This is a genomic window from Kitasatospora sp. NPDC032757, assembly GCF_055579305.1.
Genome location: NZ_JBVINN010000039.1, coordinates 1 through 55498 on the forward strand (window position 1 = coordinate 1; position 55498 = coordinate 55498).

The 55498-nt window shown below is 72.6% G+C and carries 54 protein-coding genes and 2 pseudogenes (1 of these 56 cut by a window edge); 17 read left to right on the forward strand and 39 right to left on the reverse strand.

Annotated features, from left to right (window positions below):
* The 3 genes and pseudogenes from ACZ5WK_RS31515 to ACZ5WK_RS31525 form a co-directional block, all read left to right on the forward strand.
* Positions 1 to 164, forward strand: a pseudogene (locus ACZ5WK_RS31515) (IS630 family transposase); the annotation flags it as partial.
* Positions 165 to 887: 723 nt separating this feature from the next.
* Complete coding sequence (locus tag ACZ5WK_RS31520) at positions 888 to 1508, forward strand: L-threonylcarbamoyladenylate synthase (RefSeq protein ID WP_465552493.1); 621 nt, start codon at positions 888 to 890, stop codon at positions 1506 to 1508.
* A gap of 406 nt (positions 1509 to 1914) precedes the next feature.
* Positions 1915 to 2679 (forward strand): hypothetical protein, encoded by a 765-nt coding sequence (locus tag ACZ5WK_RS31525; protein WP_465552495.1) that lies wholly within the window; start codon positions 1915 to 1917, stop codon positions 2677 to 2679.
* 596 nt (positions 2680 to 3275) lie between these two features.
* Here the strand turns inward: ACZ5WK_RS31525 and ACZ5WK_RS31530 are convergent.
* Positions 3276 to 3881 (reverse strand): RICIN domain-containing protein, encoded by a 606-nt coding sequence (locus ACZ5WK_RS31530; protein WP_465552497.1) that lies wholly within the window; start codon positions 3879 to 3881, stop codon positions 3276 to 3278.
* 265 nt (positions 3882 to 4146) lie between these two features.
* On the opposite strand from ACZ5WK_RS31530, the gene ACZ5WK_RS31535 reads away from it, so the two are divergent.
* Positions 4147 to 5196: a winged helix-turn-helix domain-containing protein gene (locus tag ACZ5WK_RS31535; RefSeq protein WP_465552499.1), complete on the forward strand. Its 1050-nt coding sequence runs from the start codon at positions 4147 to 4149 to the stop codon at positions 5194 to 5196.
* A 71-nt stretch (positions 5197 to 5267) separates the two neighbouring features.
* Positions 5268 to 5969, forward strand: coding sequence for a 2-phosphosulfolactate phosphatase (locus ACZ5WK_RS31540; RefSeq protein ID WP_465552501.1), 702 nt, complete (start codon positions 5268 to 5270; stop codon positions 5967 to 5969).
* Positions 5970 to 6219: 250 nt separating this feature from the next.
* On the opposite strand, the gene ACZ5WK_RS31545 is transcribed toward ACZ5WK_RS31540, so the two are convergent.
* Positions 6220 to 6696, reverse strand: a complete 477-nt coding sequence (locus ACZ5WK_RS31545; RefSeq protein WP_396320320.1) for a hypothetical protein — start codon at positions 6694 to 6696, stop codon at positions 6220 to 6222.
* A gap of 585 nt (positions 6697 to 7281) precedes the next feature.
* On the opposite strand from ACZ5WK_RS31545, the gene ACZ5WK_RS31550 reads away from it, so the two are divergent.
* Complete coding sequence (locus ACZ5WK_RS31550; RefSeq protein WP_465552504.1) at positions 7282 to 7803, forward strand: HAD domain-containing protein; 522 nt, start codon at positions 7282 to 7284, stop codon at positions 7801 to 7803.
* 147 nt (positions 7804 to 7950) lie between these two features.
* Here the strand turns inward: ACZ5WK_RS31550 and ACZ5WK_RS31555 are convergent, their stop codons facing one another.
* From ACZ5WK_RS31555 to ACZ5WK_RS31580, 6 genes are all read right to left on the reverse strand, one after another.
* Positions 7951 to 8478: a SixA phosphatase family protein gene (locus ACZ5WK_RS31555; protein WP_465552506.1), complete on the reverse strand. Its 528-nt coding sequence runs from the start codon at positions 8476 to 8478 to the stop codon at positions 7951 to 7953.
* A gap of 702 nt (positions 8479 to 9180) precedes the next feature.
* Positions 9181 to 9477: a hypothetical protein gene (locus ACZ5WK_RS31560; RefSeq protein ID WP_396320323.1), complete on the reverse strand. Its 297-nt coding sequence runs from the start codon at positions 9475 to 9477 to the stop codon at positions 9181 to 9183.
* Between the two features lie 298 nt (positions 9478 to 9775).
* The gene (locus tag ACZ5WK_RS31565) at positions 9776 to 10240 is read right to left on the reverse strand and encodes a hypothetical protein (protein ID WP_465552508.1); all 465 of its coding nucleotides are present in this window, start codon (positions 10238 to 10240) and stop codon (positions 9776 to 9778) included.
* Positions 10241 to 10578: 338 nt separating this feature from the next.
* The gene (locus ACZ5WK_RS31570) at positions 10579 to 11121 is read right to left on the reverse strand and encodes a HEAT repeat domain-containing protein (RefSeq protein WP_465552510.1); all 543 of its coding nucleotides are present in this window, start codon (positions 11119 to 11121) and stop codon (positions 10579 to 10581) included.
* A 101-nt stretch (positions 11122 to 11222) separates the two neighbouring features.
* Positions 11223 to 11375 carry a hypothetical protein gene (locus ACZ5WK_RS31575; protein ID WP_465552512.1) on the reverse strand — a complete coding sequence of 51 codons (153 nt, stop codon included), beginning with the start codon at positions 11373 to 11375 and terminating at the stop codon, positions 11223 to 11225.
* Positions 11376 to 11538: 163 nt separating this feature from the next.
* On the reverse strand, positions 11539 to 12888 hold the full coding sequence (locus tag ACZ5WK_RS31580; RefSeq protein ID WP_465552514.1) for a M64 family metallopeptidase: 1350 nt from the start codon (positions 12886 to 12888) through the stop codon (positions 11539 to 11541).
* A 227-nt stretch (positions 12889 to 13115) separates the two neighbouring features.
* Here ACZ5WK_RS31580 and ACZ5WK_RS31585 point away from each other — a divergent pair.
* Positions 13116 to 13468, forward strand: a pseudogene (locus ACZ5WK_RS31585) (polyphosphate kinase 2 family protein); the annotation flags it as partial.
* 22 nt (positions 13469 to 13490) lie between these two features.
* Here ACZ5WK_RS31585 and ACZ5WK_RS31590 read toward each other — a convergent pair.
* The 7 genes from ACZ5WK_RS31590 to ACZ5WK_RS31620 form a co-directional block, all read right to left on the reverse strand.
* On the reverse strand, positions 13491 to 14918 hold the full coding sequence (locus ACZ5WK_RS31590) for an MFS transporter (protein WP_465552516.1): 1428 nt from the start codon (positions 14916 to 14918) through the stop codon (positions 13491 to 13493).
* Positions 14911 to 15039, reverse strand: coding sequence for a hypothetical protein (locus ACZ5WK_RS31595; protein WP_465552518.1), 129 nt, complete (start codon positions 15037 to 15039; stop codon positions 14911 to 14913). Before ACZ5WK_RS31595 ends, ACZ5WK_RS31590 begins: the two co-directional genes overlap by 8 nt.
* Before the next feature lie 432 nt (positions 15040 to 15471).
* A complete protein-coding gene (locus tag ACZ5WK_RS31600; RefSeq protein ID WP_465552520.1) occupies positions 15472 to 15876 on the reverse strand; it encodes an SHOCT domain-containing protein in 405 nt (134 codons plus the stop codon).
* 536 nt (positions 15877 to 16412) lie between these two features.
* Entirely contained in the window at positions 16413 to 16751 is a 339-nt protein-coding gene (locus ACZ5WK_RS31605) for a carboxymuconolactone decarboxylase family protein (RefSeq protein WP_396320330.1), read from the reverse strand.
* 444 nt (positions 16752 to 17195) lie between these two features.
* Positions 17196 to 17426, reverse strand: a complete 231-nt coding sequence (locus ACZ5WK_RS31610; RefSeq protein WP_465552522.1) for a hypothetical protein — start codon at positions 17424 to 17426, stop codon at positions 17196 to 17198.
* A 92-nt stretch (positions 17427 to 17518) separates the two neighbouring features.
* A complete protein-coding gene (locus tag ACZ5WK_RS31615) occupies positions 17519 to 18271 on the reverse strand; it encodes a hypothetical protein (RefSeq protein WP_465552524.1) in 753 nt (250 codons plus the stop codon).
* 264 nt (positions 18272 to 18535) lie between these two features.
* Positions 18536 to 19189, reverse strand: coding sequence for a TetR/AcrR family transcriptional regulator (locus ACZ5WK_RS31620; RefSeq protein ID WP_465552526.1), 654 nt, complete (start codon positions 19187 to 19189; stop codon positions 18536 to 18538).
* Between the two features lie 68 nt (positions 19190 to 19257).
* Here ACZ5WK_RS31620 and ACZ5WK_RS31625 point away from each other — a divergent pair, with 68 nt between their 5' ends.
* Positions 19258 to 20862: an FAD-binding oxidoreductase gene (locus ACZ5WK_RS31625; protein ID WP_465552528.1), complete on the forward strand. Its 1605-nt coding sequence runs from the start codon at positions 19258 to 19260 to the stop codon at positions 20860 to 20862.
* A 51-nt stretch (positions 20863 to 20913) separates the two neighbouring features.
* On the opposite strand, the gene ACZ5WK_RS31630 is transcribed toward ACZ5WK_RS31625, so the two are convergent.
* The gene (locus ACZ5WK_RS31630; protein ID WP_465552530.1) at positions 20914 to 21876 is read right to left on the reverse strand and encodes a formylglycine-generating enzyme family protein; all 963 of its coding nucleotides are present in this window, start codon (positions 21874 to 21876) and stop codon (positions 20914 to 20916) included.
* A 92-nt stretch (positions 21877 to 21968) separates the two neighbouring features.
* The gene (locus ACZ5WK_RS31635; RefSeq protein WP_465552532.1) at positions 21969 to 22892 is read right to left on the reverse strand and encodes an NADP-dependent oxidoreductase; all 924 of its coding nucleotides are present in this window, start codon (positions 22890 to 22892) and stop codon (positions 21969 to 21971) included.
* 128 nt (positions 22893 to 23020) lie between these two features.
* On the opposite strand from ACZ5WK_RS31635, the gene ACZ5WK_RS31640 reads away from it, so the two are divergent.
* Positions 23021 to 24067 carry a GlxA family transcriptional regulator gene (locus ACZ5WK_RS31640; protein WP_465552534.1) on the forward strand — a complete coding sequence of 349 codons (1047 nt, stop codon included), beginning with the start codon at positions 23021 to 23023 and terminating at the stop codon, positions 24065 to 24067.
* Between the two features lie 64 nt (positions 24068 to 24131).
* On the opposite strand, the gene pip is transcribed toward ACZ5WK_RS31640, so the two are convergent.
* Positions 24132 to 25091, reverse strand: a complete 960-nt coding sequence (gene pip, locus ACZ5WK_RS31645; RefSeq protein ID WP_465552536.1) for a prolyl aminopeptidase — start codon at positions 25089 to 25091, stop codon at positions 24132 to 24134.
* A 264-nt stretch (positions 25092 to 25355) separates the two neighbouring features.
* Positions 25356 to 25628 (reverse strand): hypothetical protein, encoded by a 273-nt coding sequence (locus ACZ5WK_RS31650; RefSeq protein ID WP_465552538.1) that lies wholly within the window; start codon positions 25626 to 25628, stop codon positions 25356 to 25358.
* Between the two features lie 86 nt (positions 25629 to 25714).
* Between ACZ5WK_RS31650 and ACZ5WK_RS31655 the strand changes: the two genes are divergently transcribed.
* Positions 25715 to 26719 carry a hypothetical protein gene (locus ACZ5WK_RS31655; RefSeq protein WP_465552540.1) on the forward strand — a complete coding sequence of 335 codons (1005 nt, stop codon included), beginning with the start codon at positions 25715 to 25717 and terminating at the stop codon, positions 26717 to 26719.
* A 37-nt stretch (positions 26720 to 26756) separates the two neighbouring features.
* Here the strand turns inward: ACZ5WK_RS31655 and ACZ5WK_RS31660 are convergent, their stop codons facing one another.
* The 5 genes from ACZ5WK_RS31660 to ACZ5WK_RS31680 form a co-directional block, all read right to left on the reverse strand.
* Positions 26757 to 27440 carry a hypothetical protein gene (locus ACZ5WK_RS31660; RefSeq protein ID WP_465552542.1) on the reverse strand — a complete coding sequence of 228 codons (684 nt, stop codon included), beginning with the start codon at positions 27438 to 27440 and terminating at the stop codon, positions 26757 to 26759.
* 125 nt (positions 27441 to 27565) lie between these two features.
* Complete coding sequence (locus tag ACZ5WK_RS31665; protein ID WP_465552544.1) at positions 27566 to 29503, reverse strand: ATP-binding cassette domain-containing protein; 1938 nt, start codon at positions 29501 to 29503, stop codon at positions 27566 to 27568.
* A gap of 469 nt (positions 29504 to 29972) precedes the next feature.
* Complete coding sequence (locus tag ACZ5WK_RS31670; protein WP_465552546.1) at positions 29973 to 30239, reverse strand: hypothetical protein; 267 nt, start codon at positions 30237 to 30239, stop codon at positions 29973 to 29975.
* A gap of 100 nt (positions 30240 to 30339) precedes the next feature.
* Positions 30340 to 30873 (reverse strand): DUF1269 domain-containing protein, encoded by a 534-nt coding sequence (locus ACZ5WK_RS31675; protein WP_465552547.1) that lies wholly within the window; start codon positions 30871 to 30873, stop codon positions 30340 to 30342.
* Between the two features lie 28 nt (positions 30874 to 30901).
* Positions 30902 to 33310 (reverse strand): arylsulfatase, encoded by a 2409-nt coding sequence (locus tag ACZ5WK_RS31680; RefSeq protein WP_465552548.1) that lies wholly within the window; start codon positions 33308 to 33310, stop codon positions 30902 to 30904.
* Positions 33311 to 34031: 721 nt separating this feature from the next.
* Here ACZ5WK_RS31680 and ACZ5WK_RS31685 point away from each other — a divergent pair.
* From ACZ5WK_RS31685 to ACZ5WK_RS31695, 3 genes are all read left to right on the forward strand, one after another.
* Positions 34032 to 34478: a DUF6325 family protein gene (locus ACZ5WK_RS31685; protein WP_465552549.1), complete on the forward strand. Its 447-nt coding sequence runs from the start codon at positions 34032 to 34034 to the stop codon at positions 34476 to 34478.
* A 1-nt stretch (position 34479) separates the two neighbouring features.
* Positions 34480 to 34662 (forward strand): hypothetical protein, encoded by a 183-nt coding sequence (locus ACZ5WK_RS31690; protein WP_396320346.1) that lies wholly within the window; start codon positions 34480 to 34482, stop codon positions 34660 to 34662.
* A gap of 914 nt (positions 34663 to 35576) precedes the next feature.
* On the forward strand, positions 35577 to 36008 hold the full coding sequence (locus tag ACZ5WK_RS31695) for a DUF7144 family membrane protein (RefSeq protein WP_465552552.1): 432 nt from the start codon (positions 35577 to 35579) through the stop codon (positions 36006 to 36008).
* 105 nt (positions 36009 to 36113) lie between these two features.
* Here the strand turns inward: ACZ5WK_RS31695 and ACZ5WK_RS31700 are convergent, their stop codons facing one another.
* The 4 genes from ACZ5WK_RS31700 to ACZ5WK_RS31715 all read right to left on the reverse strand — a co-directional run bounded on the left by ACZ5WK_RS31700 (position 36114) and on the right by ACZ5WK_RS31715 (position 40126).
* Entirely contained in the window at positions 36114 to 36761 is a 648-nt protein-coding gene (locus ACZ5WK_RS31700) for a GAP family protein (protein ID WP_465552554.1), read from the reverse strand.
* Between the two features lie 2 nt (positions 36762 to 36763).
* Positions 36764 to 37306 carry a potassium channel family protein gene (locus ACZ5WK_RS31705; RefSeq protein WP_465552627.1) on the reverse strand — a complete coding sequence of 181 codons (543 nt, stop codon included), beginning with the start codon at positions 37304 to 37306 and terminating at the stop codon, positions 36764 to 36766.
* Positions 37307 to 37609: 303 nt separating this feature from the next.
* Positions 37610 to 39058, reverse strand: a complete 1449-nt coding sequence (locus ACZ5WK_RS31710) for a hypothetical protein (RefSeq protein ID WP_465552555.1) — start codon at positions 39056 to 39058, stop codon at positions 37610 to 37612.
* A gap of 369 nt (positions 39059 to 39427) precedes the next feature.
* The gene (locus ACZ5WK_RS31715; protein ID WP_465552556.1) at positions 39428 to 40126 is read right to left on the reverse strand and encodes a hypothetical protein; all 699 of its coding nucleotides are present in this window, start codon (positions 40124 to 40126) and stop codon (positions 39428 to 39430) included.
* 285 nt (positions 40127 to 40411) lie between these two features.
* Here ACZ5WK_RS31715 and ACZ5WK_RS31720 point away from each other — a divergent pair, with 285 nt between their 5' ends.
* Positions 40412 to 41869, forward strand: a complete 1458-nt coding sequence (locus ACZ5WK_RS31720; RefSeq protein WP_465552557.1) for a DUF2252 domain-containing protein — start codon at positions 40412 to 40414, stop codon at positions 41867 to 41869.
* Between the two features lie 261 nt (positions 41870 to 42130).
* On the opposite strand, the gene ACZ5WK_RS31725 is transcribed toward ACZ5WK_RS31720, so the two are convergent.
* The 5 genes from ACZ5WK_RS31725 to ACZ5WK_RS31745 all read right to left on the reverse strand — a co-directional run bounded on the left by ACZ5WK_RS31725 (position 42131) and on the right by ACZ5WK_RS31745 (position 46619).
* Positions 42131 to 42571, reverse strand: a complete 441-nt coding sequence (locus ACZ5WK_RS31725) for a VOC family protein (protein ID WP_465552558.1) — start codon at positions 42569 to 42571, stop codon at positions 42131 to 42133.
* A gap of 144 nt (positions 42572 to 42715) precedes the next feature.
* Positions 42716 to 43399: a response regulator gene (locus tag ACZ5WK_RS31730; RefSeq protein WP_465552559.1), complete on the reverse strand. Its 684-nt coding sequence runs from the start codon at positions 43397 to 43399 to the stop codon at positions 42716 to 42718.
* On the reverse strand, positions 43396 to 44730 hold the full coding sequence (locus tag ACZ5WK_RS31735; RefSeq protein ID WP_465552560.1) for a sensor histidine kinase: 1335 nt from the start codon (positions 44728 to 44730) through the stop codon (positions 43396 to 43398). Before ACZ5WK_RS31735 ends, ACZ5WK_RS31730 begins: the two co-directional genes overlap by 4 nt.
* Positions 44731 to 44835: 105 nt before the next feature.
* Positions 44836 to 45684, reverse strand: a complete 849-nt coding sequence (locus ACZ5WK_RS31740; RefSeq protein WP_465552562.1) for an ABC transporter permease — start codon at positions 45682 to 45684, stop codon at positions 44836 to 44838.
* Positions 45681 to 46619, reverse strand: a complete 939-nt coding sequence (locus ACZ5WK_RS31745) for an ABC transporter ATP-binding protein (protein ID WP_465552564.1) — start codon at positions 46617 to 46619, stop codon at positions 45681 to 45683. Before ACZ5WK_RS31745 ends, ACZ5WK_RS31740 begins: the two co-directional genes overlap by 4 nt.
* 1115 nt (positions 46620 to 47734) lie before the next feature.
* Here ACZ5WK_RS31745 and ACZ5WK_RS31750 point away from each other — a divergent pair.
* Positions 47735 to 48571: an undecaprenyl-diphosphate phosphatase gene (locus tag ACZ5WK_RS31750; RefSeq protein WP_465552566.1), complete on the forward strand. Its 837-nt coding sequence runs from the start codon at positions 47735 to 47737 to the stop codon at positions 48569 to 48571.
* 213 nt (positions 48572 to 48784) lie between these two features.
* Here ACZ5WK_RS31750 and ACZ5WK_RS31755 read toward each other — a convergent pair whose 3' ends face one another.
* From ACZ5WK_RS31755 to ACZ5WK_RS31765, 3 genes are read right to left on the reverse strand one after another with little or no spacing between them, the layout of a single operon-like run.
* Positions 48785 to 49432: a DedA family protein gene (locus tag ACZ5WK_RS31755; protein WP_465552568.1), complete on the reverse strand. Its 648-nt coding sequence runs from the start codon at positions 49430 to 49432 to the stop codon at positions 48785 to 48787.
* 52 nt (positions 49433 to 49484) lie between these two features.
* Positions 49485 to 50342: a COG4705 family protein gene (locus tag ACZ5WK_RS31760; protein WP_465552629.1), complete on the reverse strand. Its 858-nt coding sequence runs from the start codon at positions 50340 to 50342 to the stop codon at positions 49485 to 49487.
* Positions 50339 to 50881 carry a hypothetical protein gene (locus tag ACZ5WK_RS31765; RefSeq protein ID WP_465552570.1) on the reverse strand — a complete coding sequence of 181 codons (543 nt, stop codon included), beginning with the start codon at positions 50879 to 50881 and terminating at the stop codon, positions 50339 to 50341. Before ACZ5WK_RS31765 ends, ACZ5WK_RS31760 begins: the two co-directional genes overlap by 4 nt.
* Before the next feature lie 141 nt (positions 50882 to 51022).
* Here ACZ5WK_RS31765 and ACZ5WK_RS31770 point away from each other — a divergent pair, with 141 nt between their 5' ends.
* The gene (locus ACZ5WK_RS31770) at positions 51023 to 51700 is read left to right on the forward strand and encodes a response regulator transcription factor (RefSeq protein WP_465552572.1); all 678 of its coding nucleotides are present in this window, start codon (positions 51023 to 51025) and stop codon (positions 51698 to 51700) included.
* Positions 51693 to 53192: a sensor histidine kinase gene (locus tag ACZ5WK_RS31775; protein ID WP_465552574.1), complete on the forward strand. Its 1500-nt coding sequence runs from the start codon at positions 51693 to 51695 to the stop codon at positions 53190 to 53192. Before ACZ5WK_RS31770 ends, ACZ5WK_RS31775 begins: the two co-directional genes overlap by 8 nt.
* A 113-nt stretch (positions 53193 to 53305) precedes the next feature.
* On the opposite strand, the gene ACZ5WK_RS31780 is transcribed toward ACZ5WK_RS31775, so the two are convergent.
* The 3 genes from ACZ5WK_RS31780 to ACZ5WK_RS31790 all read right to left on the reverse strand — a co-directional run.
* Positions 53306 to 54028, reverse strand: a complete 723-nt coding sequence (locus ACZ5WK_RS31780) for a phosphatase PAP2 family protein (protein ID WP_465552576.1) — start codon at positions 54026 to 54028, stop codon at positions 53306 to 53308.
* Positions 54025 to 54210, reverse strand: a complete 186-nt coding sequence (locus tag ACZ5WK_RS31785; protein ID WP_465552578.1) for a hypothetical protein — start codon at positions 54208 to 54210, stop codon at positions 54025 to 54027. Before ACZ5WK_RS31785 ends, ACZ5WK_RS31780 begins: the two co-directional genes overlap by 4 nt.
* A 106-nt stretch (positions 54211 to 54316) precedes the next feature.
* On the reverse strand, positions 54317 to 55498 hold the 3' portion of the coding sequence (locus tag ACZ5WK_RS31790) for an ABC transporter ATP-binding protein (protein ID WP_465552580.1). Its footprint extends 255 nt past the window's final position; 1182 of the gene's 1437 nt are visible here — the last part of the coding sequence; its start codon lies off the right edge, out of view; its stop codon occupies positions 54317 to 54319.

Genomic DNA, 55498 nt, shown 5'->3' on the forward strand with positions numbered 1-55498 from the left:
CGGTCGAGTACCTGTGGGCCCACGTCAAGCACAGCCTCGCGAACCTCGCCAGCGTCGCCTTGGACCGACTCGCCACGCTCGTCCGCAACCGACTCCAGTACCGCCCCGACGTCCTCGACGGCTTCCTCGCCGGAACCGGACTCTCCCTCGACCTACCACCCTGAAAAGCCGAAGTCAGTACCGACTGCTGCCGCTGCTCGGTCCGGGCTCCAGCGTCGCTGGCGACTACCTGACGCGACGTGAGGCGTCCGTTGGCGTGGAGCACCCGGAGTGGCTCGAAGGCGTCGTACCGATCCTGACCTGGGGCTGTGCCATGTACGCAGGCGTTGATTGTCTCAGTGAGGACGGTCAGGTCCTGCTCCTCGAGCCGAACCCGTATAGCGGCGGATCATGGGATCAGTGTTGGTTCCTCGACTCCGCCAGCCTCGCAGCGGGGCTGGCATGGCTCGCGGGACGGGCTGGTTCGAGGATGACGCCTTCGACAGGGACGACCCGGTCGAGCTTCAGCCATGGGACCAGGCCGCAAGCCGACTGTCCTCCGGCGCATAGCGAAACACCGACGCTTCGTCCCGTTGGCGCAGACGCCGTCATCCCGGCCATGCTCACGGCTCCCTTCGGAGAGTCGGCATCGGGAGGGCGACCAACGCACTGGCTGCGCTTCTGGTGACCTGTGCGAGCAACTTCGTCCTGGCCGGGGCGAGGTAGATCTCGGTGGTGGTCAGGGGGTGCCGGAGGACCGTGCCCGTGCGGATGGCCGGCCGAGGTTGCCGGCCGGCTGGGCGGGCCTCGGGGTGTGCGAAGCGGCGAGCGGCACCCACCGGGGAGAGTGGTCGGCTTCCGCCGCGGGCCGGCCCCGGTGTGCCGGGTGGATCACGTAGAGTCGACCAATGGCGAAGTACTTCGACGTGCACCCGCAGACCCCCCAGGCCCGCACCATCGGCACCGTGGCCGACAGCCTCCGCTCCGGGGCCCTCATCGCATACCCGACCGACTCCTGTTTCGCCCTGGGCTGCCGTATGGGCAACCACGAGGGCCTCGAACGGATCCGGTCGATCCGGCGTCTCGACGACCGCCACCACTTCACCCTGATGTGCGAGAACTTCGCCCAGCTGGGGCAGTTCGTCCACATCGACAACGCCGTCTTCCGCGCCGTCAAGGCGGCGACGCCGGGCAGCTACACCTTCATCCTCCCCGCCACCAAGGAGGTCCCGCGCCGTCTGATGCACCCGAAGAAGAAGACGGTGGGGGTCAGGATCCCCGACCACGTCGTCACGCGGGCCCTGCTCGCCGAACTCGGTGAGCCCCTCGTCTCCAGCACCCTGCTCCTCCCCGGCGAGGACGAGCCGATGACCCAGGGGTGGGAGATCAAGGAGCGGCTCGACCACGTGCTGGACGCCGTGGTGGATTCCGGTGACTGCGGTACAGACCTGACGACGGTCGTCGACTTCTCCGGCGGCGCAGCCGAGATCGTCCGACGCGGGGCCGGCGACCCCACGCGCTTCGAGTGACGACACACTCACGGTTCGGCCGGCGACAGGCCCAGGGCCGAGGGCCTGCACGGGAAGGAAGTGGCCTTGCCGGCCTCGGTCAGCCCGACTGCCCCACTCACCTGGAGCAGGGCCCACCGCCAGGCGTCTGCCGCGGGCCGGCCGGCGGACCGCACGGAGGTGTCCAGCCGGCGTCGCAGCGTCGGCTCGTCAAGCTGACGGTCACTCAAGCCAGCTCAGGCGCTGGCACTGTGGTCGGCACAGTGCTGTCCGGGGCGTTGCAGTCCGGTGACACGGAAGGCTCTATTCCGTCGATTGTTCGCACTAGGTTCGATCGTGCACGCCGCCGCATTGCCTCGCGGTTCCTGCACGAGAGGGGACGGGCAATGTGCGAGACCTCACCCGTACCTCGCTCAGGAGAACCTGCATGTTCCCGTCGACGACCCGTCGCGCGACCACCGTCCGCACGCTGGCCCGCACCGTCCTGGCAGCCGCTCTGATCGTCCCCGCCGCGACAGCCTGCAGCTCCGCGTCCGACGCGAACGGCACCACCGCGGCCACCTCAGCCGCCACGCCCACCACGCCCGCCTCGCAGGGCACCGCCGCACCGGCCGCCGCCACACCCGCCGCGCCCACCACGCCCGTCTCTCCTGCCGCACAGGGCAGCGCCGCTCCTGCCACCGCGCCCGCCGCGCCCGGCGCCACCGCACCGGCTGCCCCGCCCGCTTCGCCTGCCCCGCCCCGGGCCACGGCACCGGCCACCTCGGCCAAGGCGAAGTCCCCGGTCCACACCCAGCCCCTGGTGGACGGCAGCACGGCCGAGGTCCAGGAAGTCGGGGCCCAGCACTACGTCGCCAAGATCGTCCACGGCGGTGACGTCCTCGCCACGCTGGAGACGAAGGGATCCGACGCCGGACTGGACGCCAACGACATGTTCGTCGTGCTCTCGCTGGACGGCCAGGTCCACTCCTGGATGGGCGGCGGGCACCAGGGGCCGGGCACGTTCAAGCTCGCGGGCGGCTGGACGGCCAAGGTCACGAAGATCGGCGAGCTCCGGTACCGCGCGCAGATCCTCGGCATCGACAATGCCGTGAACGGCACGCTGGAGTCGAACCAGCAGGACGTCGGAGGCGTCGCCAACGGCGTCTACATGGTGCTCACCGCCGGCGGCGAGATCAGCGCCCACATGTGACCGAGCACTACCAGGGCGCTTCCTTCGGATCATCTGCACCGGCTCGCGGCGGCCGGCGTCCGGCTCCGGCGTCCGGCTCCGGCGTCCGGCTCCGGCGCCCGGCGGGAAATCTTTCGGTTCACACAGCCTCAAATGACGGTGGCCCACCGGCTGGTGCCGAAGAATCTCCTGCCTTCGTCCGCTACGCTGCTCCGCGCCGCCCTGGCGTGCTGGGTCGCCGGATTCTCCGGGCAGCCGGGATTGCGGGCCCGCTCGGCCGGCCGGCACCGGCCCGCCGGGCAAGCGCATTGTTCTACCCACACACACGACCTGCCTGCACATCGGCCCCACGGCCGTTGAAGGGGAGAACATGCGACGGGTTGGCGAGTTCGTGGGCGTAGCGCTGCGGGCAGTCGCCCGGGGTGTGCCGGTTGGCCGGTGTCGCCAGGACGGTGCCGGCCGCGGTGTTCGCGGTCGGCACCGGTTCGCGTTCCTGGAGAGCCGGCAGCCGGCGCGGCGCGGTTGGCCGGGCCTGCCTCACCTGCGGGTCCGAGGGCCCCGGGTCGCTTCGGCGGTCAGGTGGACGGCTCCGTTCGGGGCTGCGGGGCTCGGAGGCTTCAGATCAGCTTCCAGGAGTGGTCGTCGTTGTCGCTGCAGTAGTACAGCGTGAGGCGGGCGTCGTTGCCGCCGGTCCGCACGCCGTCGACGTCCAGGCACAGGCCGCTCTTGAGGTTGACGACCCAGGAGCCCCCGTTGGCGCGGGGCAGCAGCCAGAACTGCTGGTTGTCGCCCGAGGTTCCGTTGCAGGTGTACTCGCTGACCTTGGCGCCGGCCTCCACCGCACCGTAGTCGTGGACGTCGAGGCAGAGGTTGTCCTTGGCGTTGCGGATGCTGTACAGGCTGTAGCCGTTGCTGGTGGTGCCCTGGCTGTCCCAGTAGAAGAGCTGGTTGTCGCCCGAGGTTCCGTTGCAGGTGTACTCGTTGACGGGGCCGTTGATCCTGCCGGCGCCCAGGTCAGGGATGTCGGCGCACTTGGCGGTGACGGTGTTGTACAGGAGGTACGGACCGTAGGCGGCGCTCGGGTTCGCGGCCCGGCCGGGCGCGGCGGTGTGGGGCTCGGTAGCGGCCCCGGCCGCGGGTGCGGTACCGAACGACAGGGCGCCGAGCACGACGGCGGTGCCGAGCGCGGCGCCGGCCTTGCCCGCGAAGCTTTTCCTGCTCATCGAACTCCTCCAGTGGTGAACGGGTCGGTACTGGTCTGCGGCCCGTCGTGGCAGCACCGCGAGTCGGCGCGAAGCTGCGCCGATCTCGGGCTCCTACGTGATGGCCGGTTCGGCTGTGCATCTCCATGCTGGGCGCCAACGGCGCCGGGGCGCACGCTACTTCGGCCTGCGCCGAAGCTCTCCGGTAGCCTTGCACGGTCGCAGACGGCACGACGGTGACCCTGCCTCCGAAAGGCAGGACCCGGCTACTTGCGGGAGGGCGGACGTGCTGCGCGTTCATTTCACGGCGGACGACCTGTGCAGCGTGACGCTGATCAGCCAACTGCCGCAGCTGGGCGAGGCGGTGCTGAGCGTGCAGGCGCTGCGTCGCAACGATCAGCGGCTACGGTTCGACGCCTGGCGCCGGAGTCTGCGCGGGAACCTGCCGGCGAAGGTCGGACCGTTGCTGGACCTGGTACCCACGCACGGTTGGATCCCGGACTTCCTCACGTCCACCAGGGACAACGGAAGGGTGCGCGACGTGCTGGAGGCCATCCGTGCCGTTCCGCGGCGGCAGCTGACGGCAGATCTGAACCGGCTCGCGTCCGCACACTCGTTACCCGGGTGGGTGCGCGGGCTTGCCGACGGCGACCCGGACGCCATGAACGCGGTCACTCGCGCTCTGGCCGCGTACCACGACCTGGCGATCGCGCCACACGCCCGCCGCATGCAGACCGCTGTCGACGCCGACCTCGCCCGGCGGGTGACGACACTGCGCAGACACGGCGTCGGTGCGCTGCTCTCCGGCCTCCACCCGGCCTTGCGCTGGCAGTCACCCGTACTGACGGTGCCCTCCCCATTCGGCCAGGACATCCACCTAGCCGGGCGTGGCATGACGGTGGCTCCCGTAGTGTTCGGCGGACCGTGGCCGCGGCTTCTGGTCGGCGACCGCGACGACCGGCCGGTACTGATCTACCCGCTCGCGTTCGATGCCGTGGCCAACCCCCTCGCCCGGCCCGCATCGGACGGCCGGCAACAGCAAGCGGCAAAGGCACTGGGAACGGTGCTGGGCGCCACCCGGTCCGCAGTCCTGCATGCCGTCGCCGCCGCGCCCGGGCTGAGCACCTCCGAGGTGGCCAACCGGGTCTCCGTCTCGCTGGCCTCGGCCTCCGAGCACGCCACCAGCCTGCGCGATGCCGGACTCATCACCAGCCGCCGCGAGCGCAGCCGGGTACTGCACTACCCCACGACCGCGGCCGCCGTCCTGCTCAACGCGCCCCACACCGTACCGCCGCAGGCGGCGCCCGTGGGACCACGACCACGGCTCGGAGACTGAGGGACATCCGCTGATGTGATGCGCATCACTCTCCGGTCGCCTCGGGCCGGGCATGCCCGATCATGATCGGTATGGACGCTCGTTTCCTTGGTATCGCCGAGCTGCTCGAAGTCCCGTCCGTGGCGGTCGTCGTCGACGTCATGCGTGCTTTCACCGTGGCCGCCTGGGCGTTCGCCCAGGGGGCGGAAGAGATCGTTCTCGCCGAGTCGCTGGAAGAAGCCCTGGCGCTCAAGGCTCGCCACCCGGATTGGGTGGCACTCAAGGACGGTCCGCCCGTACCTGGGTTCGACGCCGTCAACTCGCCGGGTCTGCTGCGGTCCATCGACCTCGGCGGACGGACCGTTGTGCAGAAGACCACGGCAGGAACGGTCGGCGCCCTCGCGGTCAAGGAGGCGCCGCTGGTGCTGTGCGCCGGCTTCGTGGTGGCGGAGGCGACGGCTCAGCTCTTGCGGACGCGCAGGAGTGACAGTGTCACGTTCGTGGTCACTGGCGAGGACGGGCAGGCCGACGAAGATCTGGCGTGTGCTCAATACATCGCCCGGAGGGCCACCGGGGCCGGGACGGACGCTGCCGAGTTCCTCCGCCGCGCTGCCGAGTCGCGCGCCGCCGCCGAACTGGAGGAGGGGGTGCGCCAAGGGGTCCATCCCGACGACGTCGCGCTCTGTCTTGAGCTCGACCGCTTCCCCTTTGCGATGGTGGCGACCCTGGAAGGCTCGCTCATGGTCCTGCGTCCGTACGCCGTTCCTTCGTTGACCGACGACGCCCCGATCTGATCGCCGGCGAGGCGCGACCCCCACCGCGCGAGGAACTGAGCCGTGTTCGCCCCGATGGTGCGTCACCGCCCGCCTTCACAACACGGCGGCGGTGCCGTGGGACGCGGCACGCAGTGCAGTACGGACGCGGCAGGGGCACGGCGGGCCGGTGCCGACGGGGGTCCGCATGGACACCTCCCCGCCATGACACCGGCTCGCCGCCGTGCCGTTCCTCCGGGGCCGCGGGCCGTCCCGGCTCCCGACGCCGGCGTCAGTAGACGAGGATGTCCCAGTGACTGCCCTCGTTGCAGTACAGGTTGCCCGAGGCGGCCTTCCACTGCGGGTAGCCGTCACCCCGGAGGCCGATGTAGGTGAAGCTGTTCTGGATGTAGCCGTCGATGCAGGAATTGCGGGAGATGTCGACCTTGTACCCGTTGTAGTGGCTGTAGGTTCCGGAGGCGTGGCCCACCTCGGTGCCGCCCGTGATGTTGATGGCGCAGCCGCTGGACTGCTTGAGGGTGATGATCGTGCTCACCGTGCCGGAGTTGATCTGCTCGAACGAGGTGCAGGTCGAGTTGGATCGGGTGGTGCAGCCACCGCTCGAGCTCCAGGTGATGCCGGCACTCCTGAACTGGCCGGCGGCCGTCGACTGCGACAGCTTGGTACCACTGGCGCCGGCCGTGGGCGCCGAGAGGGCGAGCCCGGCCAGGGCCAGGGCGACGACGGCGGCTGCGGTGCGGGGCTTCATCTGCTCTCCCGGTGAAGGTGGTTGACCTCGGACTGGGGCACCCCTCTCGTGGTCGGCCGGACGCGCCCGGCCTCGGCCTGCCGGGCGGGCAGTCGAGCGCGGGGCGGGCGGAGGCCGACCACACAGGGGGTCGTGCAAAATGCCATGCGGCAGTGCGGTGATGCGGTGTCGCGGCAGTGCTTCGGCGCGGGGGAAACGCATGATCCGCCCGGCCCCGATCGTGTTCGCAGGGCGGCCGGGGCGCCGGTGTGAGTGTGGGGAACCGTGCGGGAGCGGTACGACAACCAGGATGGACCGACGATGTCTATGCGAGTAGACCCCTGCCCGTGAATTTCGCGTGGCGGCCACGTATCCGAAAAGCGCAGACGCTGCCCGGCGTCCGTCCCGGCCCGTGGCACCCTCCCGGCGATCGAGGAGAGCATCCTGCGCCCGCTCGGCCTCGACCAGACCCGGTGGATGGGCACCTCGCCCACCCTCCCCCGGCCGCACGCCCAGGCGACGTACGGGCCCGCGGGCGGCAACGGTCGGTGGCGGGGCTCGCGTCGTCGAGGCGGTCCCTGGTGGGAGCCGCGCTATCGTGACCCCGTGACCGGTTCCGTGCAGCGTCCACTGCTGTTCCTCGACGTCGACGGACCCCTCATCCCGTTCGGCGCGGCGTCCCAGCAGTATCCGACCTATGACGCAGGCCCTGAACCGCTTCGCGCCGACGCGAATCCGCTCCTGAGCAGGATCGATCCCGCGCACGGGCTCCGGCTGGCCGCGCTCCCGTGCGAGGTGGTCTGGGCCACGACATGGATGGCTGACGCGAACGAGTGCATCGCTCCCCGCATCGGTCTGCCGCAGCTGGCGGTGGTGGTCTGGCCGGAATCGTCCGACCTCGACGACCAGGACGAGCGGAACGGACTGCACTGGAAGACGCGCGCCCTCGTCGAATGGGCGGCGGGGCGCCCGTTCGCCTGGGTCGACGACGAGGTCACCGACACCGATCGGGCCTGGGTTGCCGCCCACCACCCGGGACGCGCCATGCTCCATCGCGTCGATCCCCGCCGTGGTCTGACCGATGGCGACTACGCGGCTATCGACGCGTGGCTGCGACAGCTGGTCTGAACGCGGCTGAGGAAACGGGAGGCTGAGGAAACGGGAAGAGGCCGCCGGGGGCCGTTGAGGCTCCCGCCCGGCCCCCGTTCTGACGCACGTTCTGACGCCCGTTCCGCTGTGCTGGATGCGGCGTGGCCGCGTGGGAGGGAACGCCCGTCAGGGCTTCTGCCCACGGGGGACGACGAAGTCGGTCAGCACGGCGGAGCCGGCGTCGGCCTGCGCCCACGGTCCGCTCAGCGTCAGCAGTGCGAGCCCGGAGGTCGGGAACTTCGCCGCCATCCGCTCGCGCGCGTCGCCGAGTGCGTCTCCGGCCAGGGCCAGCGGCAGCTCCTGCACCCCGGGGAAGTGACCGACCAGCAGCAGCGAGCGGACGCGGTCCGGCACCTCGTGCACCACGGCGAGCAGGACGGAGACACTCGCGCCGTACAGGCGCTCGTCGTAGGTCACCGCCGGTGCGGTGCTCAGTTCACCCGCGACCAGTTCCCAGGTCTGGCGGGTGCGGCGGGCCGGTGAGCACAAGACGGCGTCCGGCAGGCACCCGGCCGCCTGCAGCCACCGGCCGGCCACCGGGGCGTCGCGCAGCCCCCGTACGCCCAGCGGCCGGTCGCGGTCGGCCACGTCGTCGGGCCAGGCGGACTTGGCGTGCCGCAGCACCATCAGACGTCGGGAGTCTTCCATCCTCATACCGCCCAGCCTGTCAGCCGGGCCGGGAAAGCGCATCGGCTGCACCGGCGCGCCCGCGCAGCACCACCAGGGCCTGCAGTGCGCTCCGGCCACGCTCGCCCGGCAGCATGGCGGCGCTCGCGACGCGCCGATCGGCGCACCAGCGACCCGGCGCCACACACTGCCACCCAGCCGGCCCCGCGGCGGGCATCGCGGCGGCGTGTGGTAGTAGCTGACGGTGATCGTGGTGCGGCCGCCGATCAAGGACCCCGGGTCGACGTCGAAGACCGCGACGCCGTAGGGGAAGGCGGTGTCGGGGTCGCGGACCGCCGACCAGGTGGCCTTCTCCTGTTCAGGCCGTCGACCTACGTGCGGGTCTCCGCCGCCTCGACCCGTCCCAAGCCGGCCTTCGCGGTGCCCAGGCGCAGCCGGGGACGGCTCACCGACGCCGCGGTCGCCCAGGACACCGTCAACTCGCGCGAGGGATCGTTGCCGAAGCTCAGGTGCAACGACGACCCGGCATCGGACGGAACGGGCACCCTGCGAAGGGGGTCTCGATCCGTGGACCGGACCGTCAGGTGTCCGCCCCGCTGGAGAACCTCACCGTCGACGCCCGAGAGCACCGGGCCCGCACCGCCCTCGCGGACGACTGCCCCGACGACGTCGCGGTGAGGCTCACCCACGGAGGCCGGGCGGTCCCCGGCCCCGGGCGAGGCTGGAGGGCTAGTCGGTGACGACGTTGACGGCGGGATAGATCTTCGGTGGCACCTCGGCCATCCCGACTTCCCTGAGCACGGGCATGAGGTGCTCGGCGAACCGCTGGAACGCCTCCTCCGACTCCCAGGCGTCGACGACGAGCCACCCGTCGGCCGTCGGGCCGGCCACGTGGGACAGCAGCCCCGGCGCGGGCCAGTCACCCCGTGACCTCAGAGCACCCTTGCCGCCGCTCAGCCTGTTCGTGACCTGCTCGTACTGCTCCCGGGTCCCACCCGGCGTCTCGTGCACGATGATGATCGCCATCGGGCGACACCTCCTCGATTCGACTTCCCACAGTCCACGTCCCCCAGGGGGAAACCGCCCACCGAGTGAGCCGAATGCCGCACGCACCACGCCGACGGCAGGACCGCCGGGCCGCCCCGTCCCCGGCGGTCGACGGAGCGGGCGCGGTGGAAGCGGGGCGGGGGGACCAGCAGCTTCGGTGCTCCGGCGCCGCAGGTGTTCGGGCAGGCGACGCTCAGGGCCGCCATCCGGTGCAGCAGCCGGCCACGCACCCGGCCGGTGCGGGGCCTCGCCCGGGTCCGCACCGGCCGGCTGCGCCTCAGTCCTTGGTGAAGGTGAAGGTGACCTGGGCGTTGTTGCCCGAGCCGCCGCTGTAGACGCAGGAGTAGCCGCTCGGCACCGTGCAGGTGTAGGAGTTGGCACCGGAGTAGGGGTTGTTCCAGGTCAGGTGAACCTGCCCGCCTTCATTGATGTTGTAGGTGACCTCCCCCTCCGTACCGGTCATGAAGCCGCACGACTCGCTGGCGAACATCACCGCGCCACGGGAGTTGACCCAGCTCTGCGGAGTCCGGTTGTCCATCCAGCATCCGTGCAGGAGGCGGTTGCCGGCCAGGGCCAACGGCTTGGTGGTCTTGTTGAACACCGTGACCCAGGTACTGCGAGCCGCCTCATCCGCGGCGGCCGTCACCGGCACCGCGGCGGGACGGGCCTGGGCGGGAGCGGCAGTCAGCACGAGGGCGGCGCATGCGATCGCGCCGGCGGCGAGAGTCCGGATCTTCTGCACGGGGTGTTCCTGACGGGTGGGGAGGAGCCCGAACGCGGGCCTGTCCGCACCACCCTTCGGCCTGTACTGACGGCCAGTCAACTGATCATGGATCGGGAGGTTCGAATGCGGACGACGACTGCCCGAAAGGGCCAGCGGCCGAGGAGCTCAGGCCAGAACCGCCAACGGGACGGGTGGGCGGCGGCCGCGGTGGGGGCGCCGGCCCGGCGGCCGCACCAGCGGTGACGGCGGCCGGGCACGGCCGATCTCCCCCGTTGTCCGGCGGCCGGACGCCGGCGCCCACGCGTGGTGCGCAGGCCATCGCCCGCCAAGGAGAAGGGGCTCCAAGGGCTGTCCCGTTACCGGGAGGCGTGCGGGGCGGTCCGTTGGTGGATGGCCCCTCCGGGGGTGAACCAGCCCGCCTTCTTCCGGACGGCCGGGCTCGGGTCGTGGGCGTGGGACTCCTCCACGGCCGTGAGGGCCCGGGCGTCGCTGTGGACGAACTTGCCGACGAGCTCGACGGCCCTCTGCCGGACCTGCGGGTCGGGGTCGGAAGCCAGGTGCAGCAACGCGGGTTCGAGGACCCGGTCCGCGCCCGGTGTGCACGTGTCACCCTTGCACCGGTCGCAGGCCAGGGCGTGGAACGCGGCGATCCTGACCCGGGCGTCCGGATCGTCGGCCATGGCGATGAGCTGACCCATCGACTCGGTGTCGACCAGGTGGTCCAGGAGTCGGCAGCAGCCCTCGCGGACGGCGGCGCTCTCGTGGGACAGGCCGGCGCGGATGGCACCCAGCGCGTCCTCCTTGCGCAGCAGCAGCTCCCAGTAGGCCGCCACGGCGCGGTGCGGGTCGCCCAAGCACGAGACGAGGGCTTCGTTGTCGGTCCTGACGAATCCGAGCATGGCCCCAGTCTCGCGCCGTGCGGCAACACCCGGCAAAGGAATTTCGCCCCGGTCGAGGAGAGCGAGGCCCGTGCGCCCGAAGGCCGATCGCGGGACGGCCTTCAGCTGTTCAGGTGGCGTCCGATCGTCAGGAACGCCTGGACGAGGGGCACTTGTGGAACGGCCGGGGAGACGACCTGGGAGGCGTAGTGGACGACGACCAGGTCCAGTGCGGGCGAGATGAAGAGCCGCTGGCCGTGGCTGCCGCTCGCCACGATGGGGGCCGTATGGGTCGTTGCGATCAGGACCGGCGCAGCGTCCGACGACGGCGCGGGCTTCAACGCCGGTGAGCGGGCCTCGGCCCCGGCCCGTGGTGCCGCCTCCGTCATGGGCGTGGACCCTCCCGTCCGCTCGGACGCGAGGGTCCACGCCCCCGGGTCAGCGGGTGACGCTCCAGACCAGGCTGCGGGTCAGCGCCGGGGTCAGGGCCGGGTCGATGACGGCCGAGGTGGGGTCGTTCGCAACGGCCTTGAGCTCGTGGGCAGCGAGCTTGGGGCCGGTGGGGCCGAGGTCGGAGACGGCGACCGTCTTGCGGTCGCGCAGGGCCGTCACCTCCTTGCCGTCGAGGTACCAGCGCAGCTTGGTGCCGGAGACCGGGAGGTCGACGGTGACGCTGTCGGCCGCGTTCAGCCGGGTGGTGACGGGCGTGGCGCTGGAGAGGGTGGAGGCGTGCCGGTAGAAGCCGGCGATCATCGCCTCGCGGCCGGGGAGGTTGAACTCGCGCCCGAGGGACCGCATCACGGAGTTGTCGGTCGGCCGGTTGAGGCCGGACGGGTAGTTGCCGGCGCCCTGGTAGGCACCGACGGTACCGCCGTCGGGCGAGGTCTTCCCGAGCCAGCGGTACCACTTGACCTTGTCCTGGCGCATCCGGTCGGCGCTCAGGGTGGTGATGTTGGGCTGCGGGGGCTCCGCACCCCGGTAGGGCTCCTGGCCCTCGGCGACGTACTCGTCCGCGAGCTTGCCCAGCGAGTGGCCGGTCTCGTGCACCGCTATCTGGCCGGACGCGCCGTTGCCGCCCGCCACGGTGGCGATGCCCTCGTACCCGAGCGGCGACTGGGTGCTGCCGTAGCCGGCGCCGCCGTACTTGGCGGTGTTGGCGACGACGATCACGAGGTCGGCCTGCGGAGCCTTGGCGGCGTAGGCGTCGACGGCCTTGATGTCCGCGCACAGCAGCCGCTCGATGGAGTTGCACCAGAAGTGCGAACCGAGGGCGGTCTTGCGGACGGTGCTCTGCTTCGGGTCCCCGGAGACGCCCGACTGTGCGGAGACGGCGTCCACGGCCCACACGTTGAACAGCTTCCGGTAGGTGGCGTAAGGCTGGACGGCGCTGATCTCCTTCCACTTCGCCGCGGCGTCCTTGCGGAACTTCGCCTGCTCCGAAGCCGTGTAGCCGTCGCCGATCATGACCACGTCCAGCCTGCTGTCCGTGCTCCCGTTGTTGACGATCTTCGTGACGGCACCGTCCCCGGCGGCGGCCGCGCCCATGGACGGCTCGGCGACGAAGGGGGACGCCGCAGGGACCTTGGCCCGGCTGATGGCGCCGTCCTCGGCGAAGACCTCGACGTCCTGGTCACCCGAGGAGGCGGTGACGGCGTCCTGGTCACCCGGGGAGGCAGTGACGGCGTCCGGGTCGGACGGAGCCGCGACCGCCGGGCCGACGCCGACGGCGAGGGCCGCCAGCGTCGTGACGCCGGCCAGGAGGAGCGAGGTGAACCTGCTGTTGCGCAAAGGAGTTCTCCGAAATCGATGGGCAGCGAAGAGCGGTGACGAGCGGTTCCGTGCGTGACGAGCGGCCCGCAACGACCCTCCCCGCGCCGTCGTTCCCCACCTCCGACACGGGCGCACAGGGCCCGAGCCGACCGGGCGACACCGCCCGGTCACCACCTCACCGGTTGGTACGGCCCACTCCCCACGAACGGTTCACGCCGGCTGTCACCGCCTCCCCCACGCCGAAGCTCCTCTGCCTCCAGGCGATCGACGCGGGCGGCAAGGGCGGCAAGGCCGGCAAGGCCGGCAAGGACGGCACGATCCGTCACGTCATGAGCGGGGTCAACCCGCAGGGCGTTCACGTCAGCAGCTTCAAGGTGCCCTCCGCCGAGGAGCTCGACCACGACTACCTGTGGCGCTACGCCTGACGCCTGCCGGCCCGCGGGGACATCGCGATCTTCAACCGGTCGCACTACGAGGAAGTCCTCGTCGTGCGGGTGCATCCCGAGAACCTCGACCACCGACGACTGCCCGAGGAGGCGAAGGGCCGGGACGTCCGGGCGCGCCGCTACCGGAGACCAACGGATGGGAGCACTACCTCCGCATGCTCGGCACCGCCGAGATCAGCCTCGCCCGGGTCGGCCGTGCCCTGCCGGCCCTCGTCGGCCTCCTGCGGGGCCCGGGGTGTGCGGCAGGAGTGCGGCGGCGGTGAGGCCGATGAGTCCGACGGCAGCCAGGGTGATCATGGCGGCGGCGTAGGCGTGGCTGGTGAGGCCCGCGACGAGGATGGTGCCGGCGACCGCGGTGCCGAGGGAGGAGCCGAGGTTCGAGACGCTCCGGGACAGGCCGGAGATCTCGCCCTGCCGGTCTTCGGTGAAGCTCGACTGGACGATGTTGACCGAGGGGGTGAGCATCACGCCGAGGCCGAGGCCGATCAGGAGCAACCCGGGGGCGAAGGCCCAGGGGCTGGGTGAGCCGCCGACCACGACGATCAGGACGACGATGCCGGCGATCGTGCCGAGGAAGCCCGTCAGGATGAGGGTGCGCTGCGCGTGCCGTTCGGCGAGGCGTTCGGCGGCGAGGGAGGACGCGAGGATGCCGAGGGTCGCCGCGGTGAAGATCACGCCGGTCTGGATCGCGTCGTAGCCGCGGACGACCTGAAGGTAGGAGGCCACGGTGAAGGACACGCCCATCAGGAGCAGCCACTGGGTGTTCTGGGTGACCAGCCCGAGGTTGGAGACGCGGCTGCGGAACAGGCTGGTGGACAGCAGCGGTTCCTTGCCGGCCCGTTCCCGGGCGCGGACCCACAGGAAGAAGCCGGTCAGGAAGAGCGCGCCGAGGGCGAGCAGGGCGAGCATCAGCCAGACGTTGTTGTCGGCGGCCAGGATCCCGGTGACGACGAGGACGAGCCCGACGGCGGACAGGATGGTGCCGACGGAGTCGAAGGGACGGGTCGGGTCCGGCGGGAGGGGGTCCTGGATCCGGCGGCTGAGGATGATGATCACGACGATGACCAAGGCCTGGAACACGAACGCGGCCCGCCAGCTGATTGCCGAGGTGATGAGCCCGCCGATCAGCGGGCCGGCCGCCGCGCCGATGCCGCCGAGCGCCATGATCGTCCCGAAGGCGCGGGCACGTGAGGTCGTCTCGGTGAAGAGCAGCGTGGTGAGGATGTAGACGGGCGGGATGAGCAGGGCCGTTCCGACGCCTTCGAGGATCGAGTTGCCGAGGATGAGGACGCCCAGGCCCGGCGCGGCGGCGCTGATCAGCGCGCCTACGCCGTAGACGACGAGGCCGGTGAGCAGACACCGCTTGCGGCCGTAGCGGTCGGTCAGTTTGCCGCCGGGGATCATCAGGGCGGCCATCACCAGCAGGAAGACGGTGATGGCGACCTGCACGCCTTGCACGGTGGTGTCGAGGTCGTCGCTGATGTCGTTGATCATCACGTTCATGTTCGAGCCGGCGAAGCTGCAGATGAACTGGGCGAGGGCGAGCGGGGCGACGACCCGTCGCAGGGCGGCGGGCGTGCGTGCCGGGGCGGAGTCAGCCATCGGCGCCGCCGCGTTCCACCGTGTCGAGGTGCTCGTCGAGGGCGATGGCCGCGGCGCCCGGCACGGGGGTACGGGGACCGCCGGTGACGACGTGCCCGGCGATCGCCGGGTAGGCCCACATGGATGGCTCCCTCGTTCGATCATGGTCGCCCGCGGCGTTCATGCGCCGGGACACGTTGCGCCGGAGCTTGCCGCTTCGACCCGCCCTCGGTCGCCGCCGTCGCACGTTCAACTCCCCCGGGCCCCGCGCGGCCGCGGCGGGCCGACCCGGGCCACCGCCGCGACCGACGGGGCGAACGGACGAACGGAGGAACGGAGGAACGGAGGAACGGACGAGCGCACCGTCGGCACCTGGCCGAGGCCCGTTCCCGGTGGTCGTACACTCCCACCACGTTCGCACCGGGGCAGGGCGGTCGCCGCGGGGACGACGTCGGCCCGCCGCGGGGACGACGTCGGCCCGGGCCGCCACCCGGGCTCGACGCTGCGGACCGACCGACGCCGCTGCCGCCGTCACCTGCAGCCCGCCCGGTCGCGGGGGAAGGCGGCAGTGGAGTCAGGAGAGGATCTTGGCCTTGGCCTGGGCGAACTCCTCGTCCGTGATCTGGCCTGCGGTGCGCAGTTCGGTGAGCTTTGCCAGTTGATCGGCCGTGGATTGCTGTCCCGGCGCGCCGGCGGTCTCGCGAACGTACGCGCGGAACCGTTCGTCGCTCTTCTGCGCCTTGTTCAGTTCGCGCTCGCCCATGCCGCGTCCGCGGGCGATGAGGTAGACGAAGACGCCGAGGAACGGGAGGAAGACGAGGAACACGGCCCAGCCGCCCTTGGCCCAGCCGCTCAGCGAGTCGTCGTGGAAGAGGTCGATGAGGATCCGGAACAGCAGCATGAACCAGAGGATCCACAGCATGAACCAGAAAATGGTCCAGAAGACGTTCAACAGCGGGTAGTCGGCCGCGAGGTTCATGGCTTTGATCTCCTGTCCCGGAACGGCCTGGGCCGCCCCGAGTCGTGGGGCTGAGGTCGAGTGCGGCGTGGGAGCCGGGGTGGGGGCTGGACCTCGCCGGGGTGCCAGGTCGTGTCGGGGATCGGCTGCTCCGCGCTGCGCGGGGGCAGGAGGGCGGACCAGCCGTTTCCGGGCAGCGTCTGCGTCCGGGTTCCGGCGGCGGCGTCGGTCCGGGTGGGACCGACGTGCAACGGGTCGATCGGGGCGACGACCGCAAAGGACGTCGTCACCGAGGGCGGCACGGGTGTGCGCTCACTCATGTCCTCATGCTGCGCGCGGCCCCCGGTTCACGCATCCGCTCGGCTCGGTGGAGGGCCGGCCACGGGCGGCGGCGCACCGAGGTCCCGGCACGCCGGGGCCCCGGTACGGCAGGAGCCTGTCGTACCGGGACCGAATGAGCGGTTGGGAGCCGCCCCCGGAGACGGCGGTGGCCTGTGGACGTGGATCGCCGGGGGCCGGTCCGAACGCCGCCGTCCGACGGGGCCGGACGGCCGGGGTCAGCCCTCGGCCTCCATCGCGGCCTCGATCTCCGCGTCGGCGACGGCGATCGCGACGCCGAGCGCCGCGGCGATGTTGCCGGCCGCCGTCATGACACGGGCGGTGCCGACGATGGGGGCGATCGCCACCAGGACGTCCTGGAGCTTCTCGGCGGTCAGGCCGGACCGCAGGGCGGGATCGATGTGGGCGAGGTACGAGATGGGGGGCGCGTCACAGGCGACGAGTGCGGCTATCCGGGTGAGGATGAGCGTGTCCGGGGCCAGGCCGCACCGCTCGATCGAGTCGATGGTCATGGCGGCGAGGGTGTCCAGGACGGGCGTTTCCGATGTGGTGGACATGGTGAGGGGCCTCCTGGTGCTTCGGCACCGACGCCGGGGCGCTGCCGGGAACGGACAGACGGGCGTCGGCCGGGCTGCCCCTCCACGGTAGGAGCCTTCTGGGACGCGCGCGCGGGAGAGCCGTGGCGGGGCCGGGGACGGGGCCGCGGCCGAGGGATACGGGCCGGGCGAGTCAGGCCGGTGGAGGGTGATCGGTCGAGGTGCAGCCGGCCGGGACCGCGGGGACGGGGGCGCCCCGGGGTCCCGGCCGTGGGGGGTACCGGCCGTATGGAGGCGCAGCCGGTCTGCTCAGCAGCCCGTCGAGGGGGTGGTGGGGCTGCTGTGACCGGAATGCTAGACCGGCTCGATGCCCGTGAACAGGGCCTTGACCTGCAATTTTCCGGCCGCGGACATGCCAGGCGACCAGAGTCCCCTACCCCTGCCGGGCAGCCGTGTGGAAGCCGGTCAGATCTGCCGGGCCGGGTCGGAGAAGGTCGGGCCGCCGGCGGCGAGCAGGTGCCGGACCGGGGCTGGGGCCGGGGCCGGGTCGGTCGCGGTTTCGCCGGGCGGCTGGCGGAAGTCGGCGCCCTGCGCGACCGGCAGCGGCGGGCGAACGCCGGACTGGGCGGGCACGGGCGCGTCGGCGGCGGGCTCGGAGAATGCGGGCAGCCCGAGGCTGCGACGGTCTGGGGTCATGATCCCAGTCTCGCAGCCCGAACAGGCTGGGCGGAAACGATCGCCCGGCCGGTCCACGGCACGCCCCTCTCGGGGCAGGGTCACCCCGGTGGTCAGCGGGGGCGGCGGCCCGTGAGCGCCTGCCAGCGGTCCTTCGCGCCCTCGAGGTCCTGCTTCGCCGCCGGGATGCTGGTGTCGGCGTCCCAGCGGGCGGTGGTCTCGTCGAGGTGCAGTTGCGCGCGCGTCTGTTTCTCGGTGTCCTCCTGGACGCGCCGGAGCTCGGCCTCGGCCTCGCGGATGCGGGAGTCCCGGTCGCGCTGGGCCGCCTTGGCGTCGGCGATGGCGTTGTGGACGTCGACGACGAACCTCCGGACGCGGTCCTCGTCGGCTTCCGCAGCGGGGTAGGTCAGCAGGTGCTGGCGTCCCTGCGGGTCGACCACGTAGACGTGGTGGGCCGTCGGGGCGTGGTCGGATCGGACGGCTATCTCGTGCAGGGGCAGGTCGGCTCGATCGTTGCCGGTCCGCATGCCGAGAACGTGCTCGTGGAGGCTGAGGGGGCCGAGTTCGTCGCGCGGCTCCCCACGGCCGGGTTCGCGGAGGGCGGCGATGCGCTGCTCGATCGCGCGTATGCGGCGGCGGTGGGCGTCGGCGGCAGCCCTGACGGCGCCCCGCGCGCGGCCCAGGTCCTTCTGCCGGCGCTGCTTCGCTGCGCGCAGGGCTCCCCGCGCGGCGGCGAGGTCGCGGCGAGCCGCGTCGTGCTCCGGGGCGAAGGCGTGCCTCCAGGCGCCGGGGTAGCGGCAGAGTCGCCAGCCGGCCGCTCCGGCGGCAGCCAGGACGATCAGCACGATCCAACCCGCGGCGCTCACATCGCCCTCCCCCTGTGGCAGTCGGTGCCCCCGCCGGGGCAACCTCTCGGACGGGCACCCGCCCCGACGACTATCAGCAGGCCACCGGGGGCCCGTCAAGCCTTTTGGATCACCCCGTGACGGCGCACAGGAGCAGTGAGGGCGCAGCAGGCCGGCCGGGGCGGGCACCCGGCCGTGCTGCCGGGCTGTTCAGGTCCTGCAGGACGTGGACAACCGTGTCGAGCGGGAGGCGGACCTCCCGGGAGCACATGCCCATCGGTCCCATCAGCTCCGCCCGCCGACGGGGTGGGCGGCTTCATCCGGTTCGACGGAGCGGGCGGCGGCGAAGAGCCGTGCGCAGCGCTGCGTCATGGCCGCGGGTGACTGGTCGGGGTGGTTGATCCACCAGCGGACCAGGGCGGTGCACAGGCCGCGCCAGGCGTACTTGAGGGCGTCGGCGTCGAGCGGGTCGCCGGATCCGGCCGCGTGCAGGAGGTCGGCGGTGCCGGTCGCGGCGAGGTCGTCGATGGCGTCGCGGTAGTGCGCCGCCCGGTGGGCGGCGTCGCTGCCGGGCGGCAGGGTGGCGTCGTAGAGGACGAACCATGCCTCGCGTTGTCCGTCCAGGGCGCCGAACAGGGCGTTCAGCACGCGCAGGGAGGTGGGCGGTGCGCCTGCGGGGTGTTCGGCCATCGCGGTGCGGACGGCGTCCAGCAGCCGGTCGCCGACCGGGTCCAGGCAGGCGAGGTAGAGGTTCTGCTTGCTGCCGAAGTACTGGTGCAGCAGCGGTTTGGTGACGCCCACGCGGGCGGCGACGGCGGCGATGGTGGTGGCCTCGTAGCCGCGGCGGCCGAACTCCTCGGTGGCCGCGGCCAGGACCTGTCGTTCTCGCTCGGCCCTCGGCACGCCCTTGGTGCCGGCCTTGGAAGGAGGCGTTGTCATGGGCCTGATATTACCCTAGGGTAATTTTCCGTTGGGTAAGTTACCTGGACCCCGCTGGGAGCACACTCATGCCTGTCGCCCCGCCCGTCCCCGGCACCTCCCGTCCCCGGTCCTGGTGGGGCTGGGGCTACGCCGACGCCCACCCCGGCGACGCGGAGTGCGCCGCGCTGGGAGCGCTGTTGCCGGGCACCCTGGCCCGCCCCCTGCCGGTCCCCCGGGTCTCCGACCTGACCGTCGCCCGGCCCCGCGCGACACCCCCACCGGCCTTGGCGCACCTGGTCACCGCCGACCCCGAGGCGCGCGCCGCGCACGCGATGGGCAAGGCCTACCGCGACGTCATCCGGGCGCTGCGCGGCCGGCCCGGCCGGATCCCCGACCTGGTCGCCCGCCCGGCCGACGACCGGCAGGTGGCCGACCTGCTGGACTGGGCCGGCGAGCAGGACGTCGCCGTCATCCCCTTCGGCGGCGGCTCCTCGGTCGTCGGCGGCGTCGAGTACCGCGGCGACGCCCACCGCGCCGTGCTGTCGCTCGACCTCACCTCCATGGACCGGGTCCTGGAGGTCGACACCGCCGGCCGTTCGGCCCGCATCCAGGCCGGCGCGCTCGGCCCCGTACTGGAGGCGCAGCTGCGGCCCCACGGCCTCACCCTGCGCCACTTCCCGCAGAGCTTCGAGTTCTCCACCCTCGGCGGCTGGCTGGCCACCCGGGCCGGCGGCCACTACGCCACCGGCCGCACCCGCATCGACGACTTCGTCCAGTCCCTGCGCGTGGTCACGCCCGCCGGAAGCGGCGCGTCCTGGCGGCTGCCCGCATCCGGCGCCGGGCCGTCGCCCGACCGCCTGTTCCTCGGATCGGAAGGCGCGCTCGGCGTCATCACCGAGGCCTGGATGCGCCTGCAGGAGCGCCCCCGGTACAGGGCCTCGACCTCGGTGGCCTTCGCCGACCTCCACCGTGCGCTGGACGCGGTGCGCGCCATCGCGCAGTCCGACCTCGCCCCGGCCAACTGCCGCCTGCTCGACCCCGGCGAGGCGCTGCTGGCCGGCGCCTCGCACGACGGCTCCGCCGTCCTGGTGCTGGGCTTCGAGTCCGCCACCGCCCGCGTCGACGACCGGCTCGCGAGCGCCCTGGAAGTGGCCCGCGCCCACGGCGGCCGTGGCGGGGCGGCCGCGGCGGAGGGCGACGCCCCGGCCGATGCGGCCGTGGGTGCCTGGCGCTCGGCCTTCCTGCGCATGCCCTACCTGCGCGACGGCCTGGCCCGCATGGGCGCGGTCGTCGAGACCTTCGAGACCGCCGCCACCTGGGACAGGATCCCCGCCCTGATCGACGCCGTCCGCGCCGAGGTCGGCGCCGCCGCCCTCAAGGCCACCGGACACCCGGCCACCGTCAACTGCCGCCTCACCCACGTCTATCCCGACGGCGCCGCCCCCTACTTCACCGTGGCCGTCGCCGGCCGGCCGGGCGAGGAGGTCGAGGTCTGGGACGACCTCAAGGCCGTCGCGACCGACGTCCTGCACCGCCACCGCGCGACCATCACCCACCACCACGCCGTCGGCCGCGACCACCGCCCCGGCTACGACCGCCAGCGCCCGGAGCCCTTCGCGCTGGCCCTGCGCGCCGCCAAGGACGCCCTGGACCCCCACCGCATCCTCAACCCGGGCGTCCTGCTCGACTGACGGGACGGCGGCCGATGCGGCCGTGCACGGGCTGACCGGGTGGGTGGGACGTCAGCGGATGACGCAGCGGAAACCCAGGTGGCAGGTCGCGGTGTCCTCGCTCTGCCCCTGCCGGGCCGCGGGCCGGTACCGCAGGCAGTAGTCCGGCGCACACAAGTGCGACCCGCCCTTGATCACCCGTCGTGGAAACCGCTCCGGCAGCGACCCGCCGGGGCCGGCCGCGGGCGGGGCGTCGACGCGGGGGTTGCGCGGCGCGCAGCAGGCGCTGGGAGCGGGGTCTCGATGGCGGGTGGTGTAGTGGTCCGTGGTCCATTCCCAGACGTTGCCGGCCATGTCGTGCAGGCCGTAGCCGTTGGGCGGGTAGGAGCCGACCGGGGTGGTGCCGGGGGCGGGGTTGGTCTTCCCGGCGGGCAGGTACTCCCACGGGAAGCGGCCGTGCCAGGTGTTCGCCATCCGACGGCCCCTGGGTGCGACGTCGTCGCCCCAGGGGAAGACGGCCGAGTCGAGGCCGCCCCGGGCGGCGAACTCCCACTCCGCCTCCGTCGGCAGGTCCTTGCCGGCCCAGTCCGCGTAGGCGCGGGCGTCCTCGTGGGCGACCTGGGTGACCGGGTGCCGCTCGCGCCCGTTCAGGGTGCTGCCGGCACCGTGCGGGTGGCGCCAGGACGCGCCCGGGACATAGCTCCACCACCGCCGCCAGTCATCCAGGTCGACGGGCCCGGAGGCCATCCGGAAGACCAGCGACCCGGGGACGAGCCCGGCCGGATCGGCACCGGGGTAGTCGGCTGCATCGAGGGGACGCTCCGCCACGGTGACGTAGCCGGTCGCCTTCACGAAGCGCCGGAACGCGGCCACCGTGACCGGGTGCTCGTCCATCCAGAACCCGTCGACCGAAACCGGGTGCACCGGCCGTTCCTCCGGGTAGAAATCCTCGGATCCCATCTGAAAGCCACCGCCCGGGATCCACGCCATACCGCGGGCCGGCTCCACGAGCGAGCCCTGTGCAGTCGTCGTCATGACATCGACGGTGCACCAACCCCGACCGGGCCGCCCCGACGACACACCCGGGGAAACACACCTGTCCGAGGGCGTCCGCCCGCCGCCCCGGCTCAGGCGACCGTCAGGACGATCTTGCCGGTGGTACGGCCCTGCTCGCCGATCCCGTGCGCCTTCGCGGCCTCGGCCAGCGGCAGGACCGTCTCGACCACGGGCTTCAGCGCGCCCCGCTCCACCAGGGCGGCGATCTCCCGCAGGCCCAGGTGGTCCGGCTCGACCAGGACCCACACGGCCCGCACCCCGTCCTGGGCGGCGGGAACGTCGTCGGGCCCCGGCAGGGTGATCAGCCGGCCGCCGGCCCGGAGCACCTTCAGGGAGCGCTCGGCCGTCTCGCCGCCGAGCCCGTCCAGCACCACGTCGATGTCGGACACAACGTCCTCGAACCGCACGGCGCGGTAGTCGACCACCTCGTCCGCGCCCAGCTCCCGCACCAGCCCGTGCTTGCCGGCGCTGGCCGTGCCGATGACGTACGCGCCGCGGGCCTTGGCGATCTGCACCGCGAGGTGGCCGACCCCGCCGGCCGCCGCGTGCACCAGCACCCGCTCCCCGGGCCGCACGTCGGCCGTGTCCACCAGGGCCTGCCAGGCGGTCAGCGCGGCCAGCGGCAGCGCCGCCGCCTCCACGTGCGTCAGGCCCGCGGGCTTGGGGGCGAGGTGCCGGGCCGGCGCCACCACGTACTCGGCGTATCCGCCCGCCTGGCGCGGGAACAGCGGCATCCCGAAGACCTCGTCGCCGGGGCGGAACATCCCCACGCCGGGCCCGACGGCCTCGACCGTGCCGGAGACGTCCCAGCCGACCGCCGGCACGGCGCCCCACTCGATGAGGCCGCCGCCGGCCCGGGTCTTCCAGTCCACCGGGTTCACTCCGGCCGCGTGCACGCGCACCAGGACCTGGTTCAGCCCCGGCTCGGGGCGCTCGATCTCGCGCTCGACCAGGTTCTCCGGCCCGCCCCACTGCTCCACGACCACCGCTCGCATGCTGTTCCGCCTCCGTCGTTCGTTTCGATCCGTACGCCGCGGGGTTCCCGGGGCGACGCAGTCCACGATCCGGCATCCCGGCCCGCCATGGTGTTGGCCGTTTGGCCACTATGTGACAGGATTTGGCCATGGGTGGAATCCAGGTGGCAGTGACGGAGAGCGAGCGGGACGGGGCGGCCGGGGCGCCGCCACGGCGGCACCGGATCGCCGTGCTCGCCCTGCCCGGGGTCCCGCCCTTCGAGCTGGGGATCCCCTCCCGGGTCTTCGGCAGTGCGCAGGACACCGAGGGCCGCCCGCTCTACGACGTAGTCGTCTGCACCGCCGACGGCGCGCCCGTCCTCAGCGACGCAGGCTTCACGGTGCAGCCGGCCGCCGGCCCCGAGGCCATGGCCGCCGCGGACACCGTGATCCTGCCGCCCACGCACGCCATGCCCGAGCTGGGCCGCGGCGGCCCGCTGCCCCCCGAGGTCGGCGCGGCCATCGCCGGCATCCGGCCCGGCACCCGGCTGGTGTCCATCTGCTCCGGCTCCTACGTGCTCGCCGCCGCCGGGCTGCTCGACGACCGGCCGGCCACCACCCACTGGAACCTGGCCCCGGAGTTCCGCGCGGCCTACCCCAAGGTCAGGGTCGACGAGGAGGTCCTCTTCGTGGACGACGGCGACGTGCTCACCTCCGCCGGCGTGGCCGCCGGCGTCGACCTGTGCCTGCACATGATCCGCCGCGACCACGGCGCGGCAGTCGCCAACCGGGCCGCCCGCATGTGCGTCGTGCCGCCGTGGCGCGACGGCGGACAGGCCCAGTACATCGACCGCCCGGTCCCCGAACCCACCGTCGCCAGCACCACCGCCACCCGCGCCTGGGCCCTGGAGCACCTCGGCGAGCCGCTGCCCCTCACCCGGCTCGCCGAACACGCCCGGATGAGCCTGCGCTCCTTCACCCGGCGCTTCCGCGACGAGGCCGGCATGACCCCGGTGCAGTGGCTCACCGCGCAGCGCCTGGAGCTGGCCAAGCAGTTGCTGGAGACCACCGACCTGTCGATCGACCTGGTCGCCCACCGGGCCGGCCTCGGCTCCGCGAACTCCCTGCGTACACACATGAGGACGGCGTTCGGGGTCTCGCCCGCCGCCTACCGCCGCACCTTCAGCCCCCACGACCCGGTCCCCGCGCCCGCCTGACGCCGCGCCACGCGCCGGCGGGGCCCGGAGGTCACGTGGGGCCTGCACGTACGCGCCCCGGGGATCAGCGCTTCTTGAACTCCTCGATCGCCTCCCGGACCGCCTCCCCCATCGCGTCGCTTCCGACGTGCCCCGAGTCCTCGAAGATGTGGAGCCGCGCGTCCGGCCACGCCTTCGCCAGCTCCCACGCCGTCTGGACCGGGCTGCCCATGTCGTGCCGGCCGTGGACCAGCACGGCCGGAATCCCGGCCAGTTTGTGGGCGTTGCGCAGCAGTTGGTCCTCCTGCAGCCACGCGCCGTTGCTGAAGAAGTGGGCGCAGATCCGTACGAACGCGATCCGCGCGTCGACCTCCTGGTCGCTGTACATGCCGGGAATGCCGTTGGGCTCGTTCGAGATGACCGCGTCCTCCCAGGCGAGCCAGTCGTTGGCGGCCTTCTCCCGGACGGCCCGGTCGGGGTTCTCCATCAGCCGCGCGTAGGCCGCGAGCAGGTCGCCGTCCCGCTCGGACTCGGGGACGCCGTCGCGGAACCGGTCCCACGCCTCGGGCTGGAACCGCCCGGCGCCCCGGTAGAGCCAGTAGGTCTCGGCAGCGTTCGTCACCGTCACCGCCTGAATGACGATCTCGCTGACGCGCTCGGGGTGCTGCTGCGCATAGGCCAGGATGAGCGTCGAACCCCAGGAGGCGCCGTTCAGCAACCACCGCTCGACGCCGAGGTGTTCGCGCAGCCGCTCCATGTCGTCGATCAGGTGCTGCGTGGTGTTCAGGCTCATGTCCGCCGCCGGGTCACTGGCGTGCGGCGTGCTGCGACCACAGTTGCGCTGGTCGTAGCGGATGACGCGGTAGCACTCCGGGTCCCAGGCCCTCGTCGGCCGCTGTGGCGCGCCCGCCCCGGGGCCGCCGTGGACGTACAGGACGGGCTTGCCCGCGGGGTTGCCGAGCTGTTCGTAGTAGATGCGGTTGCCGTCCCCGGTGTCGAGAATTCCATGGCCGTAGGGGCTGGTGGGCGGGTAGAAGTCAACCATGACCGTCGATCCTAGACCGTGGTCGTGGTTGAGTCCCGTCATTTGTTTCCCAACGTGCCGCAGTGGCCTCGGTGTTGATCTCACGGGCGAGCAGGCGGAGCCCCGAGGGATCGAAGTGGGTGACCGCAGGTCCGGCCTCAGGGGTCGTGACCGGCAGGCGCGTGCACGATCAACTCCGCGAACACCCAGGCAACGCCGGCGCCCACCCGAATCCGCACCTGCTCCGGGCCGCCATCGGGCGGCGGCCTTCCGGCCGGTCAGAGCTCAGGCGCTGTCGCCCTCCCAGTCCCAGTACCGGTCGCTGCCCGGCCGGGGCCCGTAGTGCGCGCGCCCGCCCGCGCCGTGGGCGCCGATCTCGGTGACCAGCGCCGCACCGTCCTCGAGCTCGTGCCGGCTCCAGCCGGTGACGTCGAGCAACAGCCCGTCGAGCGGGCCTGCCACCAGCTCCCGGTACACACGCCCTCGCCGCGGCCCCGGATCCGGATCGTCATGGTCCGCCCCGTACACCCGGCCCCGCATCAGCGCATCGTCGTCCATACCGCCCAGCATCCCGGCCACCACCGACAACGGGCCCCCGCGGCCGACCGCGCGCAACCGCCCCGGCGCCCGTACAGTCCGAGACGATGACCACCAGTGAGCCCACCTTCGAGGCGACCGCCGACGAGCTCTACCTCCTCGCCCCGGCCGACTTCACCGCGGCCCGCAACCAGCGCGCTACCGAGCTCAGGAAGAGCCACCCGCAGCTCGCCAAGCGGGTCCGCGCGCTCCACCGCCCGGCCCAGGCCGCATGGGCCGCGAACCTTCTCGCGCACCGCCACAGCGACCTGGTCGAGCAGCTGCTGGAGCTCGGCCAGGCCCTGCGGGACGCTCAGGAGCACCTCGCCGGGGAGCAGCTGCGCGCCCTCGCCGAGCAGCGCCGCCGTCTGGTGCGGGCGCTGACCGAGCAGGCGGAACGGGACACGGCGGCGGCCGGCCATCCGCTCGGCGCAGCAGCCGTCGCCGACCTGGATCGAACGCTGAGCGCCGCGCTCGCCGATCGGGATGCCGGGCAGGCCCTCGCCGCGGGCCGGCTGACCGCCCCGTTGGAACCGGTGCTCTGGCCGGGCGCTGCGCCGGAGGCCGAAGAGCCGGACGCGCCGGGCGGTTCACACGACGGCGCCCGGAAGGCTCCCGTGTCGCTGCGCGGGCGGGCACCCGGGCACCGCGCGGCGCCCTCGCCCGAGGCGGCCGCCGGGGCGAAGGAACGGCCCGCGGCCCGGGCAGCGGCCCGACGAGAGCGGCTACGCGACCAGGAACGGGCCCGGGAGGCGGCAGCCGCGGCCCGGCGAGCCGCGGACGACGCCGCAGGCCTCCTCGACGACGCAGCGCGCGCGCTCGCCGACGCCGAGGCGGCCCAGCGACGGGCAGCGGTGGAAGCCGAGCACGCCCACGCCGCGCTCACCGAGGCCCAGGCGCGCGACACCCGCGCCCAGGACGATCTCGCGCGCACCGAGGAACGGACTCGGGCCGCCCGGGGTGCGGCTCACGCGGCCGGCGAGCAGGCCGAGTCGGCGCGCGAGTCGGCCCGGCAGGCGGACCGGCGGCTGCGCGAGCTGGAGGCCGACGGCCGCCGCGAAAACGTGGACTGACCACCGTCCGTCACCTCTCGGTGCCTTGGCGCGGCGGTCAGCCGCTGCACGCCGCGCAGAGGTGTTCCGCGCTCAGCGTCGCCACCGGCTGGATCGCCGCGCAGCCCCGGCACGAGTCCAGACAGGGACGGCAGTACGGACGCCCTTGCCAGCGAAGCGCCGGAACGGCGTTCTGCCGGCATCCGGCGCACTGCATCGTCACCGGGACGCGGCGCCCGTGCTCGTGCCGCTCCGTCCGGGCCCGATCCTCCGCCGCGTGCAGGGACCGATGCCCGCTGCGCATCCGCGCCCGCACGGCTGCGGCGGCACGCCGGTACGTCTCCGGTCCCGCCTGACGGCTGTCGGAGACGTTGCCGGCAACATCGACCACCGTCGCGTTGGGCAGGCACTCGGGGCAGCTCCCCGTGTCGTCCAACAGCCAGCCGTCCTCACACACCCCGCGCGGGCACTGCGGCGGCAGGACCAGCTCCAGGGCGATCTCGTCGGCACGGGAGAGAAGCGCCTCACCCGTCAGGTGCGAGTACCGCAGGAACCAGCGTCGTTCGACACGGTCCCGGAGCCGCTGCGGCGAGACACCGCCTTCGAGCTGGCGGCCGATCTCCCCGCGCACGGTGTGCGGGATCCCGCCGCGTTTTCCGAGCGCGGCCATCAGCGGGCCCGGGATCGCCGCACCGACCCATACGGCGGGGTGCTGGCCGTGTTCCATGAAGGGCGAACTCACTGAACGAATCCTTCCGCACCGGTCGGTCCCTGTCATCCCGCCGGTGTGTCCTTCCGACCGTGGAGTCGGGGGACGGGTGCCGTCGCCCCCGGCGGCGTGGCCGGGGCCGACGGGAGGGGCCGGGGCTACCGGCGCTGGCCGGGCAGCCTGCGGTCGCGGTCACGCTTGAGATCGAGGAGTTCGCGGAACAGCCCGCTCCCGGAAGCGAGTTCGGCGAAGGTTCCCTCTTCGGCGATCCGGCCGCCGCGCATGACGACGATGCGGTCCGCGAGGACGGCGTTGTCGAGGTTGTGGGTGACCAGGATCGTGGCGCGCCCGGCCGCCAGGGTCCGCAGGTTGTGGAAGATGCGGTGCTCCGCCCGCGGGTCGAGGTCGGAGGTCGGTTCGTCCAGGACGAGCAGGCCCGGGGCGCGCAGGGAGCGGTAGAAGGCGCGGGCGACGGCCACCCGCTGGAACTGGCCGCCGGACAGCCACTCGCCGCCCCAGAACGCGCGGGCCAGCAGGGTGTTGTACCGGGAGCGCAGCGTGGCCGCGACCTCGTCGGCGCCCGCCAGCGCGGCGGCGCGCTCCACCAGCTCCTTCCCGCCGGTCCGGTCGACGTGGCCGAGGTGGATGTTCTCGCCGAGGGTGAGCGGCCAGCGGGAGAACTGCTGCGGCACGAGTGCGACCCGTTCCCACAGGGCGTGCGGGTCCATCTCCTGGGTCGGCACGTCGTCCCAGGTCACGACACCGCCGCTCGGCAGGGTCAGGCCTGACAGCAGCCGTAGCAGGGTGCTCTTCCCGGAACCGTTCTCACCGATCAGGGCGACGATCTCGCCCTGGCGGATCTCCAGGTCCAGGCCGTCCAGCGTGGGCCGGTCGGCCCCGGGATAGGTGTACGAGACCTTCCGCGCCGCGACCCGGCGCGGGGCGGCGGGCTCGGCCGTCCCACGGCGCATCGCGTGCCCGCCGGCCTCGGCCACGAAGTCGTCGAAGTCCCGCAGGTACAGACCGAGCCGGTAGAGCCGGGTGCCGCCGCCGACGATGCCCTGAAGCCCGGACCCGGCGGTGCGCAGCGCGAAGACGGCCGTCCCGGCGGCGGCCACCGAGACGTGGCCGGTGGCCAGGAGTGCCAGGAGGGCGCCCCAGACCAGGACCGAGGCGAGGCCGGTGGCCAGGGAGCCGAGGAAGGAGATGCGGGCGGCCCGGCGGGCGGCCCGGTCGGTGGCGGCGTCCAGGCGGTCACCGGCCTTGCGGTACTTGGTGGTGAGGAAGCCCGCCATGGTGTCGGACCGGATCTGGTCGGCGTTGTCGTCGTGGCAGAGGCAGTACCGCAGCATCCCCAACAGGCGCCGGTCGTCCATGCTCTCGATGGCCATCAGGTAGCGGATGCGTGCGGAACGGGCCGCCACCACGCCCTGCGGGATCGACGCCAGGACCAGGAACGGCACGAGCGCCGGGTGCAGGGCGGCGAGCACCCCGGCGGCCGCGGCGAGGGTGACGACGGAGGCGATGATCTCCTGGGCCACGCCGAGGAGTTCCTGCGAGGAGTCGGCTCCCCGGTCGGCGGCGTCCCAGCGTTCGGCGTAGCCGACGTGGTCGTACGCCTCCAGCTCGGCGGCCACCGAGACGGCCAGCAGCTCCAGCTCCGCCTCGCGCGCGATCCTCGGCGAGAGCCGCTCGGAGATCGCGACGCTGACGGTGCCCAGCAACGCCCGGCCGGCGGCCGCCACCGCCAGGACCGTCACCGGCCACGCGCCGTCGCCGAGCCGGCCGGCGACCGGACCGCCCGCAGGCGCGATCACCGCGCCGATCGCTCCGGTGGTCGCCCAGAGCGCCACGGCCGCCAACACGCCGGAGATCAGCTGCCCGGCGAGCAGGACGACGGTGGCCCGCCGGTCCACCCGCCACGCCAGCCTGAGAGTGCGGCGCACCAGCTGCGGCAGGCGCCGCATCATCGCCCACGCCGACAGCCTGGCGGTGGCCTGCACGATCCGGTCCGTGCGGTAGGACCAGCGGGCCTCCTCCGCCTCGTCGCCCGGCTGCTCGCCGGCCGGTTCCACGTCCTGCTGCTGCTCAACCACGCATGCTCCTCGAATGACCGGACACGTCCGTGCTGCACGCGGGCAGCCCTGACCGCCGTGCCGGGTGGCCGGGCGAAGGCCCGGCGCGGGGCGTGCGGGGTTGGCGGACCGGCTCCCTGGGGAGCCGTCCGGAAGGGCTGGGGTCGCGGTGCGCCGCTGATCCTGGCAGCGGCTCGCCCGCCCGCCGGGCGTGTCCCGGGGAGGCTCACTCGATGTGAGCAAACCCGTGTCCCCGTCGGCGAGTTGGTGGACACCGCCGCTCACCCTTGCGGCTGCTGGCAGCACGTGGGGGTGCCTCCGGAGGGCGAGGTCGGCGTGCCGCGTACCCGATGGTGACAGGGCGGGCCGCCGGTTTCGACGGCGCCGGCCCGCCCCGCCGTCTGCCGGCGGGGCGGGCCGAGGTGGGCCCTGCGGACGTCGTGTACGTCCGGACGCCGGACCTGCGGGGGACAGACCGGCGAGCGGTTGTTCAGTGACTGTGCCGCAGGATCCACCGGACGCCGCGGTCGGCGCCCACGCAGCGACGCCGGATCCGCGCGTGCCGCGCGTGCGGCACCTCGTCGGACAGGTGCAGGGCCACGTCGGTCAGTTCACGCGCTCGACACTGGAGATCGAGCAGGAAGTCGGGGTCGGGCCGGGGAGCGGCCATCAGACGCTCGTACGCCGTCTCCACCGCGGCCAGCGCCGCACCCAGATCATGTCGTGCCGTCTGCGGACGGTGAGGAAGCGTTGCCATGCCCTCTCCTCCACGGTAGTGATGCGCCGATCCTGCGGTCGGTCGCCTTCGACGGGTCCAGGGGCCGGCCGGTCGCCCGATCGGCCACCAGCGCCTGATGTCACGCACTCCCCGGACTGTCGGTGTCCGGCTCGGCCATCTTCTGCTGCGCCTCGGCGATCGCACCCTTCAGGGCCTGCACGTGGTGCCCCTCGGCCTCGCCGACCGCCTTCTTGACGGCGCGGGTCACGGCCGGTTCGACCTTCCCGGCCGCCGAGCGAGGGAAGGCGACGACCAGTCCCGCGCCACCGAGCGGGATGGTGGCCCCCACCTGCTCCTCCAGTTTGGCGGCCGTCTTGTGGTGGACCAGCTTGCCGGCCCCGGCGCCGATCACCGCGCCGACCGCGGTCGCGGCCAGCAGCGGTGGCGCGAACAGCCCGACCACGAACCCGACGGCGCCCAGGCCCGCTGCGCCCTCGCGAACCATGTGGTCGGTCTCCTCCACCGACAGGTCGCCGTTGAGGTCCTTGCTCACGACCACCGCACCGTGCAGGTAGCCGCCGCTGGCCAGGACCGCCTCGTAGTCCTCCCGGGCGGCCTCCTTGGACATGTAGCCGCCGATCAGCACGTCAATGGTCTCGTCGTCGAACTTCATCGGTCCTCCTCTGCTCCGCGAACGTGCCTCACCCGGCGAGTCCGTGCCCGGCGTGCCCGTGGTGGGCAGCCGTGTGCAGCGTGTCCTCGTCCTCGGCCGACTGGTGCGACTCGATGTCGAAGGTGACCTTCTTGACGGTGCCGGTGAAGGCGAAGGGCTTCTTGTCCTCGTAGCTGAGGTCGACGACTCCGCCGTTGTCACGGCCGATGTCCATGCCCGCGTAGGCGGAGAAGCGGATCGGGACGGTGTGGTCCATACGGCCGGTGGCCACGGTCTTGCCGTCGATCAGCAGGGTGACCTGCCCGCCGGTGGCGGGCTTGGGCGCGTCGGCCACGAACTCCATACGCACGTTCACCTCACCCGCCGGCAACTGCACTTCGGCCTGCTGCCGGTAGACGAACACGCCCATCATCGAGTAGGTGTGGGTGAGCTTGCCGTCCTGGACGAAGAGCGAGAACCCGCCCAGGTGGTCGGCCTCGGCCACGATCACGCCTTCGACTCCCTCCGGCGGGACGACCAGGTCGGCGCTGATCGTGTACGAGTGGTTGTAGATGCGCGGGATCATCCCCGACATGACGTTCTGGACGTCTCCCCGGTACTCGAAGTGGTCCAGATCCGGCCGCGGCGGGAGGATGCCGAAGAACGCGGACAGCGTGGCGAGCAGGGGGAGCACCTTGTACCGCTCCGCCTCCTGCCAGAAGAGCTCCCTCAACTCCCTCACCTTCTCGGGGTGATCCGCGGCGAGGTCGTGCGCCTGGCTGAAGTCGTCGGGCAGGTAGTACAGCTCGGTCGGGTCGTCGTCCGGATTCCAGACGCCGGGCGCGTACGGCCTGAGCGCATGCGGTGTGACCACCCACGGGATGCGCTCGGTCTTCATCGCCAGCCACCAACCGTCCTTGTACATGGCGCGGTTGCCGATGCTCTCGAAGTACTGCTGCGTGTGCCGTTCCGGCGCGGCCGCGTCGGACAGCGACTCCGCGAAGGTCACACCGTGGTGGGGCTGCTGCTCGATCCCGTCGACATGGGTGGGGGCCGGGATCCCGGCGACGTCCAGGATCGTCGGCCCGATGTCGATGACGTGGGTGAACTGCGAGCGCAGCGTGCCGGGGTCGGTGATGCGCGCCGGCCAGTGGACGACCATCGGGTCCCGCGTCCCGCCCAGGTGGGACCCGACCTGCTTGCCCCACTTGAACGGAGTGTTGCCCGCCCACGCCCACGCCGCGGAGTAGTGCGGATCCATGAGCTGGGAGCCCCAGGCCTCGATGCCGCCGTAGCGGTCGGCCAGTTGGAGCTGCATCTCGTCGCTGAGCGGGATGCCGTTCTGCATCGTCATCTCGTTGAACGAGCCCGTGACGGTGCCCTCCATGCTGGCCCCGTTGTCACCCCAGATCCAGATGATCAGCGTGTTGTCGAGCTCGCCGAGTTCGTCGATCGCGTCGATGACCCGGCCGACGTTGTGATCGGCGTTCTCCGAGAATCCCGCGTAGACCTCCATCTGGCGGGCGTAGTAGGCCTTCAGCCGGTCGGAGACGTCGTCCCACGCGGGGAAGGCCTCGTCACGCGCTGTCAGTTCGGCGTCCGCCGGGACCACGCCCAGTTCCTTCTGCCGGGCGAAGACCTCCTCCCGGAGCCGGTCCCAGCCCTGGTCGAACTTGCCCTTGTACTTGTCCGCCCATTCGGAGGCCACGTGGTGCGGGGCATGGCTGCATCCGGTGGCGAAGTAGGCGAAGAACGGCTTGCGGGCGTTCTGCGCCCGGACGCCGTGAAGCCACTCGATGGTCTTGTCGGCCATGTCGTCCGGCAGGTAGTACGGGTTCTCCTTGTCGTAGAAGCGCTCCGGAGTGCCGATGATCTTCTGGTTCTCGGCGAGGCAGGGGTCCCACTGGCCTGAGTCACCGCCCAGGAAGCCGTAGAAGTAGTCGAAGCCCCACCCGTTCGGCCAGCGCGCGAACGGTCCGGCCGGTCCCTGGTCGCCGTCGGGGGTCAGGTGCCACTTGCCGAACGCCGCGGTGCTGTATCCGTTCTCCGCCAATACCCTCGGCCATGGCGTGCAGTCACGCGGAACCATCGCCGTGTAGCCGGGGAAGCCGCTGGAGAACTCGCCGATCGACCCGAAGCCGACCGTGTGACTGTTCCGCCCGGTGAGCAGGGCCGCACGCGTCGGAGAGCACAGCGCAGTGAGGTGGAACCGGTTGTACCGCAACCCCGCCTCGGCCATCTGCGTGAAGCGTGGCGTGTTGATGGGACCGCCGAACGTGCTCGGGTTGCCGAAGCCGGCGTCGTCGATCAGCACCACCAGGACGTTCGGAGCCCCTTCCGGAGGCTCCGGATGCCCGATGAGGTTCCAGTCCGGCACCGATCCGTCGAGCGTTCTGTTGCTCACTCCCTGGAACGGCGGCCTGCGGATCGGAAGCTTCGTACGGTCAAGCTCGCTCATCGTTGCCCTACTTCCCGTTCACAACCATCAGCGTCCGGGTCGCCGGGGTCAGGGAGGACAATCCCGTGAGTCCCTGCAACCGGTGTCGGCGCCGGCTGAACCGTGACCGGCTCCGGACGGCTGAGTTCTGATGCTCTTGTGTCGCTCTCTGCCCTTGTTCCGTCGTTGCCTGCGGCGTTGGGTTCTCGACGAGGCGGGCATCTCGTCTCCCCCGACCGGAGCGTCCCCGATGACTCCGGTACCGAGGTGCGGGAAACCGACGTCGCTGCTTCCGCCCGCGCGGCGCCCTGCCCGGGGTCGGGGAGGGCCTGGCGTCCGGCTCAACAGCGGGCGTATTAGCCCGAGATGTCGTCGCCGGCGATGACGGCGACTTCCTCATTGTCCGCCGCGACCATGCCGTCCGCCCGACGACGCGAGTTCGGAGGGACGAGTCGCCGGTCCCGACGCGGAACGAAACGGCATCTGCCGCATGCAGGCTGGGACTTCGGCCGGGATGCGGGCCCTCGGCCACCGTGCGAGGCTGTCAATGAGTCCGGCCCGGCCGGCACCTCCATGGGTGCGGACGGACGCGACGGCCGAGAGTTCCCGAAGACTCCTGGTGACCGGATGGACGGCGCCCGCCGCCGTTGCGGTGGTCTTCGCCGGCGCTGCGGCGGTCTTTGCGGCATCTCCCCCATCGCCGAGGTCCGCCCACGGACGACGAGACAACGGAGGCGCAGATATGACATCACCCGACAACGACGAACTGGGACCGGTCGACTACCTCGTCGTCGAGTTTCCGCCCGCTACCTCGCACTTCACCGGCGAAATGGCCGCAGAGCTCGACAAGCTGGTCACCTCGGGGACCATCCGGGTCCTGGACCTGGTCATCCTGACGAAGGGGCCGGGCGGCGAGCTGGACGTCCTGGAGGTCAACGACCTCGAAGGCGTCGGCGAACTGCGCGCGGCTGAGGCACAGTTGGCCGGCCTGCTCGCCGAGGAGGACGTCATCAACCTGGCCGCCGCCATGGAGCCCGGCACGACAGCCGGAGTGCTGGTCTGGGAGAACACGTGGGCGGGACCCTTCGCCGCCGCCGCACGCCGCTCGGGAGCCCAGCTCATCGCCAACGGACGCATTCCGATCCAGGCCATCCTGGCCTCGATCGAAGCCGACGAGGAAGGAGAGTGAGATGCCCCTCGGACCCATGCGCAGAGGACGACGCGGGGTGATCGGCGCCCCCGTCGCTCGTACAGCGGCTGTCGTCGGCACGGCAGCGGTCGTCGCCCACGGGGTCGACCGCCGCAGCGACCGGCGCGAGGACCGCCGGGACGACCGTCAGGACCGCCGGGAGGACCGCCGGGACCGGCGCTGATCCGGGCCTCACTGGCCGAGTACCACGGCAGGAGACCGGGCGAATCGGGCTGCCCGCTGCGATCAACGGGGGGAAGGCGTCCACGGGGCACGTCGCCCGACGGGAAGGCCTGTTGCCCAAGCCCGCCGCGGGCGGCGTCCTCCCGTGCCGGCCTCCGTTGGCGGCCGCCGGCCGGCCCGGGCGACATACGCGAGGGCGCCGTTCCAGGGCGACGTCCACCGCCGGATGCGCCGCGAGCCCGCGGAGACCTGCCCGGTGGCGGCCGTGCAGGCCACGGACGAGACGAAGCGGGCGCTGCCGACGCAGTGCGCATCAATGGCGATCGGGCTGACCCGGACCCGTCGCACCGGCCCCCTCGCCGTCCACGGGGCGGGCGAGCGCGTCATTGCTGCCCCTGCGGAACCAGCCGCTGTCCAGCCGGACAGGCCGCGGACCGGCAGGGGGCGCGCCGGACTGCGCGGCCGACGGCGCCGAGAGCGCCGAGAGCATGGGCGGCCCCGACTCGCCGGCCCCGGGTCCGGCGGCCCGGGGTGCATCAGCAGGGGGGTGTTTCGCGTCGTGTGCGCGGCTTCTCCGTCTCCCGGTAACCGCAGGAGTCCAGGTCGCCCCTGCTCCATTCCCCACCTGTCGGACCGCCCGCCACAGTCTGTGACTTTCGGTCAATTCGGTTATTCCTCCGCAGTTCTGACGGACAGTCCGAGAATGAGGATCCCTCGCATCCTGGGCCGCCTCACAGGCAGGGGCCGCGGCCGCCCACGACCCTCGACGGCTGCTACCGCGGGACGGGCCCCAGCGGAAAGGGCGCGGGGCGGTCGCGGAGGTGCTGCCTGACTGCCGCCGTGGCAGCCTGGATACGGAGTCTCCGACCAGGTCGCCCGATCCGGCGACAAGGCTGTTCTCGAAGGAGCCCGAACATGGCCAGCAATGTCAGCGGAACGCCGACGGATACCCAGGTTTCGCCAAGGCCGTTCGCAACCGGTTGGACCGTCTTTGCCGCAGTGCTCATGATCTTCGGCGGCGCGATGGCGATATTCGAGGGGATCGCCGCCATCGCCAAGGACGACCTGATCGTCGTCACCCGCAGCTACACCTACCAGATGAACACCACCGGCTGGGGCTGGATCCACCTCATCCTGGGCATCATCATCGTTCTGGCCGGTGCGGCCCTCTTCACCGGTGCCGTCTGGGCACGTGCCATCGGCGTCGTCGTGGCCGGGTTGGCGATGATCGCGAACTTCCTGTGGCTGCCCTACTACCCGTTCTGGGCCATCGTGCTGATCGCCATCGACGTCTTCGTGATCTGGGCTCTCTGCGCCGGAACGACCAGAACATCGCTGCAGGCTTGACCCGCTGCCGCCGGCCCGCTGTGCGGGACCGGCGGCGCTGCGTCCCCGGCATCCGTGAGGCGCCGACCGGCCGAGCCTCCGAGCGGTGCGAGGCTCGGCATCGGGTCACACCAGCTGCGAGAGGCTCTGGCCCACCAACCAGAAGCCGATCAGGAGCGAGAGCACGACGATGGCCGGATCCTGGTGGTCGACGATCCACCGACGCATCTGCTCCAGTCTGACCTCGGCGGCGCTCGGAGCGAACACGGTGTAGAGCTCCATCGCCAGCTGACTCGAGGCCGCCACGACGCAGAAGGCGAACAGGGCGAACCAGGTAGCGGAGTCGGACAGGTTCGCCTGGACCACGGCGGCCGCACCGGCGGCCACCAGCCCCCAGGGCTGGAGCAGTACCGCGAGTCCTGCCGCCGACCAGGAATTGGCCTGGTCGAGGTGTCTCTGCCACTTGGGGGTCTTCCGCTCGTGCGGTGCCTTGACGCGGCGCCGCTTGTGCTCGCCGTACGCGATCAGGCCGATGCCCACCGCCAACTTGACCACCAAGGCGGCCGTCGACGAAGCCGAGTTCCTGTCCGGAGGCTGACCACCGGTCAACAGCAGCACCGCGGCGATCACCACGACCAGGCATGCCAGCCAGGCGAGGATGAAGGCCAGCCCCTTGCGGACCCCCCGCTCGGCGGAGAGCAGCAGGACGAACGCGATGAGCGGGAGCGGCTCGAGCGTGATTCCCAGACCGATCACAATGAGCTCAAGGACCATCGTCAGCCACCTTTCCCGAGGTCACCGCCTGCCGGGTCACCCGGTCCGTCCGACCCGGGCCGGCCGGTCTCCTGCTGCGGGCCGCCGGGCTGCACACGCCGGTCGAGGCCCCTGCGCACGGCCTCCAACATGACGTGCGCGATGACACCGATCAGGAGCACGTCCGCGAGCATCTGCAGAACCACCGTGCTCCTTGCCGCTTCCGTTTTGGGGGCGATGTCACCGAAGCCCACGGTGGAGAAGACCGTGACCGTGAAGTACACGGCATCCGTACGGGACAAGGACTCGGTGAAGGATCCCGCTTGGCTCCTCTCCAGGAGAAAGTAGCTCGTGGCGAACAGCAGGATGAGCAGCGGGAACACGGTCGCGAGCGCCTCGACGGCCCGCAGCCTCGGGTACGGGGAACGGCTGACCGACCGTGTCTGCCAGGCGAGGAGGGCGGACACCGCCACCAGACCGAGGACGAGCCCCAGCACCGTCGCGGCGCGGTAGGGCTTGTCCATGGGGATCAGGTAGTAGGCCGTCAGCAGGCCGGCGGTGGTCACCAACGGTCGTAGGAGTGCGCGCGCCAGGAGTCTGCGCCGCTTCCACCGGGGGAGGTCCTGAAGGTCCGGCCCCACCATCCCCTTGCCCACCGGCTCAGGACCGCAACGACAACGGATGAATCGCCATGCGGATCACGATGCAGGATGCGTGCGCGGATCCGGCGCTCCGAGACCGCTTGACCGGATGCGGACCACCTGGTCGGCCCAGTCTGCCCCGACCGCCCGGAGTCCCCGTCTGCAGCGGTGGGCGATCCACCCGCCCCGCGCGACCGGAGGCGGGGGCGCCTTCCTGGTCGCGGAGGCTCAGACACCCGGGCGCGGGCCGCCGGCGACCGTGGAAGCCGACGGCGGTCGGGGGGAGTCCCCCGGTTCCGCGTCCAGGAACTCCCGGATGGCGAACCCGACCAGCACCACGACGACGATCCACAGCACCACCGCCGCCGTCGGGTAGCTCCACGTCGCGAGGACGACTGCCGCCACGACGAGGACCGCCGCTCCGATCCAGCGCTTGTACTGGTGCACGAACCGGCCGACCGCCCCGAGGCGCATGCCGTGAGCGGTCGACACCTCGCGCAGGGCGCCGATCGCCGACTTGCAGGCCGTGCGGATCCAAACGGCGACCTTGGACGGGCCGACCAGGAAGGCACCGATGGCCGTCACCAGGGCCGCCACGCCCACGGCGCGGACGCTCGCGCGCAGGAAGCGGATCAGGGCGTCGTAGATCGCGCCGGCGGCGGCCTGGGATGCTCCGGGCGGCAGGTGGTCGAGGTAGAACGACCGGAAGACCGTCAGGACGACTCCCAGCAGGAGCATGGCGATGGCCACCCCGAGCGCTGCGCCGACCAGGCCGCGGCGCCGGTTCACGGCGGTGAACACGCCGGCGGCGGCCACCAGCACGGCGATGATCGGGAGCCAGGTGCCCATGATCTCGAGGATCCGGAAGTAGGTCTTGACCTTGCCCACGTCCTTCGAGGCGAACACCACGAAGCTGGTGTGCACCTCCGGGATCTTCGCCGCCGGTCCGAAGCCCGACGCCACCAGCTGGTCCTTGACCTTGGCGACGAACGGCCCGATGTCGATGGCGACCTGGTTGTTCTCCAGCGAGACCGCTCCCCCGCCCTTGCCTGTCAGCGCCTTGTCGAGCGAGGAGTGCACGGCCCGGTTCGCGTCGACCCACAGGGTCTCGAACTGGTCGCTGGTCACCACCTTGTTCACGGTGGTGCTGACCAGCTGGGTGAGACCGCTGGTGATCGGCCCGGTCAGGCCGCCGATCAGCTTGCCGAGCTCGGGCGGCGCACCCTGCTGGACGGCGGCCTGGGAGAGCTCGTCCACCACGGCCTTCACGTCGATCTGGGCCAGGACCTCCGAGGTGACCCGGTTGGTGAGCGCGGCCTGGACGTCGGGGTTGCTCGCCAGCGGCGCCACCGTGGCGACGTACCGGTCGGTGTCACCGATGATCGAGTTGGTCCAGACCGCGATGACCGCGAGCAGAGCCAGCAGGGAGGAGATGACGATCAGGACGACCGAGCCCGTCGTTCGTAGGCGGTGGTGGCGCGCCCTGGGCGGTGGCGTGGACGCCTCGAGGGCGGTGAGCCGGTGCCGCAGTTCGTCCAGCTCGTTGCGCTCGTCCCTCGAGAGCTCGGCCGGCTGCGGCGGTCTGCCGGTGACCGGCGGCTCGCCCTCGGGCCGGCCGCCCGGCGGCGGCGTGTCCCCCGGTCGCCCCGGATCCGGCTCGGACGTGTCGGAAGGCATCACAGGCTCCCAGGGTCGGCTGTCATGAACGAGCTGGTCTGACGATCGGCCAGCCCTTCTTCAGGGAATGCTCGACGCCTCGGGACCGCCACCGGGGGTGCGCACACGAGTGACTGCCGTGCGGGTGTCCCACGTACGTGGTGGGTCCACGGCCCTGCGCGGGACCAGGTGGAGCCGGGCGAGGCCGGCCGTGCGCGGCACCACGGACGCCGGGTCACCTGCCGGGTCGGACTGAACGTCGGACGCGCCGAGCACGGGCCCGCGCCGACCAGGGACCGCCACCACGAACCACGGCAGACCCGCTGATCCCATCCGAAGGAACAGGAGGCATGGCTTCAGCCACCGCACTGCCCCGAACGCCAGGTGCTCCTACTGCAAGATGTTGATCGCGCGAGCGATCACCAGCCCACCGATTCCGAGAGACGCCACCGCTTCCGTCATCATCAGCAGCTTGGCCCACCGCTTGATCGCGGAGATGTCGGTGGGGCTGAACGCAGTGGCGGTCCAGAAGGCCAGCACCAGATAGTCGGCGAAGACCGGCACCCAGGTGGCCGGCGCGTAGGCCGTGTGCTGCATCTCGGGGAACACCAGGGCCGGATTTGCGTACGGCCGGTGCGCGCGGGCAGCGGCACCACCGCGGTCCAGATCCCAGTACCACAGCCCGAAGGTGATCACGTTCGTGGCCCAGACCACTCCCCCGGTGGCCAGCAATCCGGTGGCGTTGTTGGCGAACAGCTTGTTGTTGGTGAGGATGTCGGCCACCAGGCGGGCGGCGGCGAAGAGGTTCGCCACCGTAATGAAGGCGATGACGACGCCGGTCGTCATCCGTAGCCATGGCTTCTGGCGGTCGATGCGGCCCGGGTCTCCGATGATCAGAGCAGCCAGCAGGACGAGCATGACGACCGGGACCACCCATGACGGGGTCACCCGGTACTTCTCGGGCAACGCCACGTGGAGGAACGCGGCGACCAGGATCGCCAACGCCACCGGCCACCAGTGCTCACCCCGGGCGGCGGCCTGATCCGGCGTCAGCGGGGGCGGAGCGGCCGGGTTCGGGGCTGGTGCCATACCCCAGTGTGGCCTCGCCGGCTCTGCTGCCGGAGCAGTGACGCGCCGCTTCGGCGACCACCGCCGACGAGCCCCCGAGCCGCACGAAAGCGGCCGCCGTCATTGCGCACCGTCGAACCGCGACGGCGGCGCACGACCTGACGGCGGGACCGTGACGACAGCTCTCCCCTTCGGGGGAATGCCGATCCGGCGTGGCACTGGCTGCCAGGAATAGGTATATCTATAGCCATCTGTGGTGATTTGCCGGCCAGCAGCACGCGTGGCTGCGGCCCGACGGGAGTGGCCATGACGGTGACCAAAAAGGGCGTGACCGGCGGAAAGTCCGATGCGGGGGCATCCGCCCGGGGCGCGGCGCCGGAGCCCCCGAGCAGGGCGGACCGGGTGGCGAAGGGGAAGGCAGCCCGCAGGGCGGCACCACTGGAGGCGCACAGCGAGTTCCGGCCGGGCGGATCGCGGGACCCGGTCGGGCTGCTGCTGGGCCAGGCGGCGTCGCGGGTGCCGGAACTGGTGCCGGTACGGCACGGGCGCATGCTGGTGTCGCCCTTCACCTACTACCGGGGGGCCGCACTCCCGATGGCGGCGGATCTGGCTGCCACGCCCACCTCGGGTCTGCAGGTCCAGCTGTGCGGAGACGCGCACCTGTCCAACTTCGGCGCGTTCGCCTCGCCGGAGCGGCGACTGGTCTTCGACGTCAACGACTTCGACGAGACCCTGCCCGGGCCATTCGAGTGGGACGTCAAGCGGCTGGCCGCGAGCCTGGCGGTGGCGGGGCGCGACAACGACTTCTCCCGCAAGGCTCGCCGCAAGATCGTCCTGGAGGCGGCCAAGGGCTACCGGAAGGCGATGCACCGCTTCGCGAAGCAGCCCTTCCTGGAGGTCTGGTACGCGCACCTGGACATCGAGGAGGCCATCGGGCAGTTCAGGTCCCAGGTCAAGGCGAAGAGGTTCAAGGCAGCCGAGGAGCTGCTGGCCAAGGCCCACACCCGTGACAGCACGCAGGCGCTGGGCAAGCTCACCACCATGGTCGACGGTCGGCGGCAGATCGTCAGCGACCCTCCGACGATCGTCCCCGTCGAAGAGGTCTTCGGTGATGTGCAGGCCGACGAGATCTACAAGCTGATCCGCACCGTGCTCGGCCACTACCGGCGCACCCTGCAGTCCGACCGGCGACACCTGCTCGATCAGTTCACGCTGGTCCAGATGGCCCGCAAGGTCGTCGGGGTCGGCAGCGTCGGCACCCGCGCCTGGATCGCGCTGATGGACGCAGGGGACGGCGTCGAACCGCTGTTCCTGCAAGCCAAGGAGGCCCAGCCCTCCGTCCTGGTGGAGTACGCCGGGCACAGCCAGTACAGCAACCAGGGTGAGCGCGTCGTCGCCGGGCAGCACCTCATGCAGGCCCAGAGCGACATCTTCCTCGGCTGGACCCGCGTCACCGGCGAGGGAGGGGTGGACCGCGACTTCTACGTGCGCCAGCTGCGCGACTGGAAGTTCTCCGCACCGATCGAGATGATGCTCCCACGGGGTATGGCGGCGTACGGACGGCTGTGCGGTTGGACCCTGGCCCGAGCGCACGCCCGCTCCGGTGACCGGATCGCGCTCGCCGCCTACCTCGGCGGCTCCGACCGCTTCGACCAGGCCATCGCGGACTTCGCCGAGACCTACGCCGACCAGAACGAGGACGACTTCGCCGCCCTGCAGCGTGCCGTGAACAAGGGCAGGGCCGAAGCCACCACCGGGATCTGACGTGTGGTTCGTCCTGCGGCCACCTCCGCCCGCGGGCGCAGGACGACAGGTGTGGGCGCCGCCGCGACAGCACGCCGTACCTCGGCGCCCTCCCGCGCAACGGGCCGTCAACGGCGCCCGCTTCCCGGCCGGCGTGTTCCTCCCGTGGTCCGGTGGGTCAGAACCTGGTGGTGTCGAGTTGCAGGTCGAACGGGGCCGGGATGCGGACCAGGGAGGTCGCCGGACCGCCGGCCGCGTACGCGCCCGCCCCTTCGACGGCCTTCAGCCGAGCTGCTCGGCCAGCCCGACGAGGATGCCCTCGGGGCCGCGGACGTAGCAGAGGCGATAGCTGTCCTCGTACTGCGCCAGCTCGCCGACGAGTTCCGCGCCGTGGGTGCGCAGGCGGGCGACGACGTCCTCGATGTCGTCGACGGCGAACATGACGCGACGAATGCCCAGCGTGTTCGCCGGCGCGTCCTTCGGCCCGGCGCTGACCGCCTTCGGCGTGTGGAACATCGCCAGCTCGATCCGGCCGTGGCCGTCCGGGGTCCGCAGCATGGCGATGTCCTGCCGGACGTCGTCGAGGCCGATGACACGCTCCACCCAGCGTCCCTCGACCGGCGCCCTGCCCTCCAGCTCCATGCCGAGTTCGACGAAGAACGAGACGACGGCGTCAAGGTCGTCGACGACGATGAGGACGTTGTCCATCCGCTGGATCGTCATGCTGGGTCTCCTCGGTGTGGTGGGGCCCCGGTGGCCGCATCCGCCCCAGGGACGGAGCCGCGGGGCCGTTCTCGACATCCTCCGCCGCATCTTCTCCGGGGACCTCCCGACGCGGCGGTGCGGCCGGGACACGTGGAACAGCCGTCAGCCCGGACCGGGGCCCGCCGGCCAGGCGAGTCCCAGGTCATAGGCGAAGATCACTGCCTGGACCCGGTCGCGGGCACCGATCTTGGCCAGGACCCGGCCCACGTGCGTCTTCACGGTGGACTCCGCGAGGACGAGCCGCTGGGCGATCTCCCGGTTCGACTGGCCCCGCGCCATCGCGAGCAGGATCTCGCGTTCCCGTTCGGTGAGCGCGCGCAGCCGGGGATCGTCGGCGGCTTCCTGCCCCGGGGCGCGGACCGGGAGGTGGTGGGCGTAGGCGTCGAGCAGGCGGCGGGTGAGCCCGGGTGCGATGACGGCGTCGCCCGAGGCGACGGCGCGGATCCCGGCGAGCAGTTCCTCCGGGAGGGCGTCCTTGAGGAGGAAGCCGCTGGCTCCGGCCCGGAGCGCGGCGTGGGCGTACTCGTCCATGTCGAAGGTGGTGAGGACGAGAACGCGGCACCGGCCGCCCGATGCGACGATGCGGCGGGTGGCCTCGATCCCGTCCATCCCGGGCATCCGGACGTCCATGAGGACGACGTCGGGGCGCAGTTCGGCAGCGCTGCGCACCGCTTCGGCGCCGTGTGCGGCCTCTCCGACCACGGAGGTGTCGGAGCTGCTCTCGAGCAGCATGCGAAAGCCCAGCCGCTGGAGGGGTTGGTCGTCGACGATGAGCACGGTGGTCACGAGGTGCGGCTTTCGGGGCTGGAGGACGGGAGGAGGGCGAGGAGGGCTTCGACGGTCCAGCCGCCGGCGGGCCGAGGGCCGGCGGTGACGGTGCCACCGTAGAGTGCCGCGCGTTCCCGCATGCCGACCAGGCCGTGGCCCTCGTGGTGGACGGGTGCGGCCGGTGCCGGGCCGGTGTCGGGCGGTCCGGTGTCCTGGACGCGGATGCGGACCGCGGTGTCGTCGACCGCGACGTGGAGGGTGACCATGGTCCGGCGCCCCGCGTGCTTCAGGGTGTTGGTGAGCGCCTCCTGCGCGATGCGGTAGACGCTCAGCTGGGCGCCGCGGTCCAGCGACTCCAGGTCACCGTCGGTGCGGTACGTCACCACGGGGCCCGCGGCCCGGATCCGTTCACAGAGACCGGCCACGTCGGCGACACCGGGCTGCGGACTGAACTCCGGGCTCTCGTCGTCCTCGCGCAGGACGCCGAGCAGCCGGCGCATCTCGCCGAGCGCTTCGCGGCCGGTGCCGCCGATGAGCCGGAGCGCCTCCTTGCCGCGCCGGGGATTGGTGTCCGCCGCGTAGGCGCCGCCGTCGGCGAGGCCGATGATGACGGCGAGGTTGTGGCCGATGATGTCGTGCATCTCCCGGGCGACGCGGGCCCGTTCGGTGGCGGCGGCCAGCTCGGCGCGCTGGTCGCGTTCGATCTCCAGCTGGACGGCGCGCTCCAGGAGGGCCGCCACGTGGGCCCGGCGGATTCGCAGCACCAGTCCGAGCGCGACCGACGCGGTGGCGGCGCTGACCAGGAAGAACAGGGCGTCCCCGAAGGTCACCACGGCCGACACCCGGAAGGCCACCAGACCGACGGCGCCGGCGGTGACCGCACAGGCCCAGGGAAGGTGCCGCAGGCGTCCGTGCAGGGCGACGCTGTACAGGGCGATCAGCAGGGCGACGTCGGCGCGCAGCCAGACCAGCATGATCCACTGCACCGCGAAGACCGCCGCGACGACGGCGAAGGCGACGGTGGGCGCCCTGCGGCGCCACCACAGCGGGAGGACCAGTGCGGCCTGGAAGGCCCAGGTACCCGCGGTCGACAGATGGGTGATCTTGAAGCGGAGCTCGCGCGGGCCGCCGCCGTGCACCAGGTCCGGCAGACAGAACAGCAGGAAGACCGCGATCACCACGCCCGTGTCGAGCAGCCACGGGTGCCGTCCGTCCAGTCGCCGCAGCCGGTGCCCCGCGTCGGCCAGCCGGACGACGAGTGGGTGCCCCCACAGCGGTTCCAGCCCCGGCGGCGGGGGCTGCTGCGTGGCGCCTGTGGCTGCGGCGTCGTCGATGGTCACGGAGGTCACCTGTCCCATGATGGCCGAGGACCGGCGGAGCGGTGGCCGGCCTCACCGACCACGGCACCGTCGGCCTTCTCGTGGTCCGCTCGTCGCCCGCTCGCCATCGGCCGGTCAGGCGTCGGTGCGCGCCAGCCGCCAGGCGGCGCCCGCCAGCGCCAGCACCGTCCAGGCGAGGAACACCAGCAGTCCGGCGACGGGTGTCAGCGCGGGCGCGGTGTGGTGCAGGGCGAACATCGACTCGCCCGCATTGCTGGGCAGGTACGGGCTGATCCGGTCCTGCCACGAGGTCGGCAGCAGGCTGACCAGGCCCGGGACCAGCATCAGCGAGGCCACCAGCACCGAGATGCCGCCGGCCACCGAGCGCAGCAGGGCGCCCAGCGCGGTGCCGATCACACCGACCAGGGCGAGGTAGAGCCCTGCGCCGAGCAGGCTGCGGACCACACCGGCGTCCGAGATGGTGAGGGCGGCGGGCGTGCCGGAGACGATCCCGCTGCCGATCAGGAAGGCGGCGAGAACACCGACCGTGGCGACGACGAGGGCGACCACACCGTAGACGGCGGCCTTGGACCACAGGACGGGCAGTCGGCGCGGGACGGCGGCCAGCGTGGAGCGGATCATCCCGGTCGAGTACTCGCCCGCGGTGACCAGGACCCCGAGGACCCCGAGCGCGAGCTGGCCGAAGTTCGTGCCGAACAGGGACAGCTGCACTGCTGTGGCGTCGGCGAAGTCGCGGTCGAGACGGCCGCCCGCGGTGATCCTGGACTTGTAGTGCGCGCACGCGATGAGCCCGAAGGCGACCACGAAGAGCAGCGCCAGCCCCAGGGTGATCCAGGTGGAGCGCAAGGACCAGAGCTTGGCCCACTCGGCACGCAGCACGCGGCGGGCGGTGACCCGGTAGACCGGGCGGGTGGGCGCGGTGGCGGACGGCCCGGAGGCCCGGGTCGCGGTGGTGGTGGTCATGCCGTCCTCCCGGAGGCTTCGATGCCGGTGGTGGTGCCGTGGTACTCGACGGCGTCCCTGGTCAGCTCCATGAACGCCTCTTCCAGGGACACGCTCTTCGCGCTCAGCTCGAACAGCGCGATCCCGTGCCCGGCCGCCGTCAGCCCGATCGTCCGGGCGGGTACGCCGGTCACCTGCAGTTCCTCCGTGCCCACCTTTCCGGTGATCTCCACCCCTGGGGCGGCGAGCAGTTCGCGCAGGCGCGCCGGGTCGGAGCAGGCCACCTTCACGGTGTCGCCACCGGCCTGGCGCACCAGGTCCTCGACGGTGGTGTCGGCGAGCAGCCGGCCGCGTCCCACCACGATGAGGTGCTCGGCGACCAGGGCCATCTCGCTCATCAGGTGCGAGGAGACGAAGACCGTGCGGCCCTCGGCAGCCAGCCCGGTGAGCAGGTTGCGGATCCACAGCACGCCCTCGGGGTCGAGGCCGTTCACCGGCTCGTCCAGCATCACCGTGGCGGGGTCGCCCAGCAGCGCGGCCGCTATGCCGAGGCGCTGGCCCATGCCGAGCGAGAACGCCCCGGCGCGCTTCCTGGCCACCGATTGCAGGCCCGTCAGCTCGACGACCTCGTCGACCCGGCGGCGCGGGATGCCGTGGGTGTGGGCCTGCGCCATCAGGTGGTCGAAGGCGGAGCGCCCCGGGTGGATCGACTTCGCCTCCAGCAGCGCGCCGACCTCCTGGAGAGGGGCGCTGTGGTCGGCGTACCGGCGCCCGTTGACGCTCACCGTCCCGCCGGTGGGGGCGTCCAGGCCGACGATCATCCGCATCGTGGTCGACTTGCCCGCGCCGTTGGGCCCCAGGAACCCGGTCACGGAACCGGGCTTGACCGTGAAGTCCAGCCGGTCGACCGCCGTCTTCTCCCCGTACCGCTTCGTCAGTTGCTGTGCCTCGATCATGGACGATCCCTCGTGCTCGGGCTCCGGCCGGTCCGGCCGCCTCAGCTGCCACGCTAGGTGCGGATTCCCCGGGAACAGTGGTACCCGGGACGTGAACCACCGGCCACCGGTGGTACCGCGGTACTACGCCTGCCGGGGCGGCGGTGGCCGACGGCGAGGCCGCCCTGCGCGGCCACCGGCCGGCCGTTCCGCCTCCGGCCGTTCCGCCCCGGGCCGTTCCGCCTCGGGCCGGGCAGTGGGCCGGGCCGGCTCGGGTCGGAGTGGCTCACCACGGTGGGACGGCGGGCCGGGCGGTCCACGGGGCCCGCGGTCCGGCCGGCGCCGAGCACGGGCATGCGCACCGCGCCGGCACCGGTGCCCGCAGTGTCCAGGTGGCCGCTGTCACCGGGCCCCGGCCGTCCCGCGTCGCGGGTGAGGGCGCAGGGCGCGACCACGGGGTGCGTTCCGCCCACTCGGCGGGCCGGACCGCGGATCCGGGCATCCGGGCGGTCCGGTCGGGCCCTCGGCCGGGTGTGGTCACACGGGTCGGAATGCTCATGACGCCCTCCGAGAACCTTCGACGGTGGTGTCTGTCGGACGGTGGACGACCGCGGGTCGCCGACGCGTCCGGCCAGGACCTCCCCAGGACAGCCGACTCGGCTGTCGGCCAGGCGTCCCGCGATTCACGCTAGCCGCGGCGAAGTGGCGGACCGTGGTACCCGAGCGGGAACTCCCGCGGCGCAGTGGTACCTCGGTACGACCCCGACCGGATCGCCGGCCGGGGGTGGACCACCAACGGTGCGGGGCCTCGGGTTGCGGTCTCCGGATCACCGACCGGCGCCGGCTCTCCGACGGCCTCACCCACGGCGCCGGCCCTCCGGCCTCACCGACCGGCGCCGGCCCTCCGGGCAGCGCCCCGGCCGCTCCTCCGTGACGCGCCGGGGACGCTGCCCGGCACCCGGAAGACGCCCGGAGATCGGGCGCGGTCAACCTCTCGTTCACCCTCGTGCCGGAGTGTCCGGGGTGATTGGACGGCGGCGCCACCCACGTCTACATTCCTGTAGTCACATGCGATGGCCACAGTGCCCGCATGCCGACCTCCTGCCGATTTGCCCGACATCACTGGGAAGGTGCACGTGAGCGCGATCACTGTCGGACAGGCGGTTGTCCTGGGCATCGTGGAGGGGGTGACCGAGTTCCTGCCCGTCTCCTCGACCGGCCACCTGAAGATCACCGAGGGGCTCATGGACATCCCGGTCGACGACACCTCCGTCGTCGGCTTCACCGCCGTCATCCAGGTCGGCGCCATCGCCGCCGTGCTGCTCTACTTCCTCAAGGACATCGTGCGGATCGTCTCCGCCTGGGGCCGCGGCCTGGTGAACCCCGAGGAGCGCTACCACCACGACTACAAGTTCGCCTGGTGGGTCATCTACGCCACGATCCCGATCGTCCTCGTCGGCCTGGCCGCCAAGCCGCTGATCAAGGGCCCCCTGGCCTCGCTCTGGGTGGTCGCCGGCTCGCTGATCGTCGGCAGCGCCGTGATGTGGGCGGCCGACCAGATAGGCCGTCACAAGCGCGGCGAGGATGACACCGGCTTCAAGGACGCGATGATCGTCGGCTCGGCGCAGATCCTCGCGCTGCTCTTCCCCGGCTTCTCGCGCTCCGGCGCGACGATGTCCGCCGGCCTGATCCTCGACCTCGACCGGGTGGCCGCCACCCGGCTCTCCTTCTTCCTCGGCATCCCCGCCCTCACCGGCGCCGGCCTCTACGAGCTGAAGGACGCCCTGGGCGCCGGGGTCGGCGCCACGCCGCTCGTGGTCGGCACCGCGGTCTCCTTCGTGGTCGCCTACGCCTCGATCGCCTGGCTGCTGAAGTACGTCGCCAAGCACTCGTTCAACGCCTTCGTCGTCTACCGGATCGCCATCGGCGTGATCCTCTTCGGCCTGCTCGGAACCGGCGTGCTGAGCGCCTGACGCCCCGTCCGGCCCGGACGGGGACCGCACCGCCGCGGGCGCGCCACCAGGCCCAGAGCATCAGGACGGCCAGGAGCCCCAGCCCGTAGGCCGAGACCGCGGCGATCGCGCCCTGGAAGGGTGCGGGCAGGTGCTGGGCCCAGTGGTCGGCCCGCAGGTACAGGCCGCCGTCGATCGGACGGCCGTCGACGGCGAGCGTGGCGGCGGCGGTGTTCATCGTGCTCCCGCCCGGCGGCGGGAACGCAGCACCTCCAGGACGAGCGGCAGCATCGAGACCACGATGACGACGCCGACGATCGGCAGGAGGTAGTGGTCGACGTTCGGCACGGACGAGCCGAGCGCGTAACCGGCCAGGACGAGACCGAGGGTCCAGCCGAGGCCGACGACGATCTGCCACAGCGTGAAGGTGCGGGCGTCGACGCCCAGGGCGCCGGCAAGCGGGTTGAGCACGGTGCGGACCACCGGGACGAACCGCGCGAGGACGACGGCCTTGCCGTGGCCGTAACGGGTGAGGAACTCCTCGGCCCGCAGGGCGCCTTCGTGGAGGCGCTTGTTGCGGGAGCGGGCGAGCAGGGCCCGCCCGCCGCGCCGCCCGATGACGTAACCGGTCTGCGCGCCGGCGAGGGCGCCGACGGCGGAGGCGGCCAGGACCTGGGCCAGGTCGAGGTGGGGGCCGCTGTGCGTACCGGTGGTGCACAGCAGGCCGGCGGTGAACAGCAGGGAGTCGCCGGGCAGGAAGAACCCGACCAGGAGGCCGGTCTCCGCGAAGAGGACCACGGCGATGCCCAGGGCGCCGAACGCACCGAGCAGCGAGCCCGCGTCCAGCGGGTTGACACCCAGCAGAGCGGATGAGGAGATCATCGCGGTTGCGCCTTTCCTGGAAGCGGTTCGAATGCGTTCGGGCCGGGCACGGTCAGGCCGCCGTACGCGGCGTGCGCCGGGCACCGGCGGCCAGCCACCCGACGGCGGCCACGATGACGACGCCGAGCACGAGGCTCACCGGACCGGTACCGAGGTCGAGGCCGCCGCGCTCACGGCTGACGCCGGCCCAGTCGGCGAAGCAGGCGCCGAGCGGGCGGGTGAGGACGTAGGCCCACCAGAAGGCGAGCACGGACGGCATGCGCAGCAGGCGGTGACCGAAGGCCGGCACGGCGATCAGCGCGGCGAACAGCAGCCCGGAGGTCAGGTATCCCCAGCCGAGGGTGGCCGCGGTCAGATCGCCGACGGCGGTACCGAGGGCGAAGGTCGCCATGACGGCCGACCAGTAGAAGACCTCGGGCCGCCCGCCCGAGACCGTCTCGACCGCGAGGGTGCCCTCCGTCCGGCGCCACAGCCGGAACACCAGGGCCAGGGCCGTGGCGAAGGCGAGTGCGGACACCGCGTACGGCACGCCGAAGGCGACGTGGGCGACGTCGGCGGCCATGGTGCCGAACACGCTCACCATGACCACCGCCGCCCAGTACACGGCCGGCACGTAGCGGCGGCACCGGGCCTGCGCGAACAGAGCGGCCGCCAGCAGCAGCCCGGCCGAACCGACCGCGGGAATCGGCCCCAGCGTCCGGGCGAGGTAGTCGGAGGTGGTCTCGCCCATCCCGGTGGTGAGGATCTTGACGGCCCAGAACGCGGCCGTCGCCTGCGGGACCTTGCTCCACGCGGGCCGGGCGAGCCCGGCCAGGCGGCGGGCCGCGCGTGTCGTTGTCGTGGTGGCGCCCGAAACGACGGCGCTCCTTTCTGCGAGGCGCGGCCCGGCCGCGCCGACCCGATGGTTCAGCCGCCCAGAACCGTGTTGCCGGTGATGGTGCCGGTGGCCCCGTCGACGGTCACCACGTGCCGGACACCGTCCGGGCCGAGTACCACGGCCCGCCAGGCCCGGCCACCGCCCTGCTCGATGACGGCGCTCAGCGACTCGACCTTGCCGCCCGCGACCCCGGACGAGGCCTTGACGGCCGCGTCGGCCGCATCCAGGGACGGCAGCGGCGCCGGCGCGGCCTGCGCACCACGCCCGTCCTCCCGGCCGCCCTCGCGGCCCTCACCCTTGCGGCCGCCGTGCCCCGCGCGCCCGTCGCCGTTGCGGCCGCCGTGCCCCTCGTGGCCGTCCTCGGCCGCCACCGCGTGCCTGTCGTGCCCCTCGCCCTCGTGGTGGACCGCCACCGCCGCCGCGCCACCGCCGATCACCACCACCGCCGCCGCACCGGCCGCGGCCCAGCGGGCCGGCCGTCCTCGCAGCCACCGCCGCCCGCCCGGGCCCTTGCGAGAGCTCTCGGCACCCGGCTGATCCTGCGGGTCCGTACCTTCTACGGGCTCGCTCACTGCGCCCACCCCGATCCTGTGGCATGGCCCGGGCCCTGCGCCCGGACGATGGGGCCAGCATGACCGGGCGTTGCTGAAGGACCGCTGAAGACCTGAAGACGCCTTCAGCTACCCGCCCCGGCGACCTGCCACCCTGGGGGTATGCGTGTACTGGTGGTGGAGGACGAGCGCCGGCTGGCCCTGGCGTTGCAGCACGGGCTGACCGCGGAGGGATTCACCGTCGACGTCGCCCACGACGGCCTCTCCGGCCTCGCCCGGGCGACCGATCACTCCTACGACGTGATCGTGCTCGACATCATGCTGCCCGGCCTGAACGGCTACCGGGTGTGCGCACGCCTGCGGGCCGCCGGCAGCGACGCCGGCATCCTGATGCTGACCGCCAAGGACGGCGAGTGGGACGAGGCCGAGGCCCTGGACACCGGCGCGGACGACTTCCTGTCCAAGCCGTTCTCCTTCGTCGTCCTCGTCGCCCGCCTCAACGCCCTCGCCCGCCGCATCGGCAGCCGGGCGCCCCGGCGCACCGTCCTGGGCGATCTCGTGGTCGACTCCGCCGCCCGCACCTGCACCCGGGCCGGCACCGCCGTCCCCCTCACCCCGCGCGAGTTCGCCGTCCTCGACCACCTCGCCCGCCGCGCCGGCGAGGCCGTCTCCAAACGGGAGATCCTCGAACAGGTCTGGGACAGCGGCCCCGACAGCGACCCCAACACCGTCGAAGTCCACGTCAGCGCCCTCCGGCGCAAGATCGACACGCCCTTCGGACGCGCGGCGGTGCAGACCGTCCGCGGCGCCGGCTACCGCCTGGCGGCCGACGGTGGCTGACCCGACCCCCGCCCGCGGGGGCGTCCACGCCGTGCGCCGCCGGACCCGCGCGCTGCTGCACCGGCTCACCCGGCACCCCCGCGTCGCGCCCCTGGTCAAGCGCCTGGCACCCCGCTCCGTCCGCACCCGCACCACCCTCGCCGCCTGCGCCAGCGTCGCGGTCGTCCTGCTCGCGGCGTCCGCCGCCGTACTCCTGCTGCTGCGCGTCAACCTCGAACGCACCGTCGAGACGGGCGCCCGCGAACAGGCCCGGGCCGTCGCCCGGCTCGCCGCCGACGGCCACCTCACCGCACCGCTGCCGCTCGACCACGGCACCGACTTCATCCAGGTCACCGACGCCGGCGGCAAGGTCGTCGCCGCCAGCCAGAACCTCGCCGGCCGGCCGGCGCTCGCCCCCACCGGCGCCCGCGACGGCCACAACACCTACAACCTCCACGCGCTCGGCGAGGAACACCACCAACGCGTCACCACGCTCACCGCCGACACCCCCGCCGGCCCGGTCACCGTCCACGTCGGTGCCTCGCTGCGCACCGCCGACACCGCCGAGGACCTCACCACCGCCGCCCTCGCCGCCCTCAGCGGCGTCCTGCTGCTCACGGTCGGCGTCCTCACCTGGCGCGCCACGGGCCGTGCCCTGCGACCGGTCGAGGCGATCCGGGCCGAAGTCGCCGCCATCGGCGACCGCGACCTCGACCGCCGCGTCCCCGAACCCCGCAGCGACGACGAGATCGCCCGTCTCGCCCACACCATGAACGCCATGCTCGACCGCCTGGAGGCCGCCGGCACCCGCCAGCGCCGCTTCATCGCCGACGCCTCCCACGAACTGCGCAGCCCCCTCGCCGTCCTCCGCACCCAGCTGGAGGTCGCCCTCACGCACCCCCACCCCGACGTGCGCACCGACCTGATCGCCGGGGCGCTCCAGGACACCGAACGCCTCCAGTCGCTCGCCTCCGACCTGCTGCTGCTCGCCCGCCTCGACGCCACCGGCCACGACCGGCCCGACCAACCGGTCGAGCTCAGCGAACTCGTCCACACCACCGTGCACGCCCGCGGCCTCCAGCCCCACCCGGTCGCCCTCGACGCCGCGGACGACGTGACCGTCCGCGGCAACGCGCTGTGGCTCGTGCGACTGGTGACCAACCTCCTCGACAACGCTCAGCGCCACGCCCGCCGCCGCGTCACCGTGCGGCTGTCCACCGACGGCGCGACCGGCGAAGCGGTGCTCGACGTCGCCAACGACGGTCCTCGGATCGATCCCGCCGACCGGGAGAGGATCTTCGAACGGTTCACCCGCCTCGACGGCGCCCGCAGCCGCGACGAGGGCGGCACCGGCCTGGGCCTGCCGATCGCCCGCGACATCGCCACCATCCACGGCGGCACCCTCACCGTCCAGGACACCCCGGACGGCACCGCCTTCCGCACCCGGCTGCCGGGCACCGCAAGGCCGGCGGGGCGACGGGGCGACGCGGCCTCCGGCCCGGCAACGGCGTAGCGGCGTGCGCGGGCCGGCAACGGCCTGGCGGTGTGCGCGAGCCGGGACGGTCCGAGCCACAGCAGCGGTGTGCCTACACGCCCGGTTCCGCGCGCACGGCCGCCCACCGGTGGTCACCCGGCGGCCCCGGCGCCCGGACGGGAGGGCGCTTCCGGGCTCGCACCGGACGGGGGTCTGCCGATCAGCGGGATCAGTGGCAGGGTCAGGCCCAGCCAGAGAGCGGCGAGGAGCCAGCCACCGACCACGTCGAACGGCCAGTGGACGCCGAGGTAGATCCGGCTCAGGCCGACGGCGACCGCGGCCAGGCCCAACAGCCCCACGAGCGCCACCGTCCAGGGCCGCCGCCGGCCGACTCTCAGCACCGCCCAAGCGAGCAGACCGGCGGCAGCCGCGGCGGTGAAGGCGTGGCCCGAGGGGTAGGAGTAGCCGCTGGGCGAGGCGGCGACCCAGTCCGCCACCGGCGGACGGGGACGGGCGAAGGCTCTCATGAGCCCGTTGCGGAGCAGCTGACCCGTGGCCAGGACCAGCACGGGTGCGCAGGCCTGCGCGATCCGGACGGTCGGACGCTCCGGCCGTCCGCTGCGCCGGACCAGCAGGAAGCCGGCCGCCACGGCCGCGAGGTACGGCGGGACCCCCGTCCCCAGGTCCGTCACGACCCCGACGATTCGCACCGCCGACGAGGGGCGGTGGGCGTCCGCCCAGGAGTGCAGGGCCGACTCCACCGGGAAGGGTCCCCAGCTGTGAACGGCGAGCAGGGCGGTGAGCACGCCGAAGAGCAGCACCGGGACCGCGACCGTCAGGGCCAGGACCCGAGCCCACGGGTGACGCGCGGTCACACGTCCGCCCGGAGTGCGGCGGTGAGGTTCCGGGAGCCCCCTGCCCGGAAGAGCCCGGCCGACCGGCCGGCCCCGGCGGAGAGCACGATCGCGACACCGGGCGCCAGGAGCGCCCCGGAGACCCGCCTCGGCGCACGCGCATCCAGGACGTCCACGGCCGACGGGCCTGTGGGATGGGGCATGGGTCGGCACCTCTCATCGGGGATGCCTCGGCACCCATCGCCGTCTACATCACTGTAGACAGGATGACGCCGACGACGCCAGCGGCCTCCGTCCGGTCCGGCCGGTTCAGACCCGGGCGACCGGGCGGCCCCGTTCGAGGGTGAGGACGGTGTCGGCGTGGTCCGCGACCAGCGGCAGGTCGTGGCTGATCAGGGCCAGGGCGAGCCCGCGTCCGGCCCGTAGGGCGGCGAGCAGCGCCATGATGCCGGCAGCGGTGGCGGCGTCCAGGGCCGAGGTGACCTCGTCGCAGAGCAGGACCTCGGGCTCCGCCGCCAGGGCCCGGGCGATCGAGACGCGCTGGCGCTGGCCGCCGGAGAGCTCGTGCGGGTAGCGGCCGGCGAAGTCTGCGGGCAGGCCGACGGCGTCGAGGAGTTCCGCCACCCTCGCCGGGCACCCTTCGCGCGGGGTGCCGAAGTGCAGGCGCAGCGGCCTGGTCAGGGTGGCGCCGACCGTCCGGACGGGGTTGAGCGCGCCGAGCGGGTTCTGCGGGACGAGCTGGATCCGGCGGCGCTGGTCGCGGGTGCGGCGGCGGTGGTGGCCGGCGAGCGCTGCTCCGTCCAGGGTCAGGGTGCCGCCGGAGCCCTGGTGCAGACCGGCCAGGACACGGACCAGGGTGGTCTTCCCCGATCCGGAGGGGCCGATGATCCCGGCGCAGGCTCCCGGGAGAAGGTCCAGGTCGAGCTCGGCGAGCACCGGTCGGCGGTCGCGGCCGGCGCCGACCTCGGCGCTCAGGGCGCGGGCGCTCAGACCGAGGGCGGGCCCGTCGCTCGTCCGGGACGGTCCGGCCGGCCGGGGCGTGAGGACGACGGCCGGGCGAGGTCCCGCCGCGGCGACCGGACGCAGCTCCATGGTCCGGTCGGCGCAGCGGTCGACGAACTCCGGATCGTGGCTGGCGAGGGCGACCGCCAGGCCGTGACGGCCCGCCAGGTCGCGCAGCAGGTCGGCGATCTCGTCGCGCAGGGCCGGGTCGAGCCCTGCGGTGGGCTCGTCCAGCAGCAGGATCCGGGGGCGGCGGGCGAGCGCGCGGGCCAGTGCGACCCGGCGCTGCTGGCCGCCGGAGAGCGCGGCGGGGCGGCGGCGTTCCAGCTGCTCGTCGAGGGGCAGGCGGACCTGCCCGAGCAGGTCGAGCAGCGCCACGCGGGAGCCGTCCACCGCGGTCTCCTGGATCAGGCGGTCCACCCGCATCCGGGGGTTGAGCCCCGAGCCCGGGTCCTGGCCGAGGCAGGCGAGGTGCTCGCGGCGCAGCCG

Excerpts from the sequence above, each read along its gene's own strand:
- ACZ5WK_RS31520 (WP_465552493.1), top strand. The coding sequence starts at position 888 with ATGGCGAAGTACTTCGACGTGCACCCGCAGACCCCCCAGGCCCGCACC.
- ACZ5WK_RS31525 (WP_465552495.1), top strand. The coding sequence starts at position 1,915 with ATGTTCCCGTCGACGACCCGTCGCGCGACCACCGTCCGCACGCTGGCC.
- ACZ5WK_RS31530 (WP_465552497.1), bottom strand. The coding sequence starts at position 3,881 with ATGAGCAGGAAAAGCTTCGCGGGCAAGGCCGGCGCCGCGCTCGGCACC.
- ACZ5WK_RS31540 (WP_465552501.1), top strand. The coding sequence starts at position 5,268 with ATGGACGCTCGTTTCCTTGGTATCGCCGAGCTGCTCGAAGTCCCGTCC.
- ACZ5WK_RS31545 (WP_396320320.1), bottom strand. The coding sequence starts at position 6,696 with ATGAAGCCCCGCACCGCAGCCGCCGTCGTCGCCCTGGCCCTGGCCGGG.
- ACZ5WK_RS31555 (WP_465552506.1), bottom strand. The coding sequence starts at position 8,478 with ATGAGGATGGAAGACTCCCGACGTCTGATGGTGCTGCGGCACGCCAAG.
- ACZ5WK_RS31560 (WP_396320323.1), bottom strand. The coding sequence starts at position 9,477 with ATGGCGATCATCATCGTGCACGAGACGCCGGGTGGGACCCGGGAGCAG.
- ACZ5WK_RS31570 (WP_465552510.1), bottom strand. The coding sequence starts at position 11,121 with ATGCTCGGATTCGTCAGGACCGACAACGAAGCCCTCGTCTCGTGCTTG.
- ACZ5WK_RS31590 (WP_465552516.1), bottom strand. The coding sequence starts at position 14,918 with ATGGCTGACTCCGCCCCGGCACGCACGCCCGCCGCCCTGCGACGGGTC.
- ACZ5WK_RS31595 (WP_465552518.1), bottom strand. The coding sequence starts at position 15,039 with ATGTGGGCCTACCCGGCGATCGCCGGGCACGTCGTCACCGGCGGTCCC.
- ACZ5WK_RS31600 (WP_465552520.1), bottom strand. The coding sequence starts at position 15,876 with ATGAACCTCGCGGCCGACTACCCGCTGTTGAACGTCTTCTGGACCATT.
- ACZ5WK_RS31605 (WP_396320330.1), bottom strand. The coding sequence starts at position 16,751 with ATGTCCACCACATCGGAAACGCCCGTCCTGGACACCCTCGCCGCCATG.
- ACZ5WK_RS31610 (WP_465552522.1), bottom strand. The coding sequence starts at position 17,426 with ATGACCCCAGACCGTCGCAGCCTCGGGCTGCCCGCATTCTCCGAGCCC.
- ACZ5WK_RS31620 (WP_465552526.1), bottom strand. The coding sequence starts at position 19,189 with ATGACAACGCCTCCTTCCAAGGCCGGCACCAAGGGCGTGCCGAGGGCC.
- ACZ5WK_RS31625 (WP_465552528.1), top strand. The coding sequence starts at position 19,258 with ATGCCTGTCGCCCCGCCCGTCCCCGGCACCTCCCGTCCCCGGTCCTGG.
- ACZ5WK_RS31630 (WP_465552530.1), bottom strand. The coding sequence starts at position 21,876 with ATGACGACGACTGCACAGGGCTCGCTCGTGGAGCCGGCCCGCGGTATG.
- ACZ5WK_RS31635 (WP_465552532.1), bottom strand. The coding sequence starts at position 22,892 with ATGCGAGCGGTGGTCGTGGAGCAGTGGGGCGGGCCGGAGAACCTGGTC.
- ACZ5WK_RS31640 (WP_465552534.1), top strand. The coding sequence starts at position 23,021 with ATGGGTGGAATCCAGGTGGCAGTGACGGAGAGCGAGCGGGACGGGGCG.
- pip (WP_465552536.1), bottom strand. The coding sequence starts at position 25,091 with ATGGTTGACTTCTACCCGCCCACCAGCCCCTACGGCCATGGAATTCTC.
- ACZ5WK_RS31650 (WP_465552538.1), bottom strand. The coding sequence starts at position 25,628 with ATGGACGACGATGCGCTGATGCGGGGCCGGGTGTACGGGGCGGACCAT.
- ACZ5WK_RS31655 (WP_465552540.1), top strand. The coding sequence starts at position 25,715 with ATGACCACCAGTGAGCCCACCTTCGAGGCGACCGCCGACGAGCTCTAC.
- ACZ5WK_RS31670 (WP_465552546.1), bottom strand. The coding sequence starts at position 30,239 with ATGGCAACGCTTCCTCACCGTCCGCAGACGGCACGACATGATCTGGGT.
- ACZ5WK_RS31675 (WP_465552547.1), bottom strand. The coding sequence starts at position 30,873 with ATGAAGTTCGACGACGAGACCATTGACGTGCTGATCGGCGGCTACATG.
- ACZ5WK_RS31680 (WP_465552548.1), bottom strand. The coding sequence starts at position 33,310 with ATGAGCGAGCTTGACCGTACGAAGCTTCCGATCCGCAGGCCGCCGTTC.
- ACZ5WK_RS31685 (WP_465552549.1), top strand. The coding sequence starts at position 34,032 with ATGACATCACCCGACAACGACGAACTGGGACCGGTCGACTACCTCGTC.
- ACZ5WK_RS31690 (WP_396320346.1), top strand. The coding sequence starts at position 34,480 with ATGCCCCTCGGACCCATGCGCAGAGGACGACGCGGGGTGATCGGCGCC.
- ACZ5WK_RS31695 (WP_465552552.1), top strand. The coding sequence starts at position 35,577 with ATGGCCAGCAATGTCAGCGGAACGCCGACGGATACCCAGGTTTCGCCA.
- ACZ5WK_RS31700 (WP_465552554.1), bottom strand. The coding sequence starts at position 36,761 with ATGGTCCTTGAGCTCATTGTGATCGGTCTGGGAATCACGCTCGAGCCG.
- ACZ5WK_RS31710 (WP_465552555.1), bottom strand. The coding sequence starts at position 39,058 with ATGCCTTCCGACACGTCCGAGCCGGATCCGGGGCGACCGGGGGACACG.
- ACZ5WK_RS31715 (WP_465552556.1), bottom strand. The coding sequence starts at position 40,126 with ATGGCACCAGCCCCGAACCCGGCCGCTCCGCCCCCGCTGACGCCGGAT.
- ACZ5WK_RS31720 (WP_465552557.1), top strand. The coding sequence starts at position 40,412 with ATGACGGTGACCAAAAAGGGCGTGACCGGCGGAAAGTCCGATGCGGGG.
- ACZ5WK_RS31725 (WP_465552558.1), bottom strand. The coding sequence starts at position 42,571 with ATGACGATCCAGCGGATGGACAACGTCCTCATCGTCGTCGACGACCTT.
- ACZ5WK_RS31740 (WP_465552562.1), bottom strand. The coding sequence starts at position 45,684 with ATGACCACCACCACCGCGACCCGGGCCTCCGGGCCGTCCGCCACCGCG.
- ACZ5WK_RS31745 (WP_465552564.1), bottom strand. The coding sequence starts at position 46,619 with ATGATCGAGGCACAGCAACTGACGAAGCGGTACGGGGAGAAGACGGCG.
- ACZ5WK_RS31755 (WP_465552568.1), bottom strand. The coding sequence starts at position 49,432 with ATGATCTCCTCATCCGCTCTGCTGGGTGTCAACCCGCTGGACGCGGGC.
- ACZ5WK_RS31770 (WP_465552572.1), top strand. The coding sequence starts at position 51,023 with ATGCGTGTACTGGTGGTGGAGGACGAGCGCCGGCTGGCCCTGGCGTTG.
- ACZ5WK_RS31785 (WP_465552578.1), bottom strand. The coding sequence starts at position 54,210 with ATGCCCCATCCCACAGGCCCGTCGGCCGTGGACGTCCTGGATGCGCGT.